Origin of the sequence: Hydrogenispora ethanolica (assembly GCF_004340685.1) — a bacterium.
GTDB classification, from domain to species: Bacteria; Bacillota; UBA4882; order UBA8346; family UBA8346; genus Hydrogenispora; species Hydrogenispora ethanolica.
Genome location: NZ_SLUN01000006.1, coordinates 1 through 57,671 on the forward strand (window position 1 = coordinate 1; position 57,671 = coordinate 57,671).

Below are 57,671 nucleotides of genomic sequence, written 5' to 3' on the forward strand. Positions count from 1 at the left end.
GAAGAATATTCTAAGGCGCGCGAGAGAACCCCTGTTAAGGAACTCGGCAAATTAACCGCGTAACTTCGGGAAAAGCGGTGCCTCGGTATCGTGGATGGATTTACTCCAAAAGCGAGAAAAGGTTGCAAAGAAATGGCCCAAGCGACTGTTTACCAAAAACACAGGTCCCTGCTAAGTCGCAAGACGACGTATAGGGGCTGACGCCTGCCCAGTGCTGGAAGGTTACGGGGAGAGGTCAGCGGAAACGCGAAGCTTCGAACTTAAGCCCCAGTAAACGGCGGCCGTAACTATAACGGTCCTAAGGTAGCGAAATTCCTTGTCGGGTAAGTTCCGACCTGCACGAATGGCGTAACGACTTGGGCACTGTCTCGACAGGGGGCTCGGCGAAATTGTAATACCTGTGAAGATGCAGGTTACCCGCGGTTAGACGGAAAGACCCCGTAGAGCTTTACTCTAGCTTGGCATTGAGTTTTGGTAATGTTTGTACAGCATAGGTGGGAGACTTTGAAGCGAGTGCGCCAGTATTCGTGGAGTCGACGTTGGGATACCACTCTAACGTTACTGGAATTCTAACTCTAAGCCGTAAGCCGGATAGAGGACACTGCCAGGTGGGGAGTTTGACTGGGGCGGTCGCCTCCCAAAAAGTAACGGAGGCGCCCAAAGGTTCCCTCCGCGCGGTTGGAAATCGCGCTTCGAGTGCAAAGGCATAAGGGAGCTTAACTGCGAGACAAACAAGTCGAGCAGGGACGAAAGTCGGGCTTAGTGATCCGGTGGTTCCGAGTGGAAGGGCCATCGCTCAACGGATAAAAGCTACCTCGGGGATAACAGGCTTATCTCCCCCAAGAGTCCATATCGACGGGGAGGTTTGGCACCTCGATGTCGGCTCGTCGCATCCTGGGGCTGAAGTAGGTCCCAAGGGTTTGGCTGTTCGCCAATTAAAGCGGTACGCGAGCTGGGTTCAGAACGTCGTGAGACAGTTCGGTCCCTATCTACCGCGGGCGCAGGAGATTTGAGAGGCTCTGTCCTTAGTACGAGAGGACCGGGATGGACGCACCGCTAGTGTCCCAGTTGTCACGCCAGTGGCACGGCTGGATAGCTATGTGCGGAACGGATAAGCGCTGAAGGCATCTAAGCGCGAAACCGGCCTCAAGATGAGATCTCCCATAGGGTTAACCTAGTAAGACTCCTTGTGAGAACACGAGGTTGATAGGCCGGAAGTGTAAGTGCGGTAACGTACTCAGCTGACCGGTACTAATCAGTCGAGGGTTTGACCTTGTATTGAGAGGTGGGAAGTGTGAGGTGAGAGGTTGGAAGACCTTAAGCTGAACCTTCGAAGCTATCTCAAAGCTATGTATCTTTGCTTCTCGGTATTGAAAAATATCTTCCTATTCAGTTTTGAAGGTGTTGAAGTTGGATTCCAGTTTCTAGTTTCCAGCTTCCAGCATCTAGATTTCCTGGTGTTGATTGCGAGGGGGTACCACCTGTTCCCATCCCGAACACAGCAGTTAAGCCCCTCTGCGCCAATGGTACTTGTCGGGTAACCGGCCGGGAGAGTAGGTCTTCGCCAGGAGCGATTTTTTCAAACCAAAAGACTTCGGAGAAATTCCGAAGTCTTTTGGCGTTGTGCGCTGATTTATTGAGCCTTGGCGGTCGCCGTTTTGCGTTGGGTGGTGGGATAATAGGCAGGATAATAACGGTTGAGCCATTCCAGATCGTCCCGTTCATCGTTCGCCTCATACCATCCCTTGTCAAAGAGCTTGCTGACGCGCTGGAAATACTCTTCATACATCCGGCCCACCCGTTCCATCGAGTAGTTCTTTTCCGCCCATTCCCGGCAGGCCTTCGGTTTGATCCGGTGGATATTCCGCACGGCCCAACAGAATTCCTCAAAGACCCGGCAGCGGTAACCGGTTATTCCATGGAGAACGGTTTCCGGAAAGACTCCCCAATCGGTCGTGATGACCGGAGTTCCGCAGAGCTGGGCTTCAACATTTACTCCGCCGAACGGTTCCAAGTAATAAGTGGGCATCAATACGGCCTTGGCATTGCTCAAGAACTTGGCCCGTTCCTCGGGACCGACCGCGGGGAAGTAACGGATGTACTTCTCCGAGCCGAGAGCCAGCCCCTCGTCGGGATTGTCCAGGGAGCCCTGGCCGACCACATAGAGTTCGTTGCCGGTGGCCTTGGCGACTTCCGCCGCCACCTGAACACCTTTGCGGGAGATAATCCGGCCGAAATAGAGCAGGTAATCTTTCTTTTGAGCTTGAAACGGAAAATCGCCCGGGTCGAAATAATTGGGGATAACCGCATCATACCAGACCCCGTCGTCAATCTTCATCAAACCATAGATATAATGCATCCAGGCATAGGACTCGAATACCCGGTGTTGCGAGAAGACGCCGGTATAACCGATCCCTGACTCCACTGTCAACAAGCCGACTGCGTCGGCAATGGGCTTTTGATAGTTACCCATGGGACAGAGCAAAATATCGTGATTTTGTTTACGCTGCTGAATGGCTGCGATAGCGTTGGTGTTAAAAGTCCGGTGTGCCAGGTCGGTAGGATCATGTTTGAAAAAATTCTTGGCTTGGTCGTATTTGCCGTAGGCCTGTTCCAGGATCTCCGGGTTCGAGACCGGGATGAACTCGTCGCAGGCAACCTCCGAGCCTTCGATCCCGTAGAAATACAGCGTATGACCATAACTTTTGATCATTTTCGCCAGTTTTACGATCTTCTGAGTATACGCGCAGGCGGAATTTTTTTTATGCGTGGCCAGATGGGCTAAACCGAGTAAATGAAAGCGTAATTGACTCATCATTCTCCCCCTACCCATGAATGGTTACGAATTTTGGATTCGGTAAATATTATGAGCGGGGATTTCAGAGTGTCCCGTGTTTAAAGCTCCAGTCGCCCCTCCCGGGTATCAATCGGGCCATTTGGCGATGGGTGAAAAAAATATGTTCCACCAGCCAGCGGCATAAGCGCGCCTGGACCCGCCAGGCCAGTTGGGCCGTTGCTCCGTCACGGAGCAGCATCAGCTTGAACTCCCGGATATCCCGGACCAGCGCGGCGTGCTCCGCCTGGTGGCGCGTTATCTCGGGGAAAGAATATTGCCGCAGGATGACTTCTTCATCCCGGAAAGACGCCGCGCTGTAGCGCTCCAGAAATATCAGGGAGGCCAGGATCTGGACGGAGCGCGTCTGCCTGAGGTAGGCGTCATGCAGGGTATTGAGGTTCCTTAAGAACTGCAACTGGTGCCGATCCACCGCCTCGATGCCCATCCGTACGAGGTCGGGATGCCAAAAGATTGCCATGGTTACCTCCGAACACACTTGTCTTGCTGAAAAGTTCTGGACCCTGAGTCCGGTCCATGATGATCGCTGCGCTCTTTGCCGTTTCGGTGATACAGATCTATTCGGACAAACTGAAACTTATACCCTGGCTTGAAAAAAATCCCGCCAGCTGCGTTTTTCCTCCCCTTCATTCCCCCCGGGCTTATCCCTCACGATACCGGCCGGACCATTGCTTCCGATTCATCTCCAATCCCAATGGCTACGGTCAACCGGAAACGTGCTTCCGCCGTCCAAGAACCCAGGGCCATGACTGCCGTCGTTTGTTGATCCACAAAATATAAGGTGGCGAGGGTCGTCACGGGACCCTTATCCGTCGAAGCAGTGCCGGCCCCGGCCACCGGCGTCGTTTTATCCGTCCAAGGACTGACGCACGTCAATGCCGGAAACGCGGGATTCAAAGCCGCTGGCTCCCGGAGCCAAAGGGGGACCGCATTGGGGGAGCGGAAACGGTCGCAATGTTTGCAATACATTGCGGTCGTCCGCCCAATGAAGTGCAATGGCGAGGGAAAAAAGATTCCTGTCAAGAAAAATTTTACTTTTCCATAAAAAAAGAAGCTCCGAAGCAGGTAAAATCGGGCCATGGTTCGGGAAAACTGAATCCGCTGCCGGATCATACTTTTCTTTATCCCGTGAATTTAGTACAATAGAGTTTCAAATGCCTGCGTGACGCAGTAAAGCGCGCTGCGGACCTGCCGGAGGAGCAGGGCCGGGCCGGTACGGCTTTCGTGCGTGGAAATTTGGGCGACTGAAGGAGGGAAGGTCATGCCGGTGGAAGAGCACCCGGCTTTCCCGGAGGAACGGGAACGGTTGGATTATACGTTAGGATATGTCGAAGCTTCGCTGGAGAATAGCTTGGCGCGCAAATCGCGCGTGGACAAGGACGCGCAACGGGCGCGCCGGGGGTTTAATAACGAGGGCAGCCAGGAATTCACCGATATGCTGTTGAACGCGGCGATTCAGCCCGGCTTGGAATTGAAGGTGCGCAACCTGGAGGCGGCCCGCTCCAAACCCTACTTCGCCCGGATGGACTTCCGGGAAACGGGAAAGGAGGACGCCGAAAAGCTCTACCTCGGCAAGTTGTGCCTGAACCGGGACGAGGACCAGAAACTGATCATCGTCGATTGGCGGGCGCCCATCGCCAATCTGTACTATGAAGGCCGGCTGGGCGAGGCGGGCTATCATTGCCCGGAGGGCGAGATCCGCGGCGATCTGCTCCTCAAGCGCCAGTTCACCATCGATGACGGAAAGCTGCGCGAGATCTACGACATCGATATCACCACCAACGACCAGCTCCTCCAGACTTCACTAGGGGCCAACGCCGATAACCGGCTCAAGGAGATTGTCGCCACCATCCAGGGGGAGCAGAACCGGATCATCCGCGCCGACATGAACCTGCCCCTGATCGTACAGGGGGTGGCCGGCAGCGGCAAGACCACCATCGCGCTGCACCGCATCGCCTATCTGGTCTATAATTTCGCCCCGTCCTTCCGGCCGGAGAATTTTATGATCATCGCGCCGAACCGCCTCTTCCTCAATTACATCTCGGAAGTCCTGCCCGAGCTGGGGGTGGAGCGCGTCAAGCAGACCACCTTCACCGATTTCGCCATGGAGCTGATCGGCGAGAAGCTGAAGCTGACCGATGCCTATCACAAGCTGATCGCCCTGGTCAAGAACGAGACGCCCGCCGAGAAGGCGGCCAACGATCGGACCATCCGGGCCGCGGCGCTCAAGTCGTCCCTGACCTTCAAGGAGGTGCTGGAACGGTATGTGCGCCGGATCGAGGCGGGATTGCTGCCCGCCACCGATTTCCGGGTCGACGAGTGGGTGATCTACAGCCACGAGGAGATCCGCGACCTCTTTTACCGGGATTACCGGGACTGGCCGATCCTGCGGCGCCTCAAGGAGCTGGAAAAACATTTCAAAAAGCGGATCAAAGACCGTAAAGACGCGGTGATCGAACGGCTGCAGCAGCGCTGCAACGCCATGGTCTGGAATTATAAGCTGAAGCTGCCCGAGGGGGAAGAGCGGCAGCAAAAGATCATCCGGACCATCGACCAGAAGAACGAGAAGGTCCAGGAGATCGAGCGTTTCACCAGAGAGGGCATTAAGGAGTACTTCCAGCAGATCCCGCAGCTGAAACCCAGCCAGTACTATCGGGCGCTGATCGACGACGCGGCGCTCTTCGCCGAATTGGCGGCGGGCTTGCCCGAGCCGGAGCTGCTGGAGTACATCCGCACCCAGACCGCCGCTCTCACCGCCTCCGGCAAGCACGAGATCGAGGACCTGGCGCCGCTGATCTATCTGAAGCATGTTTTCTACGGGATGAATGAGAAGATCCCGGTGAAACACATCGTCATCGACGAGGCCCAGGATTTCAGCGTCTTTCAGTTCTATGTGCTGAAGCAGATCATTCGGGACAGCTCCTTCACGATCCTGGGCGATCTCAGCCAGGGCATCCATTCCTACCGCGGCATGCAGGACTGGCAGGAGCTGCGGCGGGAGGTCTTCGGCGCGGGCAGCTCCTTCCGGACGCTGGAGCAGAGTTACCGGACGACGGTGGAGATCATGGAAGCCGCCAATCAGGTGCTCGGCCGGATCAACGACGGACGGCTGGTCATGGCCAAGCCGGTGCTGCGGCACGGTCCGCCGGTCACCATCGAGCGCCGGGAGACCCTGGCCGGGCGGGCGGCGGCTTTGAGCGAGCGGATCGCCGCTGCCCGGCGCGAGGGATTTCAATCGGTGGCGGTGATCGCCAAGACGCTGGATGATTGCAAAAAGCTGCACGGCCAGATGGAAGGCGGAGCGGAGCGGCCGCTGGTGATCACCGGCAAGGAGACGGAGTACCACTCCGGGGTGGTGATCGTCCCTTCGTACCTGGCCAAGGGTTTGGAGTTCGACGTGGTTCTGATCGCCGACGCCGACCGCCGCTATTACGGGGAGAACGAGCTGGACGCCAAGCTCCTTTATGTGGCGATGACCCGGCCCCTGCACCGGCTGCATATCTATTACGGCGCGGAGCTGACGCCGTTGCTGGCCGGGGTCGCGGCGGCGGAGCGTTAGGAGAGCGAACAGCTTCGATTATCCCTTGCTTGAAACAATTCCTGTGATCTTTTATCACAGTTCTTAAAAAAACGTTGCCAAAACACCATGATCTCCGGACGGGGTTTATCGCAACGCTTTTTAAAAGCGTTGTGATAACCCTGTCCGAAGGCCAGGGTGAACACAAAAGCTCAGAAAAGCAAGTGATAAAGTCGTTTTTTAGCCCACTGAAAGGATGATTTCCGAATGGACGACTTTATCACATGGCTTTTAAAATGAAACATTTACCAGCGCGTTGTGTAATATGACGCTAAAGTTCCCGGCGCGAATTCCGAAAATTAGATTGTAATCCATCGCTCAATACGACGGAATGATGAGGTGGGTCCGATGAAAAAAGTATTAATCGTGGACGATGAGCCGGCGATCCGTTTTTTGATCCGTGCCACGCTGGAAGACGAAGGGTACATGCTGGATGAAGCCGCCGATGGAATGGAGGCTTTGAAACGCATCGCCGCGGACAAACCGGACCTAATCATTCTGGATGTGATGATGCCGGAGATGACCGGATACGAACTCTGTCAAAAGCTCAAAGCGGATCCGGCCACCCGGGGGATGGTCATTATCATGCTGACCGCCAAGGGGCAGGAACAGGACCGCCTCCAGAGCCAAAGGATCGGCGCGGATGATTATATCCGCAAGCCGTTCAGCCCGCTGGAGCTGATCGACAGGGTCGCCGCCGCGCTGGGCTGAAGCCTGCGCCGGATAAGGATGAATGCGATGAGAAAAAGCATTAAACATAAGATCATGTTGGGTTATACCGGAGTCATCCTCGCGATGACTCTCATTATCATCGGAACCCATCTGTACTTCAACGCCAACCTGCGGCAGGCCCGCGCCAAAGCCGATCATTACAGCAATAGCCAGATCTACGGGGCCAAACTGGCGGTTCACATCAGCGGCGCCGGAGTGGCCTTGAGCAATTATCTTGCGAGCCGGGATCGGCAGCAGTTGCAACTGTTCTTCGAAAACCAGAAAAAGGCCCGCCAGGATCTGGAGGCCTTGAAACAATCGCGGGTCAAGAATGACCGGACGTTGGATGAACTGGAGCGGACCGTCGGTTCCTTCCTCGATTATCTGGACCGGACGGCGATGAATAGCGATGAAATGCCCCGGGCGCAGTTGGATCTGGGGCTGGCCGCTTCGCTGAAGGCATGTTCGCTGTTTTTAAATCACTCCGATGGGATGCAGCAGCGGGCCGCGGGACTTTTTGCCAAGCGGTTTCAGCAATCTTTCTACATTACGCTGGTCTTTGTTTTCCTGGTGGCGCTCGGAGCACTGCTGGGGGGATATCTGATCACCCACGGAATGACCGCTTCCCTGCGGAGACTGATGAAGGGGATCCGCTCGGTGAGCGCCGGCCAGTTCCAGCCGGTGGAAGCGGTGAATTCCGAGGACGAGGTGGCGGAGTTGGTCACCGCCTTCAACCGGATGATCCAAACCATCGAAAAGAACGAATTGGAACTGCAGGAAAAGAATGAAGAACTGCTGGCGCAGGGGGAGGAGCTATCGGCCCAGAATGAAGAGATCCTGGCCCAGCAGGATGAGCTGAATCAAGCGTTGACCAATCTCACCCGCCAAGAAGAGTTGCTGAGCGGGCTCTATCAATTCAGCCAACGCCTGACCCGGACGATCGAACTGGACGGCTTGGTCCAAGTGGCGCTGCGGGGCTTGTTGGAGGAGGCGCGCGCCGAGGTCGGCGCCTTCCTGCTCTATGAGCATAACGCGCTGGAGCCCAAGGCGGTGGTCGGTCTGGAGCGGCTGGAACTCCCCGGATTCCGGACGGATGAGGGCCTGGCCGGCAGGGCCTTTTCGGAGAAGAAAAGCCTGACGGTGAAGTACGGCGAAGGGCAACTGCAGACCCGCGGCTTGCGCGGCCCGGTCCAGATGGCTCACGAGATCTACCTGCCGCTGCTCTTCAACGATAAAGCCCTGGGACTGATCGTCGTCGGGCGCACCGGCCCGCGGGAGTTCACTGCCGAAGAGCAAAAACGGTTGGGTTCGTTGGCGGACCAAGTGGCGGTGGCGTTGCGGAATGCCCTGGCGCACCTGGAGATCTATCAAACCCTCAAAAAGCTTCAAGAAGTGGACCAGCTGAAGTCGGAATTGATTAATACGGTCAGCCACGAACTCCGGACACCGTTGGCGAGCGTTCTGGGCTTCGCCGAGCTGCTTTTGAAGAAGCCGCCCGGGGAAGCCAAGGCTCAGAAATATATCGCCACGATTTATCATGAGTCGCAGCGTCTGACCAATCTGATCAACAATTTTCTGGATTTGCAACGGATCGAGAACGGCCGGCTGGATTTTACCAAAAAGAGCGTGGATCTGGAGCCGCTGCTTCAAAGCAGCGCCGAAATATACCGCAAGCAGAGCCAGGCGCATGCGATCACCGTCGAGGTCGAAACCGGGTTGCCGCCAGTGTTGACTGACCCGGACCGGGTGCTTCAGATCATCGGAAACTTATTGTCTAATGCGATTAAATACTCGCCCCAGGGCGGTCCGATCCGCCTGAAGGCCATTCGGCGCGGCGCGGCGTCGGTCCAAGTTTCAGTGGCCGACCAGGGCCTGGGGATCCCCAAAGAAGCCAGGGACCAAATCTTTAAACCGTTTTACCGGGTGGACAATTCCGAACGGCGCCAGATCGGCGGGACCGGGCTGGGGCTGGCCATCTGCCGCCGCATGGTGGAAATCCTGGGAGGAGAGATTTGGTTCGAATCCGAACCGGGAAAAGGCAGCGTGTTTCATTTCACGCTGCCACTGGCCGAGAGTCCGGCCGCTTCACCCCTCCATGCCAATGGCGGCAAGGACGGCCTGGCCCCCTGGATCCTGGTGGTGGAGGACGATCCGGCGATGGCGGAATTCATTGAAGAGTCGCTGCAAGCCTCCGGTTACGCGACGACTACGGTGAGCAACGGCCCGGAGGCCATGGCGGCGCTGCAACAAAAGCCCGTGGCCGTCATTTTGGACCTCATCATACCGGGCCCGTTCGACGGATGGGAAATCCTGCGCCGCCTGAAACAGGATGCTGCGACCCAAGGGATCCCGGTGATCATCTCCAGCTGTCTTGACCAGCGGGAGGAGGGCTTAAAGCTGGGAGTCGCGGATTACTTGGTCAAACCGTTTTCCCCCGATAAATTGGTAACCAAATTGAAGACCGTAATCCAGCTGTCGCCCGGCGTCTTGGGACTGCCGGAATCCTGCCGGCTGGCGGACGGCGCGGAAGCCGTGGTCGAGCTGCTGGAGAAGAAAGGCTTTGTCGTCAAAGATGTACAAAAAGAGCCCGACCTGTTGGTAATCGACCTCGATCATCCGGAAAGAACGGCCTAAGGAGGTTGTTTTCATGGCCAAAAACGCACGGCGCTTTCAGGGCGCCACCATGGTGAAGGCGCGGGAAATCTTTTGCAACGGACTTCAGGAAAAAATGCCGGAATGCGGGGAAGCGCTGGCCGCGCTGAACGCGGGGACTGCTTCGCCTCAAGCCGCGGAGAGGGTGTATCGATTTGTGCACACCCTCAAGGGTTCGGGCCGGATGGTCGGAATGACCGCGGTGGCCGATGCGGCCGCGGCGATGGAAACCGCCTTGCTCCTGCTCCGGGAGTATGATATCCCCTGGGGCGAGGGGCTCCGGCGTTTTTTGAACGAGCGCTGGGCCGAGATTCTGGCCGCAGTCGAGCAGTGTCCCGAGGAGTCCTGCGCCACCGTAGCATCCGGATTCTCCAAGCCCAACGGCAAGAGAATCCTGGTCGTCGACGATGACCCCGCGATCACTACGTTCGTCCGGGATTACCTGGAGAAGAATGGCTTTGCCGTTGCGGTCTGCCACGATACCAAAACGGCCGAGGAATCCCTCATGGCCGAGCTTCCGGATCTGATTGTGTTGGACATGGTGTTTCCCAACGGAGACGGGATCGAGTTCTGCCGGGCGCTCCGCTCCAGCGAAGCGTGGGGAATGATCCCGGTCATTTTTTTGACCGTCAAGGACAGACTCCAGGACAAACTGTCCGGATTCTCCACCGGCGCCGACGATTACATCTGCAAGCCGTTCAAGGTTGAGGAACTGTTGGCCCGGATCGAAGCGGTTTTAAAGCGGGCTTGCACCAACGAGGAGCTGATTCTCCGGGACGAACTGACCCAAGCTTATAACCGGCGGTACTTGCAGAGTTTCCTGGCCGCCGAAATCGCGCGCGCCCAACGCACCGGGGAACCATTCTCCCTGGCCATGGTGGACCTCGACCATTTCAAGAAGATCAACGATTCCCACGGGCATTTGGCGGGCGATGAGACCCTCCAGGCGCTGGTGCAGACATTCCTCGGGAATTTGCGGGGGACCGATGTCATCTGCCGGTACGGCGGCGAGGAGTTTGTCATCGTCATGCCGCGGACCCCGCGGGGCGACGGAGTGAAGATTATGGAAAGGCTCCGCCAGACCATTGCCGGAAGGCCGTTGCAGTTGCGCCGGAGCCAGGTGGAGATCGCGCTTACTTTCAGTGCCGGGGTGGCCGGATTTCCCAGTGACGGGATTTCCGGGGAGGAGCTTCTGCGAGCGGCCGATCAGGCTCTATATCGCGCCAAAGCGGCGGGGCGGAACCGGGTGATGCAGGCCGGCGGGGCCGATGAAAAAGCCGGTGCCGGACCCGCGCGATAACCGGGTCCGACTTCTCATGTGGAGACCGGGTCAGACCCGGTCTTCCGCTTCTTCCGTTGCGAAGGTGTCATCCTTCTTCTTGCTTCCATAGAGCCGGTAAGCGGTCAGTCCCGCCCCGACCAGACAGATGAGCCCGGCGCTGATATAGACGTAGCGCATTCCATAGATAAAAATATCGGCCCGGCCCGGGATATAGTCGGCCACATGGCGACCGAGCCTGCTACTCATCTGGCCGTACAGCAAGGTGGTGGAGAAGGTGATTCCGACCACCATGCCCAGGTTGCGGACCAGGGCGTTGACCCCGCCGGCGATTCCCAGCTTGGTCCGGGGCACGGTGGACATGATCAGGGAGTTGTTGGGCGACTGGAAGAGGCCGTTGCCGATGGACATCACCGCCAAGAAGACGATCATTAGCCAGAGCGAGGAGTGCTCGGTCAGGGTGGACATCAGAAACAGCCCAATGCTGGTGAGGACCAGCCCCAGGAAGGTCAGAAACTCCGAGCCGATATGGTCCGACAGATAACCGCTGACCGGAGCGACCACCGCCAGGACCAACGGATAGACCATCATGTAGAGGCCGGTGATCTCCGGGGGCAACTGCTGAACGTATTCGAGGTAAAAGGGTTGAATAATGTTGGGGCAGCTGATGGCGATGAATGAAATAAAGCCGCAAAAGAGGCTCAATGAGAAGAGGCGGTTCTCGAAGACCTTCAATTGCAGCAGCGGCTGTTCGACCCTTCTTTCCAGCAGGATAAAGGCGGCCAGGGATAGCGCGGCCACGATGAATCCGCCGATAATCCAGGGTTGATCAAAGCCGCTGGCCTGCCCCTGAGTCAGGCTGCCGAACAGCAGCACGATGGCCGCGGTGAAAAGAAAGGCGCCCGGAAAATCGACCCGCTCCCGACTGGCCTGCCTGTCATCGGGGAAGATGCGCTGGCCCAAAATGAAAGTGAAAATGCCGATCGGCACATTGATCAAGAAGATATAGTGCCAGCTGAAGGCGGCGATGATCAGGCCGCCCAACGGCGGGCCGACCATGGTACCCAGAGCGACCGAGGTTCCCGAGATTCCAAGCGCCCGCCCCCGTTCGTGGCTGGGGAAAACATGAGTGATGATCCCTTGGCTGGTGGACATGGTCGCCGCCGCGCCGACTGCCTGGAGCACCCGGGCGACGACCAGGATCGGTAGCGAACCGGCGATGCCGCACAGCAGGGAACCGAAACTGAAGAGAAGGATCCCGAATTTGAAGACTTTGGTCTTCCCTTGAATATCGCCCAGCCGTCCGAAGAGGAGGATGGTGGCGGAAATGACGATCAGGTAACTGGTGACCACCCAGCCGATGGCGGCCATGGATACCCGCAGCTTCGTCGCCAGCACCGGCAAAGCGACATTGACGATGCTGGAATCCAGGCAGGACATGAAAACCATCAGCACCACGTTAAACAGTATCCACCAGCGGCGTTTCTCGATAGCGGTTTCCGGATTTGTCATGAGGTTCTTCTCCAATTCGTTGATCAATATCATTGTAGGATATACCGTTATCTTAACTCAATCTTATTATGAAAAAAACCCTTCCGTTTATCCGGGAAGGGTTTTTTACCAAAAAGTTAAAAGCGTTGTGATAAACCCCGTCCAAAAGGCCAGGGTGAACATAAAAGCTTAGAAAAGCAAGTGATAAAGTCGTTTGTCAACCTTTTATAAACTGATTTTTGGTTCGAAAGACTTTATCACATGGCTTTTAATTATCGTCCTGGCGGTTATTGGGTGGCTGCTGCTTCGTTCTTCGCCGCTTCGGCCGCTTCTTCGCCTTCCATTTCCCGGGTGTGGGGGATGACCAGATTCAGGATGATGCCGATGATGGTCGCCAAGGCCATGCCGTGGAATTCCACGCCGCCGACGGTGATCTTGGCGCCGCCGATCCCGATGACCAGGATGACCGAGGCGATGATCAAGTTCCGCTTCTGCGAGAAGTCGATGCCCGCCTCGACCAGCATCCGGATACCGGCCGACGCGATGATGCCGAAGAGCATGATGCTGATGCCGCCCATGACCGGCACCGGGATGGTCCCGATCAGGCTGCCGATCTTGGGGATGAAGGACATGATGATGGCGATGACCGCGGCTCCGCCGATGACCCAGACGCTGAAGACCCGGGTAATGGCCATCACGCCGATATTCTCACCGTAGGTGGTGTTGGGAGGTCCGCCGATCAAGGCCGCGACGGCGGTCGCGATGCCGTCGCCGCTGAGGGAGCGGTGCAGGCCCGGGTCCTTAATGAAATCCCGGCCAATGATTTTGTTGGTTACGATTAAATGCCCGATATGTTCGGTGATGGTCACCAGGGCGATCGGGGCCAGGGCGATGGTGGCGCCCCAGGTGAATTTGGGGAAGATGAACCTGGGCACCGCGAAATAACTGGCGTTTTTGATGGGTTCGAAGCTGACTTGTCCGAGCATTAAGGCGAATAAATAACCGCCGATGATTCCGATGAGGATCGGGATGACTCCCAGGAAGCCGCGGAAGAACGAGGCGGCGATAATGGCGATTCCCAAAGATACCAGGGCAATCAAGAGATATTGCGGGTTGTAGGTGGTTCCGGCGCCGTTCATGGCCATATTCACCGCGGTCCCGGCCAGGGCCAGTCCGATGACGATGACCACCGAGCCGACGACGACCGGAGGGAGGAGCTTATCCAGCCATTGGGTGCCGAATTTGGCGATTAACAGGGCTACAAGCACGTAGATGAGACCGGCGACGGCGCAACCGCCCATGGCCAGCGCGATCTTATCGGGACTCCCCACCGTTCCGGGGGCTGCGCCGATGATCGCGGTCATGCCGGCGATAAAGGCGAACGATGAGCCGAGGTAAGCCGGGATCTTGCCTTTGGTGATCAGGATGTACAACAAAGTGCCGACTCCGCTGGAGAAGAGGGTAACCGAAGTGTCCAGCCCCACCAGGTAAGGGACCAGAACCGTGGCACCGAACATTGCAAACAGGTGTTGCAAGCTGAGCGGGATGCTTTGCAACAGGGGAAGCCGTTCGTTCACGTCAACTTTTTTTCCGAGCATTTCGCCATCCTCCATTTTTTTGTTTCATGTAATTCCGCTGAATCTATATAAGTTCTTAAAGCTGAACTTATAAACGGTGAAAATGCGTCCATCCGAGTCTTTCCGCCGGCACACGCCTTAGGATGTCCGGGGACGGGGCGGCCTATTTTTCCGGAATGCCCCGGCTGGATATTGCCGGAAAAGCCCATAAAAAAACTCCCGGTGCGGGAGATGTCGAACTCGCTTCTCCCATCGACCTTTTGGCTGACGAGAAAGCGATCAGGCCGTGCTGCGGAGAAACGCGGCGGCGGAGCGAGAATGAATAGCGGGCAGCGGGCCATGGCAGGTCCCGGACTCCGCCTGCGTTCGATGAAGCAGCAAAACCGTTTGCAACCGCCCCGACTCCTTCCCAATCAAAATCCACGTCATCCTGGTGATTCCGGAGCAAAAATCTTGGCGAACAAAAAACCTTCTTACGCGCGCAAGGCATAAGAAGGTTAAAATTAGACAAACCGCTATTTTTCACCTTCCTAACCTCGCGGGGCTAGCTTTAAAGGATCCTCAATAAGATTATCAAAGAAACTTCGGGCTGTCAATGAGCAAAATGAAAAATGCCGGGAGGGGCGCGCCGCACGAAAGTTTGGATAGGCATGGACGACCTCGGGGAATCGTGGTATGATTATGGATAAAAATGAACAATTCGACATGCGGGGAAGTATTTTCAGATGAGCATCTTTGAGATTATCATGATGATCTGTTTCGGAATGGCCTGGCCTTTTTCAATCTATAAATCGCTGAAAACCCGCCAGACCGGCGGGAAAAGTTTAAGCTTCATGGTGATCGTCCTGGTCGGCTACGCGGCGGGAGTGGTCCATAAGCTGCTTTACAGCCAGGACCGGGTGATCTATTTATACCTTTTGAATGCGCTGATGGTCCTGGCCGACATTCTGCTCTATCTGCGGAACGAGCGGTGGCAGCGGAAGATCGCCAGTTTGAAGAGCAAAGTATGACATGTTTAGGAAACTGTTACTTTCGGCTATAGGAATTGCCGCGAGACTTCGCGAAGAAAAGATGTCAACTTATGCAGTTGCGTTCATGAGGTCGGTGACAGTACCCGGTTGTCCTTTCGTAATATTCGTCAGCCGGCAGGGACCGGAGCCGCGCCTGACGAGCGTGTATAAAAATTCATTTTTGTGATGAACGGAGGCTGGAACGTGACCGAGAAGAGATTGCCTTTTACCAAAGCACAGCTGGAGGAGATCATTGCTCAATATCCGACGCCGTTTCATATCTATGATGAGCGCGGCATCCGCGAAAACGCCCGGAAGCTGAACGAGGCCTTTGCCTGGGCGCCGGGATTCAAAGAGTATTTCGCGGTGAAGGCCACGCCCAATCCCTACATTTTGAAGCTTTGCCGCGAGGAAGGTTTCGGCGCCGACTGCAGCTCCCTGGCCGAGCTGATCCTGGCCGAACGGTCCGAAATCCGCGGCGAAAACATCATGTTCTCCTCCAACAACACCCCGGCCGACGAATATCAGAAGGCCCGCGAATTGGGAGCCATCATCAACCTGGATGATATCACCCACATTCCTTACCTCGAAAAAGAGGTGGGCCTGCCGGACCTGGTCTGCTGCCGCTACAATCCGGGACCGCTGCGGCAGGGCGGCAATGCCATCATCGGCCTTCCGGAAGAGGCCAAATACGGATTTACCAAGCAACAGCTGTTGGAGGGATATCGCTCCTTGCGGGACCGGGGCATCCACCGTTTCGGGTTACATACCATGGTCATCTCCAACGAGCTGGATCCCAACTACTTCGTGGAGACCGCCCGGATGCTCTTCGAAGTGGTCGTCGAGATTGCCCAGGCGCTGGGGATCCGCTTCGAGTTTGTGAATTTCGGCGGCGGGATCGGCATTCCGTACCGGCCGGAGCAGAACGAGGTGGATGTCAACTATATCTCCCGGGAGATCAAACGACTCTATGATGAGATGATCGTCCCCAGCGGGCTGCACCCCTTGAAACTCTTCCTGGAGAGCGGCCGCTATATCACCGGCCCGTACGGTTATCTCGTCACCAAGGCGATCCACCGCAAAGAGATTTATAAAAACTATATCGGCGTGGACGCCTGCATGGCCAATCTGATGCGGCCGGCGCTGTACGGGGCCTACCATCACATCACGGTCATGGGCAAAGAACACTTGCCCCACGATCAAACTTACGATGTCACTGGCTCGCTCTGCGAGAACAACGATAAATTCGCCATCGATCGCCAGCTGCCGAAGATCGAGAGCGGCGATATTCTGGTGATTCACGACACCGGCGCCCACGGGTACGCCATGGGCTTCAACTATAACGGCAAATTGCGCTCCGCCGAATTGCTCCTGAAGCCGGATGGGGCGGTGGAGCTGATCCGGCGCGCGGAGACGCTGGAGGATTACTTCGCCACCATCGATTTTACCAAACTGTACGAATTCAGCAAATGTTAACATATTAAAGGGGGAACAGTTGAGATGTCTTTAGCCGCGATTCAGGAATATCTGAAGCGGGTGGAACCGGAGCGGATCGACCCCGGCTTCCTGGCCTATCTGGCCAACCTGACCGAAGTCGCCAAGGTGGCCCCGGGGATTGCCCGTTCGATCGTCAAGGAGCTGCGGGACCAGCGGAGCAACCTGAAGCTGATCGCCAGCGAAAACTATTGCTCGCTTGCCACGCAGCTGGCCATGGGCAACCTCTTGACCGACAAGTACGCCGAGGGCTTTCCGGAGCACCGTTTCTACGCCGGCTGCGACAATGTGGATGACATCGAATCCTACGCCGCCGAGCAGGCCAAGCAACTCTTCGGCGCCGATCACGCCTATGTCCAGCCCCACAGCGGCGCCGACGCCAACCTGATCGCCTATTGGGCGATCCTGAGCGCCCGGGTGAAGACCCCGGCCCTGGGGGAGACCGACCCCTCCAAACTGTCGCGCGAGGATTGGAACAAACTCCGCCACGAGCTCGGGAATCAGCGTCTCTTGGGCATGGATTACTATTCCGGCGGCCATCTGACCCACGGCTACCGCCAGAACGTTTCGGCGCAGATGTTTGACGCCTACAGTTACGGCGTGAACCGCGAGACCGGACTGCTCGATTACGAGGCCATCGAAGCGCTGGCCCGGGAGATCAAGCCCCTCATTCTGCTGGCGGGCTACAGCGCCTATCCGCGGCCGATCAATTTCCGCCGCTTCCGGGAGATCGCCGACAAAGTCGGCGCGGTCTTCATGGTGGATATGGCCCATTTCGCCGGCCTGGTGGCGGGCGGCGTCTTCAGCGGCGATTTCAACCCGGTGGCCCACGCTCACGTGGTGACGACCACCACCCACAAGACGCTGCGCGGGCCCCGCGGTGGCCTGGTGCTCTGCTGCGCCGAGTTTGCCGAGCATGTGGATAAAGGCTGTCCGCTGGTGATCGGCGGTCCCCTGCCGCAGGTGATGGCGGCCAAGGCCATCGCCTTCACCGAGGCCAACCGGCCGGAGTTCAAGGACTACGCGCGCCGGATCGTTCAAAACGCCGCCGCCCTGGCGCAAGGCTGTATCGACGAGGGCCTGACGGTGGCCACCGGCGGCACCGACAACCACCTGCTGCTCATCAATGTGCACGGCCTGGGCCTGACCGGCCGCCAGGCCGAGAGCGCGCTGCGCGAGTGCGGCATGACCCTGAACCGGAATTCGCTGCCCTTCGATCCCAACGGCGCCTGGTACACCAGCGGCTTGCGGCTGGGCACCCCGGCTACCACCACGCTGGGCATGGCCGAGCCGGAGATGCGGGAGATCGCGGCCATCGTCAAACTGGTCCTGACCCATACCCGGCCGGAGACCATCGCCACCGGCGCCAACGCCGGGAAGCCGAGCAAGGCCAAGTATATGGTGGATCCGGCGGCTAAGGCCGAAGCCAAGGCGCGGGTCAAGGCGCTGCTGGACCGGTTCCCGGTCTATCCGCAGCTGGATCTGGAGCTGATGGAGCAGTATTTCGGGTAGCATGAACCGCTTCCGTCGGTGAAGCGTTCATGACTGTTGCCAAGTGATTCATCGGGCGGCGTCATGCCGCGCCGGAAAAAACGGCGCCCGTCTCTTCGTTGGAGACGGGCGTTTCTTAACAAAGCTTAGGACTTCATCCCTCCGGTATCCAATGGTTTGCAACATTTTTCCCGGCGACAGCCGCGCTTCGCAAGTTGTAAAAACGAAATTCCGGCACACTCCTCCAACGCGCGCGGCAAGTTGCTTTTTTGCCTATAATGATTATAATAAGAATAACAGATCCAGACGGTGCCAGATCTGTCAATGCCCAAAATAATAATCCATAACACAATGAATCTTGCGGCTGCGAAACGAAGATCGGAACGGCCCCGGATCGATCTTAAGCCATTCAAGTAAGATCTTGAATGATTCCCGATCGATCTTAAGCCATTCAAGTAAGATCTTGAATGATTCCCGATCGATCTTGAGCCATTCAAGTAAGATCTTGAGTGATTCCGGATCGATCTTGGGTCACTCAAGTAAGAGCTTGAATGATTCCAGATCGATCTTGAGTCATTCAAGTAAGATCTTGAGTGATTCCGGATCAATCTTGGGTTACTCAAGTAAGATCTGAAGCGGTTCCGGATCGATCGTGATCCACTCCAGTAAGAGGCGGAATGGTTCCTAAGCGGTCCGGAGTTCGCCAAGGGATGGGTCTTTTCGCGGCATTGCAAACGGCGAGAAAGGCGGCAGTTCATGGGTACGCAAGCGACGGCGAAGTTTGAAGGATTTTACCCGGAGACCCTGGAGTTTCTGCGGGAGGTGCGGGCCAACAATAGCAAGGCGTGGTTCGAGGAGCGCCGGCCCGAGTATGAGCGGGTGTTGCTCGAACCGATGCGGGCCCTGGTCGGGGAGTTGGGCGGCTTTATGCTGGCGGTGGATCCGCGGCTGGAGGTCAGGCCGGCGGTGGGCAAGACCATCTCGCGCATCTTCCGGGACACCCGGTTCTCCAAGGACAAGTCGCTCTTCCGCAGCAACATGTGGTGCTCTTTCCGGCGGGCGTTTCAGGAGTGGGAGGATACCCCCTCGTTCTTCTTTGAGATCAATCCGGACGAGTACTGCTACGGCATGGGCTTTTATCTGGCGTCCCGGCCGACGATGGCCGCCTTCCGCAAGCGGCTCGACACTCAACCGGAGCAGTTTCTGGAAGCCATCCGCCCGCTGGGCTCCGGCTATTTTGAGCTGGAGGGAGAGCAGTACCGGAAGCCGCTGGGCCCGGCCAAGCCGCCGGAGCTGGCCGCGTGGTATCAACGGAAGAATTTCTACCTGATCCGCTACGGCCGCCCTGGCGCGACGCTCTTCAGCGCGGAATTGGTCCGGGAATTGCTGGATGGTTTGGAACGGGCCGTGCCGCTCTACCATTATCTTTGGGAGACGGTCGCCGCCAGGGACGCCAGCGCCTAGAGCGGCCGCGGACCCGAGGCATGAGGGGAGGCTATCATGATGTTAAACGTGGGATTTTTTATCTTCGACCAAATGGAGCTGTTGGATTTCGCCGGACCCTACGAGGTCTTCGCGGTCACTTCGGAACTGAACGACGACGGGCTTTTTAAGCTCTTCTCCGTCTCCGGGGACGGCAAAGCGATTCAGACGGTTAACGGCTTGAAAGTCCTCCCCGATTACGGCTTCGGGGAACATCCCGCCATTGACCTGCTGGTGGTGCCGGGCGGGGTCGGCACCCGGGACGAGATGAATAAGCCGGCGGTGCTGGAGTGGCTCTCCGGCGCTCAGCGCCAGGCGCGTTACACCATGTCGGTCTGCTCCGGCGCCCGGCTGCTCGGCAAAATGGGGCTGCTGGACGGGGTCGAAGCCACCACCCATCATGAGGTCCTTCCCCACCTGCGGGAGATCGCCCCGCAGGCGATCATCCGGCCGGAGGCCCGGTTCATCGATAACGGCGCCATTCTGACCTCCGCCGGGATCTCGGCCGGAATCGACCTGGCGCTGTATCTGGTGGAGAAGCTTCATGGCGCGGAAATCGCCCGGAAGACCCGGATCTACATGGAGTACGGCAACTGGGAGGAACTGGTATGATCCGAACCGCCCGGCCGGAGGATGCGCCGGCCATCCAAGTCCTCTATGAGATACTCTGCCCGGGGCTGCCCGTCCGGGTACTGCCGGAGCGGATCGCCGCCATCGACACGGATCCCCGTAATTTCCTGCTCGTCGCCGAAGCCGCCGGCCGGGTGGTGGGGACCGCCTTTCTGACCGTCGCCTTGAGCCCGATGTTCGGGACCCAACCGTTCGGCGTCATCGAGTATCTGGTGGTCGATCCGGGAGCGCGCGGCCGAGGCGTCGGCGGCCGGTTGATGGAGCAGCTGCTGGATATCTGCAGGGCACAGCATTGCACCGCCGTGCTCCTGGCCAGCAGCGCCCACCGGACCCGGGCCCATGCCTTCTTCGTCCGGCACGGCTTTGACGGCGACGCCAAAAAAGGGTTTGTGAATTACCTTAACCGGAAATCCTAAGCGGGGCCGGCCGGTCAGCTCTGAAAATAAATTAGTAATTATTGGCGTTTTTCAACATTTGCTCATTTTTCTCACAATCGGAATGCTTTGTTGATCGGCGTTTGCAAAGTCGCGGCCGGCCTGATCGAGAAGAGATTGGTAATTCAAATTGTAAATTGGCACGAATTTTGTTGCCAACTATGGGCAGATTGGCGTTTTTTTGATATAATTATTGAAAACGTTCCACAGGAGGCGTCGTTATGCCGAACACCATCGCCATCATCGAGGATGAACAAAATATCGTCGAACTTGTCAAATATAATCTGGACCGCGAAGGTTACCGCACTATCTCCGCCAACACCGGCAAGAAAGGCCTGGATCTGGTCCATCAGGAACTGCCGGACCTGGTGATTCTGGACCTGATGCTGCCGGAGCTGGACGGAATCTCGGTCTGCAAGCAACTGCGGGCCGATCAGACCACCAAGTCGATTCCCATCATTATCCTGACCGCCAAGAGCGAAGAGGCGGACCGGGTATTGGGCCTGGAAATGGGCGCCGACGACTATGTTACCAAGCCGTTCTCCCCGCGGGAGCTGGTGGCCAGGGTCCGGGCGGTCCTGCGCCGCAGCGGCAACGTGGATGAGGATGAGCCGGAGATCATCGAGAACGGCGAGATCCGGATGGATCTCCGCCAGCATATCGTGAAAGTCCGGGGCGAGGAGATCGAGTTGACCCCGAAGGAATTCGATTTTCTGAAGCTCTTGTTGCTCAATCCGGGACGGGCCTTCACCCGCGAGTTCCTGCTCGAACATCTCTGGGGCTATGAATATTTCGGCGACACCCGGACGGTCGATGTCCATGTGCGCCGGCTCCGCCAGAAGATTGAGACCAACGCGGCCGATCCGATCTATTTGGAGACCGTGCGCGGCGTAGGATACCGGTTCCGGGGAGAATGACCATGCCCCGGATGCGCAGAGTCATGATACAGTTGGGGGGGTTTCTCCTCCTTCTTTTTTTGCCGTTTTTATTATCCGGCGTCATGCGCCGCAATTTTAACTTCGTCCTTTTCGGCCTGGTCTGGTTCGGCCTGGTCGGCTGGCTGATCTATCGCTGGCTGCGCAATCCGCTGAAGGATCTCCTGGATTACACCGAGAACCTGCGGCTGGGGATCCCCATCCGCAACCGGATCAGCCGGCGGGACGATATTTACGGGCAATTGGCCAAGGGCCTTGAGAAGCTGGAACGCTCCCATACCAGCCACCTTAGCACGCTGCACGGCCGGATGGAGGAGATACAGGCCATCCTGACCAGCATGTCCGAGGGGGTTATTGCCACGGACATCACCGGCCGGATCAGCCTGATCAACCCGGCCGCCGCCGAGCTGTTTCATCTCGGCCCCGGCGAGGGAGTGGGCGAGTTCCCCTACAAGGTCTTCCCCCGTTCCGAATTGGGAGAGATCTTTCATCAGGTCTACGTGAAAGGCTATCCCCAGGCCCTGGAGCTTACCTGGCCGGGCAGCCCGGAACGGGTGCTCAATCTGCACCTGGCGCCGATTCGCGGCGACGAGATTGAGGAGATCCGGGGCGTGGTCGCGGTCATCGGCGACATCACCAAGCTCCGCCAGCTGGAGTCGATGCGCAAGGATTTCGTGGCCAATGTCTCCCATGAGCTGAAGACTCCGCTCACCTCGATCAAAGGATTCATTGAAACCCTGATCGACGGGGCGATCGAGGATCGGGGCGCCGCCCAACGCTTCTTGGGGATCATTCACCAGGAGACCGAACGGCTGAATCATATCATCGCCGACCTGCTCGACCTCTCCAAGCTGGAGTCGGGCCGGACCGAACTGAATGTCAGCACCATCGACCTGGATGAGCTGGTGGCCGAGGTGGTCGACGCGGCGGAAAACCGGCTCCGCGCCAAAAATCTTGAATTAACGCTGGCGATCGAGGCCAAAGTAATCTCGGGCGATGAAGATCTGCTGCGCGAGGTGATCGTCAACCTGTTTGATAACGCGATGAAGTACACCCCGGAGGGCGGGGCCATCAAAATCGGCAGCGCCGAAGGGCCCGAGGGCGTGGAGGTCTACGTCGAAGACACCGGATTCGGCATACCCGAAGAGAGCCTGCCCCGGCTCTTTGAACGCTTTTACCGGGTGGACAAAGGCCGTTCCCGCGAAATGGGCGGCACCGGGTTGGGCCTTTCGATCGTGAAACACATTATCGAGCGGCATTGCGGCAAGGTCGCGGTCAGCAGCAAGCTGGGCCGGGGCAGCCGCTTCTCCTTCATCATTCCGCATCAATTCGACTGTGAGGAGTCCCATGGAACGGTTGAATAAATTTCTGGCTGCCGCGGGGCTGGCCTCGCGGCGGGGGGCCGATACGCTGATCGCGGCCGGACGGGTCAAAGTCAACGGCGCCGTGGTGCGGGAGTTGGGCACCCAGCTCGACCCGGCGGCCGACCGGGTCGAAGTCGACGGCCGGCCGGTAGTCCCGGCGCCGCAGTATGAATATTTGATTCTGCACAAGCCGCCGGGCTATCTGACTACGGTCAGCGACCCGTTTGACCGGCCCACGGTGATGAAACTGCTCCCTCATACCAAGACGCGCATATACCCGGTAGGCCGGCTGGACCTGGACACTTCCGGGTTATTATTTTTTACGAACGACGGCGCTCTCGCCCTGGCTCTGACCCACCCGCGCCATTGGATCGAGAAGGAATACCGGGCGCTGGTGGCGGGGGTTCCCTCCGCCGGCCAGCTGGAACAATTGCGCCGGGGCATCCGGCTGGAAGACGGGATGACGGCTCCGGCAAAAATTGCGATAGAACGGGTTGAAAATGGCAATGCTATGGTCAGGATTATTTTGCGGGAGGGCCGGAAACGCCAGGTCAAACGGATGCTGCAAGCCGTGGGCCATCCGGTGCGAACGCTGCAGCGGTTGCGGATGGGCCCGCTGTGCCTGGGAGAGCTCCAGCCCGGCCAGTATCGTCCGCCGACCCCGGAAGAGCTGGCGCAGTTACTGGAGCTCAAAGCGGAGCTGGGGCGGTCCGGCCGTTAGGGCCGGACGCTGAAGCGCGCCGGACCGGAGGGCGTTGGGGCCAACGCAAAGAAAGGAACAGAGCGCATGCCGGTCAAAGCGAAGATTCGATACGATTATAAAGCGGAGACTCAAGGGAGAAGGTTCTTCTGGCAACGCCACGATCCGTGCCAGGCGGCCAAGGAGATCCGGGCCCGCCAGATCGCACTCTTGAGAAACCTGCCTTTTCAGGGCCTTAATGTCACCGACCTTGACAGCAGCCAGGAAGTTTATGTCATGCCGGAGGCCGGAGGCCAACGCGAAGCGGCCTACGCGCCGGTGGAATTGACCGTCGAAGCGGAGTCGCTTGAAGATCTGATGCAGCTCACCCTGTGCGAGGAATTTCGCAAGATTAAAGTGGTCGAACCGTCGGAACTGCACTTATCCACCGGCGATGTCGAGCGGTTATTATTCAAAATGACCGCCGAGTACCGGGAGGAGTTAGATCTGGAATGAACAGCGCCGTTCTCCTCGAGCAAGACCTTCATGGAAAGTTGGGCGAACATGCCGGTTAAGTTTATCACCAGACATTTTTCCAAGGACCTCGGGATCGACCTTGGGACCGCCAACAGCCTGGTTTATGAGCGGAATAAAGGCATCATCATCCGGGAGCCGTCGGTGGTGGCGATCGCCAAAAGCACCAAAGAAGTCCTGGCGGTCGGCACCGAAGCCCGGCAGATGATCGGGCGGACACCCGGGGATATCGTGGCGATCCGGCCGCTGCGGGAGGGAGTCATCGCCGATTTTGACATTACCCGGGAGATGATCAGAAACCTGATCCGCAAGGCGTGCCGGGGCCGGATCTTTATCAAGCCGCGGGTGGTGATCAGCATTCCCTCGGGGACCACCGAGGTCGAGCGGCGGGCCGTGATCGAGGCCACGCTCCATGCCGGCGCCCGGGAAGTCTTCCTGATCGAGGAGCCGGTGGCCGCGGCCATCGGAGCGGGCCTGCCGGTTCATGAAGCGACCGGCAATATGATCATCGACATCGGCGGGGGCACGACGGATATCGCAGTCATTTCGCTGGGCGGCATCGTAACCGGCCAGGCGGTGCGGACCGGCGGCGATACGATGGACGACGCCATTGCCAAGTTCATCCGGAAGAGCTACAATCTGATGATCGGCGAACGGACCGCCGAAGATATCAAGATCTACCTCGGCTCCGCCTTTCCGCTGGACCAAGAGATCGAGTACGAGGTCCGGGGCAGGGATCACATTACCGGTTTGCCGAAAGTGATCGTCATCAATTCGGAAGAAGTGCGGCTCGCCTTGAAGGAACCGCTGGCCGCCATCATCAATGCGGTCCGTCAGACCATCGAGCGCACTCCGCCGGAACTGGTGGCGGACATCATGTTCAAAGATATCGTTCTGACCGGCGGCGGAGCGCTTTTGAAGGGACTGGACCGTTTGCTCGCCGCGGAGCTGGGAATGAACGTCAAGATAGCCGACGATCCGCTGAGCAGTGTGGCAGTGGGCACCGGGAAAACCCTGGAACACGTCAACCTGCTTTCACGGGTCCTGGTGGCCGCCAAGAAGGCCAGCTCCTAGGCAGGAGCTATCGCTGGATTCCGGCATCTTGCTCTACGACATTTTCCGGTATAACCTGCTTGGCGGCAGGTTTTTTTATGGCCGGGGAAATGACCGGCCCCGTTTTACGTTATTGAAAGTGATATAAAAGCCATGTGATAAAGTCCTCAAATTCGGAAATCACTCTTTCCAAGGATTAAAAATCGACTTTATCACTTGCTTCTCTGAGCTTTTGTGTCAACCCTGTCCTTCGGACTGGGTTTATCACAACGCTTTTAAACTTGCGACATATCCGCCGCCGCAAGTCGCATAAATTATGAAGGATGTTGCCCCCCCGGGAGCCGGGGCGTAAAAAGCCCTGGGCTGCCGCAGGACGCGCCATAAATTGTGAGGAACAGGAAAAAGGAGTTTCGCTCTTTGTGGTGAATATTTAGTCGTTTAGGAAGGAGCGTTGATTGTGATTTCTACCAATCGAAGTTGGCAATTGGGAGTGGGCATCGTCGCCATGGTCCTCGGTATGCTGCTGGTCTTTCAATTCCGTACCGAGTGGAAAATCCGTTCCACTCTGCCAACCCGGCAAATTAATGAGCTGGCGAAACTCTTCAGCACTCAAAAGCGGCAATTGGAAAAGTATGAGCAGGAGATCGCCGACTTGCGCAAGCAAGTGAAGGATTACGATCGCGACCGCGAGGTCACCCGGTTAAAGATGTCCGCCGGCCTGGTGCCGCTCTCCGGCAAAGGGGTGCGGATCGTGCTCAGCGATTCGGACAAGAAGTTGAAAGACTATGAAGATCCGGTCTTTTATATCGTGCATTACGACCAGCTGGAGTTGTTGGTCAACGAGTTGTGGGCCGCCGGGGCGGAGGCCATCTCCGTCAATAAAAACCGGATCGGCAGTACCACCGGGTTCAGTTGCGCCGGGACCACTATTTTGATCGATACCAAGCGGCTGGCTCCGCCGTATGTCGTGGAAGCCATCGGCGACCCCGAGAATCTGAAGAGCGCCTTGATGATGCCGGGCGGCTTCGTGGAGCAACAGATCCTCTCCTTCAATTTGAAGTTTTCGATCCAGCCCGAAGACGAATTGTTGATCCCCGCTTATAAGGGGAGCATCTCCTTTGAGCATGCCAAAATGGCCGAGGAGGGGGAATAATCGATGTTTGTGATCATCGGAGCCATTCTGGGGGTCCTGTTGGGACTGTTACTGCCTTATGATATTCCGGTCAATTGGGTTAAATATTCGGCCATCGCCATTCTGGCGGCGCTCGATGCCATCTTCGGGGGCCTGCGGGCCCAATTGGAGCGGAAGTTCTCGCTGAACCAGTTCATCAGCAGCTTCTTTACCAATACCGCCTTGGCGGCCTTGCTGGCCTATCTCGGCGATATTCTCGGAGTGGATATTTATGTGGGAGCGGTGGTGGCTTTCAGCATTCGGCTCTTCCAAAACCTCTCCATGATCCGCCGCGCCATCTTCGACAGATTCCAGTGGCATAACGGCCTGGACAATCAGCACGGCAAGGACGTCTGAAAAAATCTTTTTCCCAAATATCAGCAATCAAAAAAGGCGGACCGTGGGCCCGCCTTTCGCTTGCAATTCTTTTTATTCGACGTGATAGATGAAATAATTCCGGATCTCCGGCCGGGGCATGGGCTGCACGTCCAGCATCAGGCGCTCGGCGCCGCTCGTCGCTTGCACCGCCACGCTCTGATCCGGCGGGACGCTGGCGTAGCCCGCGGTCATGGCTGCGGCCAGGTTGAGCAATCGCTCGTCGCGGGGGCCGACATACAGGGTGACCGGGCCGGCGACATCGGGGGCTTCCAACAGATAGTCCTGGGGTTGTGCCAGATTGCGAAGCTGTTCGTTTTCGGCCTCGTCCTTGCCGATGAAAATCTTCACCTCCGGCGAAAGGCGCAGCTGCCGACCGAAACGGAGCAGGTTGACCGAACGCAGGTCCAGCCGGCCGTTGTGCCGGATCAGGTCTTTGATCTTCTGGCTGTACTCCTCATACGTCAAGAGACAGCCCCCGGCCGGGCAGGGATAATCCAGGCCGTAGCCCTCGGCCAGATCCATCTGCTGCCGCCGGCCCCGGCCCTTGATGTCCAAAAGCCGCTGCCGGTCGATCCAACCCTGCTCTTCGGGGATGGTCGGGCGCAGGTGTTTGGCGGAGAGCGGCCGCAGGATGTAGCCCCGTAATCCCGAATCGCGCTCCACGATATCCAGGGCGTCTTTCCGTTGCGAATTGGGGCGTTGATCGACGACTTCCCCGGTCACCAGGAAAGAAGCGCCGATCTCGTCCATCTTCTGTTTGGCCAATTGAAACTTGTGAATCCGGCAGTCAAGGCAGGGATTCATCCGCCGGCCGTAGCCGTGGGGCGGGTTTTCCACCAAGCGCAGATAATCCTCGCCGCAACCCTGATAATGAAGCTTGATGCCGAGCTGGCTGGCGGCGCTGGCCGCCGCCCCGCAACCGCCCGCCGCCCCCGAACAGCGGCAGAACGGACTGGTAAAATTGATCGCCTCTACCTCGATGCCGGCCTCCTGGACAGTCTTCACCGCCAGCATGCTGTCCAATCCTCCGGATAATAAAGCCAATGCTTTCATCAGTATAGCCTCCGTTAAAGTTTGGTCTTGCTTCGCTCGCCACAAAACATTTCCCATCCCAAGCCGGAATGGGAAAAGGAATCCGATTTTGAATTGGAAAACGGTTTTAAATCTTTTCGCGCGCCGACCGGCATAAAAAACTTGCCCCCGGGCGCCGGTTTCCTGGATGAATGCTCTGATATGAGTTTAATATAGGGAGATCTTTTTGTCAATTGAGCGGGCTCTCGGATTTGGCTGCCAAAAACGGCAGGTTTTTCAGGAGGAAACGCGAATATTAAAGCGGTAATCGAATGGATCTCCGGGCCTGCGGTCGGCTCGGATGCGATGGAGGCGTCGTAAGGAGGTTTCATTTTGCAGATCGGGATTTTTACCAATTGTTACAAACCGCTGGTCAATGGAGTCGTCGGCGCGGTGACCCTGCTGCGGAAGGGTTTTCTGGAGGCCGGACACCAGGTCTATATTTTTACCCCGGCCTACGATCATTTCCGGGACGAGGAGGACGGGATCTTCCGCTATCCGGCGGTCGATCTGACGACCAAGGTCAAATACCCGGTGGCCATTCCCTGGTCGCCCCGGATCAGCCGGCAATTGGCCGGCTTGCGGCTGGATATCGTCCACAGCCACCATCCTTTCGTGCTGGGGCCGCTGGCCCGGCGGGTGGCCCGGCGGAAGGGGATTCCGGCGGTCTACACCTTTCACACCCAGTACGACCAGTACACTCATTATGTGCCGCTCCCCGCGGAGCTGGTCAAGTGGAGCGCCAAGCGGCAGGTGCGCCGTTTCGCGAAGACGGTGGACGGCATCACCACTCCGGCGGAGTCGGCCCGCCAGATCTTGATCGGCTATGGGGTGGACCGGCCGATCGCAGTGATCCCCAATCCGACCGACCTGAGCAAGTTCCAATCCGGCGACGGCCGGAAGATCCGGGAACAGTACGGCTTGGGCGGGGAGAAGCTGTTGGTGAATATCGGCCGGGTCGCGCCGGAGAAGAACCTCAGCCTGCTCCTGGCGGCCTTTCAGCGGATGATCGCCCAGGCGCCGCAGGGGACCTTAAAACTGATGATCGTCGGCGACGGCCCGGCGCTGCAACCCCTGATCCGCGAGGCGGAGGAGCGCGGCCTGGGCGACCGGGTGATCTTCACCGGAATGGTCCATCCCGACGCGATCCCCGATTATCTGGCCGCCGCCGACCTGTTTGTGATGACCTCGACCTCGGAGGTGAAGCCGATGGCCCAATTGGAGGCCTTGGCCGCCGGGGTGCCGATCGTGGCGGTGGCCGCGGCCGGCGCCAACGATACTATCGAGCATGACCGGAACGGCTTGCTGACGCCGGAGGATGCCGAGGCCTTCGCCGCCGCCGTGGTCGGACTGGCCTATGACGAATGGAAATACCGGTCGTTCGGGAAGGCGGCGCAGCGCACCGCCGACGCTTACTCCTACCGGCGCATCGCCGGAGAGTATCTGGAGACGTTCGGCCGGTTGATTCACGATATGAAGAGGTGTTAGGGAATGAGACCATCCAAGGAAGAGTATTATCTGAACATCGCTTCGCAGGTAGCGGAGCGCGGCACCTGCCTGCGGCGGAAATTCGGCGCGGTCATCGTCAATAACGATCAGATCATCAGCACCGGGTATGTGGGCGCGCCGCGCGGCACCATCAACTGCTGCGACCTGGAGCGCTGTCCCCGGGAGGCGGCGGGCATTCCGCCGGGGGAACGCTACGAACTCTGCCGCTCGGTCCATGCCGAGGCCAACGCGATCATTCACGCCGACCGGCTGGAGATGATCGGCGCTACTCTCTACCTGGCCTGCATCGACGCGAAGACCGGGGAATTCACTCCGGGCACCAAGCCCTGCCGGATGTGCACCCGGCTGATCATCAACGCCGGAATCGAAAAGGTGGTCGTCCGCGAGGCGGCCGGCCGCTGTACCGAGTATCTGGTGGCCAACTGGGTCTGGGAGGAGAATCTGAATCTCTCCGACGCCAGGGGTTATTGACGTATTCTGTATTCATGCCGCCGCCGGCAGGACTTTGGCGTTCGGCCTGCGAATCTCTGACAAGTTGAGTTTCTTTTGGTCTTGCGAACCAAGACAGTCCATATTGGAAGGAGCGAGTTGGTTTTGGCTTACACAATTACTTTGATTCCCGGAGACGGCACCGGTCCGGAATTGGCCGCCGCCGCGCGGCGCGTGATCGACGCGACGGGCGTGGCTATCGATTGGGAGGTGCTCGACGCCGGGGTGGATGTGATGGAGCAGTACGGCACACCCCTGCCGGATCATGTATTGGAGTCGATCCGTCGTAACAAGGTCGCGCTCAAAGGGCCGATCACCACGCCGATCGGCACCGGGTTCCGGAGCGTCAACGTGGCACTCCGGCACGCGCTGGATCTCTATGCCTGCGTTCGTCCGTGCAAATCCTATCCGGGAGTCCGTTCCCGGTACCAAAATATCGATCTGGTGGTAGTCCGCGAGAATAGCGAAGATCTGTACGCCGGGATCGAATTTGATCTGAACACGCCGGAGGCCGGGCAGATCATTGCCCTGGGCAAGGGCAAGATCCGCCCGGATTCGGCCATCTCGGTGAAGCCGTTGTCGGTGAGCGGCTGCCGCCGCATCATCCAGTACGCCTTCGATTACGCCGTGCGGAACGGCCGGAAGAAAGTGACCGCGGTGGCCAAGGCCAACATCATGAAGTTCACCGACGGCTTATTCTACCGGGTGGGCCGGGAACTCGCCAAGGAGTACGAGGGCCGGGTGGCCTACGAGGAAGTGCTGGTCGACGCCATGTGCATGCAGCTGGTGCAGCGGCCCGAGGCCTATGACGTGCTGGTCCTGCCCAACCTGTACGGCGATATCCTCTCCGATCTCTGCGCCGGCCTGGTCGGCGGCCTGGGCGTGGCGCCCGGAGCCAACATCGGCGACGGCGTGGCCCTCTTCGAGCCGACCCACGGTTCGGCTCCCAAGTACAAGGGCATGAACAAGGTCAATCCGACCGCGCTGATCCTCTCCGGGATGCTGATGCTCCGGCACATCGGCGAGGGAGCGGCTGCCGACCGCCTGGAGCAGGCGGTGGCGGCGGTGATCGGCGAGAATAAGGCGGTCACCTACGATATGAAGGCCGACCGGAACGACCCGACCGCCGTCGGGACCAGCCAGATGGCGGACGCGATCATCGAAAAACTGAACACCTTATAGGCGCGGCCCCCGATCCGGGCGGCGTCCCCATGAACGGCCAAAGGCCCCTCGCTGGAGGGGCCTTTTTGACTGGAACGGGAGCGGCACGGAACGGTTCCTCCCCACGCCAAGCGGTTCGTTTTTCCTTTCGGAAACAGGCCCAAGGTCCCGGAGGAGATTCCCTCTGGAACCGGCCGGGTTGTTTTGCTACCGGATTTGCCGGCCCAGCGGCTGTGCATGGATGCTTAGCAGCCGGGCAGTTCGTTCCAGTCACCGGGCGATCTCGCGCAGCCACTGAGCAGGCTTGCGCGATCACTGAGTCAGTTCGCATGGCAACCGGGCAGAGCCGCACGGCAATGGAGCAACCTTGCACAGTTACTGAGCGGGCTCGCGCAGTCACTGTACAAGTTGGCGCGGTAACCGGGCAAGTTCGCACCGTAATTGAGCGGGCTCGCGCCGAAACCGGGCAAAATCATTCGGGAGCTGAGCCGGTTCGTTTTGCAACTGAAGGAAAATCCCGCGGGCGAACGAGAGGCTGCATGGTAAATAAGTTCAGTTTCAGCCCTCTTCCTTCGGTAATTGAGCCACTGTATGAACATCAAAATAAATTCATGCTTTTTCGATAAAATTCAATGTTGACGGCTGGATCATTCGCGGTATGATTGAAAGGGGTTTCCGCGGATCGCGGCTGCGGCCGGTTCAATGGCTTTACAGAACAGGGGGGTTACGATGAAAGCGCTGAAATCATTCGCTTTGCTTATCCTGCTCATGGCCGGGGTAGCCTTGTTCCCCGCAATGGCGGCGCAGGAACCGGCGTTGGATTTGCCCAACGGCTGGAGCCATTTGGTGATCAACGATTTTGACCGGGTTCATTCGCCGCTGGCGGGAGATCCATACCAGTATCTGATCTTCGGAAATATAGCGACCGAGCCGCCGGCGCCCGGTCTGCCCGAGGATCTGGCGGTCTTCGCGGGGCGTTGGGAAGGAGTGGACATCAGTCCGCCGGTAAAAAACGACCTCAAAATGGTGCTGGTGATCCGCAAGATTACCGCGGCAGGCGGCGAAGGAGTATTATGGGGCGGAGCCAACTTGCAATATCCCATGGATGTCAAGCAATTTCACTTCAACGTCGTCCGGGATGAAGAAGTAGCCATCGAGAGCAAGACTTGGGAGGCAGGAAACGCGGGAACCCTCCGTTTCTCCTACGACCCGGCCAGCCGCTGTCTCCGGGGAGGATTCAAAGCTCCCGGCTCCGGCAGATTCGCCCGGGAGATCATCCTCAGCCGGAAGCGCTCGTTTACCGTCTGCAAAGATTATCCTGCCTATTTGGAGGGCAAACATATTTATGCCAGAGCGTTCAGGGATACTGGCCTGGCCGGGTATGGCCGGGACTATCTCGTCTATCTGCCTAGGGAGTATGAGGCGTCTCCCGGCCGGCGCTGGCCGCTGCTGTTCTTTTTGTGCGGAACCGGGGACAGAGGCGACAATGTCTTCTTGCTCGCCAAGGCCAGTCCCTACCGGTTCATCCGCGAACGGGCCGATCTGCCTTTCATCATTGTGGCCCCGTCGCTCCGCGACTGCGCCGGATTCCGCTCCTTCCCAGTACCTTACCTGGAAGGGGCGTTGCGGGAGATCCTGGCCGATTACCGGGTGGACCGCACGCGGATCTATCTAACCGGAATCAGCATGGGCGGCGAGGCTGTATATCGCCTGGCGTTGCATCATCCGGAGACCTTCGCGGCGATCGCGCCATTAGCGGCGGCTCTCCCGGGTCATATCCCCGGATTTGAGCGGGAAAACGCAACGATTAAGGATATTCCGCTGAACCGCTTAAAAAACCTTCCGATATGGGCAATCCATGGCGCCGACGATCAGCTGGTTCCCTTGTCCGCAGCCCGAAGTACGGTAGCGGAATTGAAAAAAGCCGGAGTGCCGATCAATTTTTCGGTATTGTCCGATCATGATCATGATGTTTGGACGGATACGTATGGGGATCCGGATTTTTATCAATGGTTTTTGAAATATAAAAAATAAAGCAGCCTTGCATAATGACCCCGTAAGATTGATGCGACGGTCCTTTGAACCCTGAAGGATACGACCTGCGCGATCTGCGGTTCTGGCATTTTTACCGGCAATTCTGACGGGACATCTCGCGGCAGGCCTTTCATCATCAAAACATGAAAACGTGGGGATGTCAGAAGTTCAAGGACGGGAAATTTGCGGAAGGTATTTTTGAATCGCCGCGGCCACACCCTCTTCATCATTTGAAAGGGTTACCTCGGCGGCCGAAAGTTTCACCGGGTCGGGCGCATTGCCCATCGCAATGCCTAGGCCGGCGAACTTCAGCATATCCAGATCATTATAGTTATCGCCGATGGCCATGATCTCGAAGCGATGGATCGCGAGCCTCCTGCATAAAAATTCAATGGCCGAAGTTTTCGAGGCATTTTTCGCCATGATCTCCAAATAGGTGGGCTTTGAAGGATAGATATTTAAATTGTCGGAAAAATGGCTTTTGAGCCTCCTTTCCAATCGATGGATTGCGCCGGGCTCCGCCATATATAAAATTTTATTCGGTCCGGTATTTTCTTCTCCCCAGCGCTGCAACAACTCCCTGAACTTCATGATGCTTGGAGAGATATTCGTGATTGCACTCTCCTGTTCCGCCCATTCATCGCTCTCCTCGACGAACCATTCATCCCCTCCGTAGAGACTCATATGCGCACCGACCGTCCGCGCCAAATCATAAGCTTGTTGCACCTGTGAAAGTGTTATCGTTTGGTTGAATAAAATGCCAGTTTCATGGTCCATCACCAAAGCGCCGCTGTAACAGATAATGGGTTGGCTGATATTCAGTTCCCGCTGTAAAAACCGGATTCCTTTCGGCATTCTTGCCGAAACCAGGATGACGGGAGCTTGTTTTTCATTGACGACCCGTTGAATGATGGCTTTGGTGCTGGGAGAGATTTGATGCTGAGAATTGAGCAATGTTCCATCAATGTCCAAACAGATCAGCTTGAATTGTTTCATGCTCTTCCCTCCCGGCAGGACTCAATGTTATAGTAGAGAATTGCATAATACTCATAGAATATTGTATCATCGCCAACCAACATTTTGAAACAATAAAAGAAATTTCATGGGATAGGGTTTACTTGCTACGGCGGTTAAATCTTTATAAAAACCAATTTGGACCGGGTTTATGATAAAATAGAATTACATTGGAAAACATTGTCCAAAGGATGATGTTTCCCTAGCTCAATCTTCTGGAGGTCTGGCATGTCGATTCTCAAAAAATTCATTCACTATTATAAGCCGTATCGCGGGCTGTTTTACACCGATATGTTTTGCGCATTGGTCGTATCAGCGATCGACCTCGCGTTTCCCCAGATCCTGAATTACTTGACCCGGGATCTTTTTACCCGCGGCCCGGCGGAGATCGTGAGCCGGCTGGGATGGATCGGCGCGGGGTTGATCGTCATGTACCTGATCCGTTTCGGCGGCCAATACTACATCACCTCCTGGGGGCACGTGATGGGCGCCCGTATGGAGAGCGACATGCGGCAGGACCTGTTCGACCAGTATCAGCGGTTCTCATTCTCTTACTACGATCGGAACAATACCGGCGAGATGATGTCCAAGCTGGTCTCGGATCTGTTCGACATCTCCGAGCTGGCCCATCACGGGCCGGAGAACATCTTCATCTCGGCGCTGAAGATCTTCGGTTCGTTCGCCCTGCTCTTGATGATCAATGTCCAAATGACCCTGATCCTTTTCGTCATCACGATGCTGATGGTAGGATTCAGTTTTCAGCAAAACCGCAAAATGCGAACAGTCTTCATGGAGAACCGCAAGAAGATCGCCAAAGTCAACTCCCGCGTTCAGGACAGCCTCTCCGGCATCCGGGTGGTCAAGTCCTTTGCCAACGAGGACTTGGAACGCCAGAAATTCTGCGGCAGCAACCTGGAGTTTCTGGACACCAAGGAAGACAGCTACCGAATCATGGGCAGCTTTCACGCGGGGAACGCCTTATTCCAGGGCTTGCTCTATACCACGGTCCTGGTAAGCGGGGGTTTTTTCATCGCCCAGGGCACGCTGCGCGTCACCGACCTGGCGGTATACGCCCTGTATATCGGGATCTTCATGAACCCCATCGATGTCTTGATCAACTTTACGGAACAGTTTCAAAAGGGCTATTCCGGTTTTAAGCGCTTCATGGAGGTCGTCACGACCGAGCCGGAGATCGCCGATAAGGAGGGCGCCGCGCCCTTGGCCGAAGTGCGGGGCGAACTCAGCTACCGGGATGTTTCCTTCCAGTATGATGAATCCGCCGAGGTGCTGAACGAGGTGAACCTCAGCATTGCGGCGGGCCAGACCGTGGCGCTGGTCGGCCCTTCGGGCGGCGGGAAGACTACCCTCTGTTCGCTGTTGCCCCGTTTTTACGACGTAACCGGCGGCGCGGTGCTCATCGACGGCCAGGATGTGCGGGACGTCACCCTGAAATCGCTCCGCCGCGCCATCGGCATTGTCCAGCAGGACGTCTACATGTTCGCGGGCACGATCCGCGAGAATATCGCCTATGGCAAACCGGACGCCGGCGAAGCGGAGATCATCGAGGCCGCCAAGAACGCCAATATCCATGACTTCATCATGAGTCTCCCGGACGGCTACGACAGTTATGTCGGCGAGCGCGGCACTCGCCTCTCCGGCGGCCAGAAGCAGCGTCTGGCGATAGCCCGCGTCTTTTTAAAGAATCCCCGGATCCTGATCCTGGACGAAGCCACCTCGGCCCTGGACAATGAGAGCGAGCGCTACATCCAGGCTTCGCTGGAGCGGCTGTCGCGCGGCCGCACCACCATCGTGGTGGCGCACCGGCTGAGCACCATCCGCAATGCCGACGAGATCATAGTGATCAGCCGGGGCGGCATCGCCGAACGCGGCACCCATGAAGCGCTGCTGGCCCGGAACGGACTCTACGCCAAATACTACAATATGCAGTTCGAAGGGTTGGAAGAGTGAAGCGGGGCGAGGGTGGCCGGCCCTGAACGGCCTCGTCGGCTTAAAAAGCAAAAACTGTCCATTCCCGGGTAAATTTTGGCCGGAAATGCCCGGCTCGATACGGTATAATCTCGCTATGACCAAACGAATGTAAAGGGATGTCAGGAGGAGACCGAGATGCCAAAGCATGTTTTTCCGGTTGATTTCGTCTGGGGGGCCGCCACTGCGGCATATCAGATCGAGGGCGCAGTCCGCGAGGACGGACGGGGAGAATCCATCTGGGATCGCTTCAGCCACACTCCGGGGAAGATTCAGGGCGGAGACACCGGCGACGTCGCCTGCGACCATTATCACCGCTACCGGGAGGATGTCGCGCTGATGCGGGAGATGGGCCTGAAAGGTTACCGTTTCTCCATCGCCTGGCCGCGGATCGTTCCGGCTGGCAAAGGCGCGCTCAATCCGAAAGGGTTGGATTTCTATAATGCGCTGGTCGACCGGTTGCTGGCCAATGGGATTACTCCCTACGCCACGCTCTATCATTGGGAACTGCCGCAGCTTTTGCAGGACCGCGGCGGCTGGGATAACCGGGACACCGCCGCTTATTTCGCCGAATACGCCGCGGTGGTCTTCGAAAGCCTGGGAGACCGGGTCCGCCACTGGATCACGCTCAACGAACCTTCGGTGGTGGCGTATAACGGTCACGCCATCGGCGAGCACGCTCCCGGCTTCACCGACTATGCCCTGGCCGTGCGGGTCTCGCACCATCTCAATCTGGCCCATGCCCGGGCCGTAGCGGCCTACCGGCAGCTGAACCAGGGCGGCGTCATCGGTACAACGCTCAATTTAACCTCGGTCTATCCGGCCGGCAATGCGCCGGAGGATGGGGCCGCCGCCCGGATCGCCGACGGCATGTACAACCGCTGGTTCCTGGATCCGGTTTTAAAAGGCGCCTATCCCCGGGATATTCTGGAGTTGTTCGGCCAAAAACTGCAAGCTCCCGTCATTCAAGCGGGCGATCTGGAACGGATCGCGGCCGCGCCCATTGACTTTTTGGGCTTGAACTATTACTCGCGGCTGCTGGTCCGGTCCGCGCCATCGAGTCCTTTCGGCTATGAGGCGGTCCGGGGAGCCGGACCCTGCACCGCGATGGGCTGGGAGATCTATCCCGACGGGCTGTATGATCTGCTGGTCCGGCTCGACCGGGACTATGGGCATCCCCGCCTCTTGGTCACGGAGAATGGAGCGGCCTTTGACGATCCATTGCAGGCGGGGCGGGTCGCCGACCCGGAACGCATCGCTTACCTCCGGGAGCACTTCCTCGCCGCCCGGCGGGCTATCGAGAGCGGCGTTCGGCTGGAGGGCTATTTTGTCTGGTCGTTGCTGGACAATTTCGAGTGGGCTCATGGCTACAGCCGGCGGTTCGGCCTGATCTATGTCGATTATCCTACCCAGGAACGAATTTGGAAAGACAGCGCCCGCTGGTATCAGGGAGTGATCCGGCAAAACGGAGTCTGACGAAGCGGGAAAAAGCCCGCTCGGAGTCGTGCCAAAAAAAACGGGGTCTTTCCGCTAACTGCGGAAACGGCCCCGTTTGATCTTTCATCGGCTTAATGCGGTACCTCAGTAAGGCAGCTTCGGCGTGAACCCCAGGATCTTCTCGGGCGAGCTGTAATTCACCTGGTATTCCGCATCGGTCAAGAATCTTCGGGTCGCCGTTTCCACCGGTGTCGCACCTTCGCCGCTGTTTTGATACTCCCGGAAGAACTGCTTGGCGGCGGTATTGACATTATCCCAGTCGGTCCAGGCGTCGGGATGGATCCGGCCGTGAAGCGCGGAGGAGATCAATACGACCTTGGCCGGGTTGGGCGCGCCGTTGCTGCCGCCGGTCCAGGCTCCCCGGCCGAGATAGATGTTTTTGGCGGCCATGGCGGGATCCACGGTCAACAGGCAGTCTTTGAAGACATAGCCGTTGTTGAATCCGGCGCCCTGCGTATCGGACGGAGCCGCCGCGGTGATGTAGCCGCCCTCTTTGTAGTAGAGCGAATGAATATGGCAGTTGGCGAAGAGGACGGTGGCGCCGCCGCAGATGAAGTCGACTTCGCCCTCGATATAACAATTTTCGAAGTAAAGCCTTCCCGACCGCAGGTACATCGTATCCTGCTGCCCGAGAAAGATGCAGTTCTTCAAATAGCCCCCTTGCACGTTCCGGGTCGCCAGGGTGATGGAGCGCCGCTCCACGTTGTCCCAGGTCCGGTTCCATTCCGGCCCCTTGTTATAGAAAGTGATGTTTTCGGCCGTAAAATAGCCGGCCTCGGCCAGATTCACCTCGACCAGCAGATTGCCGTCGATATTGCCGTAATCGGCTTCATAACCGTAGATGATGGTATTGGCCGGGCTTTCCCCGACCAGGCTGAGATCCGGCTTGGTAATCTTCAGCTTTTCCTGATAGAGGCCGGGTTTGATATAGATGACCGCGCCGGGTTTTACGGCGTCAATGGCCGCGGCGATGGTCCGGTAAGCTCCGTTGGCCCCGCTGGGCTCGACGATCGCTGCGGCAATCCTGGCAAGGTCCGCCGGCAGCTTCGGGTTGGCCGTTACTTTTTGGGCCGCGTTTTTGCTATACGGCAGCTTCGCCAGGTCGATGACCCCGTCCTTGATCAAGGAGGGATCGACGTAATTCGGATCTTTGCTGCTGGCGTCGGCGGCCGTCAGATTGATGCCGGCCGGTTTTTTGGCTGGTTTCTTGCTGACCGGGTCGGGGTCGTTCACCAATACCGGCTTGGCTTCGAGATCCCAGCCGACGATCTTGCTCAGCTCGGCCAGACTCTTGCCGCTGACGTCTTCGTTCTTGATCAGGAGCAAATAAGGGTAGCGGCCCAGCCCATTGGTGCTGCCATCGTTCTCGCCGAACTGGATGAAGTTCCCGGAGCCGTTCTTCTTTTCAAAATTCGCGGTCTGGTGCCGTTGCTTGCCATCGATAAAGGCGCTGGCGGTCATCGCCTTGCCATCCGGCGCCAGGTCGAAGACCAGCCGGAAATCATGCCAGTCGGAGACGATATTCTCCGGATTCAAGCCGGTCTGGCCGGTACTGCCTTTGATCTGGTTGCTGGCATTGTGGCGCAACACCGACTGGTACTCGCCCCGCTGCCACATGGCCCAGAGAATTCCGAACGGAGTCCCCCGGTCGGGAACCACCGCCCCCTTTGCCTTGAAGATCAATGTCAGCTTGGTTTCGGTCCCATCGAGCGGAATGGTCAGGACATCATTCTGGGCATCCAGCGTATTCAGTTTCAAAAGCTTGTGACCGGCCGCATCGTTGACCAACGAGAAGTGCGCGTTAAAAGTGACGGTGGTTTGAAATCCGTTGGCCTCGATGTCCGCCTTGGCGTCCGTGGCATTCTTCAACCCCGGGATGTACAGGATGTAATTGGCCGGCACGCTGAGATTGGCGGCGTTCTTGGCGGTCGGCGGCGCTTCCTGGCCATAGAGCGGAACCAGCGAGCCACAAAATAACAGCGTTGTCAGGAGCGCCATGGCGAATCGTTTTTGCTTCATCAATTTCTCCCCCTTTTTGCCAAATGGAAATTTGGATAAATGTTTCCACATATTTCAATAAGGATTCTGAAACCCCTTGGAAATCTGACGATCTCGGCAAAAAATGAGCGGAATTGCGCGGTTTTGATTACAAAAATTGCGCTCGGAAATCGCGGGGATGAAAGCGGAAGGGATTGAGATCAATAAAAAAGGGACTGTTCGATATCGTTTGGAAACAGTCCCTCATCGCTTGATTGGGGTTTGATTCTCTTTGAAATCTGATGGTGCTTCGCGCCTTTACCCCTGGCAGGGAAGCAGATCGCCATGGAGCAGCGCCGAGCCTTGACTGCCGGACCCGGTATTGAGCGGGCGGATCTCGGCAGTATCGCCGACAATCGGCGGCCAGGCGGTGATGGTAGTGCCGGACCAGGTGATCAACTGATCCCCGAAACCCGAAGCGACCAGCCGGATCGTGACGGTTTCGCGGGGCGCCGCGGGGTTATCCGTGATCAGGCTCAGCACTCCGGCATAGGAATCGTAATCCCCGAAGGCGGAAGGGTTAGGCAAGGGAGCGGCGGCAATGGTATAGGCCCGGGTACTCATGGCCACTTGACGGACGGTGGCCGAGCCGATCGGAATGTCGGCATCCGGGGGTATCACCGCTAGGACGGGTCGCAGCAAGGAACAGAAGGGCGTGGGAATCAGCGCCGGCTGTTGCGGCGCGGTTCCCGGGATGCAGATCGTCTGGCCCACCGTCAGCCGGCTGGGGTTCACGCCGGGGTTGGCCGCGGTGATAGCCTGGACCGTGACGCCGTAGCGCGCCGCCAGCGTGTAGAAGGTATCGCCGGAACGGATCGTATAACGGGTGCCGGAACAGGTCCCGGGCGAAGGTCCGGCGCCGGTTCCGGGCACGCAGAGCGATTGGCCGACGCGGAGCGCATTGGGATTCACTCCGGGGTTGAACGCCGCAATCGCCGCCACGGTTGTTCCCAGGCGTTGCGCAATGGAATAAAACGTATCGCCGGCCCGGACGGTATGAGCGGCGGAACCGGCCGGACAGGGCGGGTCGGCTTCGGGATAGAGGGAATGATTATGGATGGACATCGTCATCACTTCCTTACGGATTGGCTGAAGTCGTAAAATGGCACCGGATTAATATATGAAAAAGGAACGGGGTCAGTGAGAGATCGGGTTCCAATGCGGACCGATATTGACAGGCTTTTCTCCTTTCATATATAATAAGGACAGCGACTAATCACGTCCAGAGATGATGAGAGGACCGGAGACGTTTATTTGTTTTCGGTTTTTTGTTATGCAATCGGCATGGATACAGGTTTATATCACGGAATCGGACGGAGGGAGAGCCAATGACGGCAAGTTACATCATTGCCATCGATCAAGGCACTACGGGAACGACCATGCTTGTGCTGGACCGGGCCGGGCAAATCGCTCACAAGTATTACTGTCCCTTGCCCCAGAGTTATCCGGAACCCGGCTGGGTGGAGCATGATCCGGAGTTGATCCGGGAAACCGTCTGGAACGGATTGCGCGAGATAATGGCTTTGCCCTGGTTGAAAGAGGGCGCGGTCGCGGCCATTGGCCTGACCAATCAACGGGAGACCATTGTGATGTGGGAACGGGACACCGGCCGGCCGGTGTATCCGGCCATCGTCTGGCAATGCCGCCGGACCGCCGAGGCTTGCGCCCGCCTGGAAAGGGAAGACCATGGCGCCACGATTCGCGCCAAAACCGGACTCCGGCTCGATCCCTATTTCTCCGCCACCAAACTGCAATGGCTGTTGGAGAACCGTCCCGGGCTGCGCGAACGGGCCGAGCGCGGAGAGCTGGCTTGTGGAACGGTGGATTCCTGGCTGATCTGGCAGTTGACCGGAGGACGGGTCCACGCCACCGATTATTCGAACGCCTCGCGAACCCTGCTCTTCAACATTCATGAGCTGCGCTGGGACCCGGAGTTGCTCGAATTGTTCGGGGTCCCCGCCAGCCTGTTGCCGGAGGTACGGCCGTCGGCCGGCGATTTCGGTTGGACCGATCCGCGTTGGACCGGCGTTTCGTTGCCGATCACCGGAGTATTGGGCGACCAGCAGGCGGCTTTGTTCGGCCAGGGGTGCCTGCAGCCGGGGATGATGAAGAATACCTACGGCACCGGGTGCTTCCTGCTGATGAATACCGGAACGGCGCCTTCCCCGCCCCAACACGGGATGCTGGCCACCATCGCCTGGGGGCTTGGCGGCCAGGTGACCTATGCTTTGGAAGGGAGCGTCTTTAACGGCGGAACCGTGGTGCAATGGTTGCGCGATGAGCTGGGCCTGTTGCAGCGGGCCGCCGACTCTCAAACCCTGGCGCTCTCCGTCCCCGACAGCGGCGGCGTTTACTTCGTGCCCGCCTTCACCGGCAGCGGCGCTCCGTACTGGGATCCCTACGCCCGGGGCACCATCGTCGGCCTGACCCGGGGAACGACCCGCGCCCAACTAGTCCGGGCCGCCCTGGAAGGAATCGCCTACCAAGTGCTGGAAGTGGTGGAATGCATGAGTCTTTCGGTCGGACGAAAGCCGGCCGAGTTGCGGGTGGACGGCGGTGCCGCGGCCAACGATTTTCTGCTGCAATTTCAGGCGGACATCTGCGATCTGGGGATTCGTCGCAACCGCTCGCTGGAGTTGACCGGGACCGGCGCCGCCTTCATCGCCGGCCTGGCCGTCGGTTTCTGGAACGATCCCGGAGAGCTGGCGGGACTGGTGACATTGGAACGCGATTTCCAGCCGGCCATGGCCGGAACGGAACGGGAGCGGCTGGTGGCGGGCTGGCGGCGCGCGGTGGAGCGTTCGGGAGGCTGGGCCGGGGCCTAACTGCAACGGAAAAACGGAATGATTCCGAAAACGGGTTATGTCTGGCACGGCTCGCGCATACAATAGAGAATCAGATTCTCGGCAACTCCAGCTGCCGTGTTGCAACCGGCCCCAGGGTTGCCAATCCTCAGTAAGGAGTTGCAGCATGGAACAACAGCTTGCCAATTTATTAGAAGCCCAACCGATCATCGCGGCGGTCCGTGACGAACAGGGCCTGAATCAGGCGCTCGAGGCGCCGGTGGATGCCATTTTTTTGCTCGATGCGATGTTGAATAACTTAAAAAAAAGGGTGCGCCGCATCGAGGAGCACGGGAAACTGGCGTTTGTCCATATCGAGATGGTGGCCGGCCTCAGCAAGGACCAGGCGGCTTTGGAGTTTTTGAAAGAAGAGATCGCGCCGACGGGAGTGATCACCACCAAGCCGAGCCTGGTGCAGTCCGCCAAGAATCTCGGCCTGGTCACCATCCAACGCTTGTTTATTCTGGATTCGTTATCGCTCCAGACCGGATTGCGGATCATCCAGAGCCATCATCCCGACTTCATTGAGGTGATGCCGGGGGTGATCCCCAAGGCGATTACGGAGATGAAGGCCCATTGCCAGGTGCCGATCATTGCCGGAGGAATGATCAAGACCAAGGAAGAGATCATTGAGTTGCTCCGGGTCGGCGCGGTGGGCGTTTCGACCAGCCGGGCCGAGCTGTGGGATCTCTAAAACGGAATTGTATGAACCGCCATTGATATCATCTTTCATATCCTAACGCACCGTGTCCAGAGACGCAGAGAGGACCGGATAGGCATGGCACAGGAGTCGCCATGCCTACCGGTCTTTTTTATTTTGAGGAGGAGGTCCAGGGATGTTACAAAGCCAGTGTGATGTGTTGATCATCGGCGCCGGAGTGGTCGGCGCGGCCGTTGCCCGGCAGCTCTCCCGTTTTGAATTGCGGGTCATCCTGATTGAACGGGAGGCCGATATTGCCTGCGGCACTTCCAAAGCCAACAGCGGCATTGTCCACTCGGGGATTCACGACCATCCGGGCACGCTCAAGGCGCGCTTATGCGTGCGCGGCAATCAGTTGTATCCGGCGCTCGCCGCGGAGCTGGACTTTTTATACCGGCAGAATGGCTCATTGGTCGTGGCCCGCCAGCCGGAGGAGCTGCCGCTCCTGGATGAGCTGGTAGCTCAAGGCCGGCAGAACGGGGTACCGGGGGTCGCGCCCTTGACCCCGGCCGAGCTCCTGCAGTTGGAACCGAACCTCGCCCCCGATCTGGCCGGCGGCCTGCTGGTCCCGTCGGGCGGCATCGTGGTGCCCTTTGATCTGGTGTTCGCCCTGATCGAAAACGCGGTCGCCAACGGCCTGGAGTTAAGGCTGAATACCGAGGTGACCGGGATACGCCGGGAGGACGACGGTTTTCTGGTCGAAACGACCGGCGGAGCGTTCCGCGCCGCTTATGTGGTGAACGCCGCCGGCCTGGGCAGCGCCGCAATCGCCCGGATGGTAGGGGACGAATCCTTCGCCATCCATCCGGTGAAAGGTGAGGAGTACCTGCTGGACCGGCGCTTGGAAGGCTTGGTCCGGCGGACGGTTTTTCCGCTGCCGACGCCGCTCTCCAAAGGGATCCTGGTGATTCCGACGGTCGACGGCAATATTATGCTGGGGCCGACCGCCCATCCGGTGGCGGACAACCACGACCGGGAGACGACCGCGGCGGGGTGGGCCGAGATCTTCCGGGAGGTTCGCACGCTGGTCCCGTCGCTGAACCCGTCGGATCTGATCACCGCTTTCGCGGGGTTGCGGGCCGCCAGCGCTCAGGAAGACTTTATCATCGAACGTTCCAGGATCGCGCCGCGGCTGATTCATCTGGCGGGGATCAATTCGCCGGGTTTGACCGCGGCGCCGGCGATCGCCGAATATGTGGAGCAATTGTTGGAGGAGGGCGGCTTGCGTTTGACGACCCGTTTCGATTTCCAACCGCGGCGGCCGTTAGTCCGGATGCGCGAGCTCAGCCGCGAGCGGCAAGCGGAATTGATCCGGGAGAATCCGCAATATGCCAACATCGTCTGCCGTTGCGAGATGGTCAGCGAGGCCGAGATCCGGGCGGCGATCCGGCGCGGCGCGACCACTGTGGATGGGATCAAACTGAGGACCCGCAGCGGCATGGGGCGTTGCCAGGGTGGCTTCTGCACTCCGAAAGTGCTCCGGATCCTCGCCGAGGAACTGGGTTGTCCGCCGGAGGCAATCACCAAGAAAGGTCCGGGAAGCCAGCTATTGACGGGCCCGTTGCGCAGCTTCGGCTCCCATGACGGAACGCAGTAAAGCCCTTTCTCACTCCCGGGCGTGGCCGAGGGGGCAAATATCAGGACGATTCAGATCGATCGAGGAGGCGAAGCAAGATGCTTGAGAAAGACACGGACTTGGTAGTGATCGGGGCCGGGCCGGCCGGCCTGGCCGCCGCGTTGGCCGCCGCCGAAGCCGGCGTCGGCGAGGTGATTCTGATCGACCGGCTGGAGGAGCCGGGCGGCATTTTACAGCAGTGTATCCACAATGGTTTTGGATTGCGCTATTTTGGGGAGGAGTTGACCGGCCCGGAGTACGCCTGGCGTTTTATCGAACCGTTGGCCCAGTATCCCCAGATTCAGTTAAAGACCGGCACCATGGTCATTGAGTTGACCGCTGACCGCCGGGTGGTGGCGATCAACCCCCGGGACGGACTGGTAGTCTATCGTGCTAAGGCTGTGATCCTGGCGATGGGTTGCCGGGAGCGGCCGCGCGGCGCCATCAATATCCCGGGCTCCCGGCCGGCCGGAATCTTTACCGCCGGAACCGTGCAACGCCTGATGAATATCGAAGGACTGCTCCCGGGCAAAACGGCGGTGATCCTCGGCTCCGGGGACATCGGGCTGATCATGGCGCGCCGGCTGACCCTGGAGGGGGTCAAGGTCCGGGCGGTGTTGGAACTGTTGCCCTACTCCAGCGGGCTGCAACGGAATATCGTCCAATGTTTGGACGATTACCAGATCCCGCTGTATCTGAGCCATACCGTGACCCGGATCCGCGGCGAACAGCGGGTCAGCGCGGTCGAAGTCGCGCCGGTGGACGACCGGCTCCAGCCCCTCAGTGACCAGCGCTTTGCGATCGATTGCGACACCTTGGTGCTGTCGGTGGGGCTGGTTCCCGAGAACGAACTGTCGGTGAACGCCGGAGTACAGTTGGATCCGGCCACCGGCGGGCCGCTGGTCGACTCCAATTACCAGACCAATCTCCCCGGGATCTTCGCCTGCGGCAACGTGGTTCATGTGCACGACCTGGTCGACGACGTCACCGAGGAGAGCCGGATGGCGGGCGGCGCGGCTGCCCTGTATATCCGGGGCCAATTGGCCAAGGTCACGATGATCCGGGTGAGCGGCGGCCGGAATGTCCGCTCGGTGGTGCCGCAACAGATCGCGCCGGACCGGCCGACCACTCTGTACGTGCGCGCCCGTTTTCCCGAGCGGAACCGGATCTTGCGCGTCGCGGACAACGACCGGACCAAACTCCCGGTGGTGGCCCCCGGCGAAACGATCCGTTATACTCTGACCCCCAAGGAACTCCAGGAATACCGGGAGGATCTCTCAATCAGCATTGAAGGAGGGGCGAGTCATGCCTGAGATGACCTGCATTGTTTGCCCGGTGGGCTGCCGGATGACGGTCAAGGTGACCGGCACTGCGGTAGAGGTGACCGGCAACGGTTGCCGCCGGGGCCTTGAATATGCCCGGCAGGAAGCCATCGCGCCGCAGCGGGTTCTGACCGCCGTGGTCGCGGTGGCCGGGGCGGAACAACCCTTGCCGGTGAAGACGGCGCGGCCGATTCCCAAGGAGAAACTGTTCGCGGCCATGGCGGAGGTCAAAACATTGCGGCCGCAGCCGCCGATCCGCATCGGCCAGGTGTTGAAGGAGGACTTGGCGGGAACCGGGGTAGCCCTGGTGGCGGCCAAGAATTTTTAACTTTTTGCCGGCGCCAGCGACGGGAAAAGAGCGGCTTTTGAGATTGCGCCGCGGACATCGGGTTCGCGGCGGAAGCGTTTCCTAACGTTAAATTTAGCTCCGATCGCGAGAATGGGTTTAACAAAAGAAATTGGTTATGATAAAATTATTTAGTTAAACTGTAGTTAGACAAGTTCGAATCAATGATTTCAATCCCATTTTTCGGCTGTTCCTGCCGGACTGGAAATGCCTGAAGGAAAATGGGTCGAACTGATGAATCGCGAAAGCTGTTAAACGGAACCGATGAGACCGATCTTTCGTTTCACTTCGATAGTTTGGGCCGTCGAGAGGAGCTAATCCAATTTGAAATTTCACCGCATCATCCGTTATTTATTGCCCTTTAAAAGTCGTCTGGCAGTCGTGGTGCTGGTCTCGATCATCGTATCCGGCCTGACTTTGGCCGACGCCTGGTTGATGGGGCGCTTGACCGACGCCATCTTCTACCGCACCCGGGGGCTTCCGCTCAGCATCACTTGGCAAAAGAAGAACGCCGGCGACTACAAGGAATTCACCGTCATTTTGACCAAACAAGCGCCCTGGAGCGCGGCGGAACGCCGCAAGCTCTTGGAGCGGGAGGAGAAATACGGGGTTCAGGTCGTCTCCAGCAAGCTGGAGGGCGCCTCCGTCACCGAACGGATCCGGGTCCCCAAGAACATCGCCGGCGACCCCGTCCAGATGGTGGACGAGCTGCAAGCGCATCTGCGGCCGGATTTCGGGCCGCTGCGCGCCTATATCGTGGTCGAAACGAACGCGGCGGCCGCCAAAAGCCAAGGCCTGACCCTTCTGCCGCAGTTTTATACGATCTATATCATCCCGGTCGTCATTATCCTGGTCTATGTGTTATCGGGGATCTTCAAGTATGCCCAGGGCTACTTGCTGGGCTCGGTCAGCCAGCGGATCCTGATGCGGTTGCGCAATGAGATCTACGAGAACCTGCAGAATCTGTCCATCAGTTATTTCGAACGCCATCAAACGGGACAGACCGGCCAGCTGATCTCCAGGATCATCAATGACATCGACGCCATCTACTTCCTGTTCGCCTCGGGCATTATCCAAATGCTGCTCGAGCCGCTGGTGGTGATCATGGGCTTTATCTGGGGACTGATTCTGAATTGGAAACTGATCCTGCTGTTCTTCCTGGTGGTTCCGCTCTTGGCGCTGCCTGTCAATTACCTCAGCCGCTTGTTGCGGAAGGTGAATATCAATATCATGAACAAGGTCGCCGACATCACCGGGGTTCTGGAGGAGACCCTGAGCGGCATCCGGGTCATCAAGGCCTTTGGCATGGAAGAATACGAGGTCCAGCGGTTCAAAAGGGAAACCCGTTCCAGCTATGATGCGGCGATGCGCGGCATCCGGGTCAGCAATGCGCTGTCGCCGATCATTGACTTTATGATCTCCATCGGGCTGGCGATCTTCCTGACCTACGCCGGCACGCAGGTTCTGGGCGAAAAACTGACTCCCGGCGAATTTTTCACCTTTTCCTTTCTAATCAGCCTGATGGCCAGTCCGATCCGCAAGATCAGCAGCGTGTATTCGAATATCCCGCGCGCCCTGGCCGCGGCGGAACGGATCTTTGAGATCATCGATCAACAGTCGGAAGTGGTCGAGGCGGAGCACCCCATCGACCTGCCGGATATCCGGGGGGCCGTCCGTTTCGAGAATGTCAGCTTCGGCTACGATCCCGAATCCCTGGTGCTACGGGATATCGATCTGGAGGTCCGGCCCGGCGAGGTCATCGCCTTCGTGGGCCCCAGCGGCGCCGGGAAAACCACCATGGTCAATCTGATCGCCCGGTTTTACGATCCGGTGGCCGGTAAGGTTTTGATCGACGGCCAGGACCTCAAGGAGTTAAAATTGGACAGCTTCCGCCGGCAAATGGGGATCGTGCCGCAGGAGACCATTCTTTTCCGGGGCACGATCGCCGAGAATATCGGCTACGGAAGGATCGGCGCCTCGCCCGAGGAGATCGAGGCGGCGGCCCGGGCGGCCAATGTCGCCGAATTCGTCCAGCAGTTGCCGGAGGGGTACCAGACCCGGGTCGGCTCGCGGGGAGCGACCCTCTCCGGCGGGCAACGGCAACGGGTGGCCATCGCCCGGGCCCTCTTGCGCGATCCGCGGATCCTGATTCTGGACGAAGCCACCTCCGCCTTGGACACCCAATCCGAGGTGCTGGTGCAGGAGGCCTTGCAGCGTTTGATGAAGGACCGGACCTGCTTCGTGATTGCGCACCGCTTATCGACGATCCGCAGCGCGGACCGGATCGTGGTGTTGGAGAAGGGCAAAATCGTCGAGATAGGGACCCACGACGAATTGCTGGCGCGGGGCGGTCTCTACGCCAAGCTGTATTATACGCAGTTCCGGTCGCAAAAGACCGGTGGGGAGCGAGAAGAGGAGGAAGAGGGGCTGCCCGGAGCGTGGGGAGAGCCGTCGCTCGACCAGTAAATGCCAGAGAAGTTTCAAATAATGCTAAAGGAAGCACCCCGATTATGTCGAAGATCCCTATGTCAGGGGGTCTTTTTTTTGCTGAAAACCATCCGCAAGGTCACTCTGCTGTTATTGATCGTGAGTTTCAGCGCGGCGGCGCTGCCTTCGCGCGTTTGGGGGGCGGAAACCAGCCGTCAGCGCGAGTTGAAACAACTCATTCAGAAGACCCAGACCGAGATCGTCAACAAGAAAAAGAAAGAACGCTCCGTGATGAGCAATCTTTTCACCCACCAACAGAATCTGGAGCAGGTGAAGCAGAATTACCGCCAGGTTCAGACGCAGCTTTCCCAGGTTCAGAATCAATATGAACTGTCCAAACGGCAACTGGCCGGATTGCAGCAGAATGTGAAGCAGCTGGAACAGGACCGCGACGAGCGGCAAGCCCAGTTGAACCGGAGACTGGTGGCGATGTACAAATACGGCCCCCAAAACTACCTGCGAATTCTCCTGGAGGCGCGGGACTTCGCCGACCTGCTGTCCAGGTTTTCGATGTTTGCCTATATCGTCCGGAATGACCTGTCCGCCCTCGACCGGCTGGAATCCGCCAAAGCGGCGGTTCAGAAAGAACAGCGGCGGGTCGAGACCAAAACGGTGCAGGTGGCGAAGGAGTTTCAACAGGTCACCACGCTAAAAGAGCAAGTATCCCAGAAACAGCAGGAGATCGCCGCCAAGGTTGACTCCACCAAGGAAGAGCTGCAGAAGATCCAGGCGGACCGGGCGCGGCTGGAAAAGGCGCTGGCGGAGTATGAAGCGACCTCGCGGCAGATCGAGGAACAGATCCGCCGCCAGCAGCAGCGGAGCACCGGCGGAACGCTGGGCAGCGGCAAATTCATCTGGCCGGCGCGGGGCCGAATCTCCGACATCTTCGGCTGGCGTTACCATCCCATCTTAAAAACCAAGCGTTTTCATAATGGCGAAGATATTGCGGTGCCCACCGGCACGCCGGTCCATGCGGCGGACGGCGGAGTGGTGCTGGTCAGCGGCTGGCAGGGCGGTTACGGCTATTTTGTCGCCATCGATCACGGCAACGGCATCTCCACTTGTTACGGGCATAATTCGCGGCTCCTGGTCCGCGTCGGCCAGCGGGTCCAGCAGGGGGATGTGATCGCCTACTCCGGGAGCACCGGCCTGTCGACCGGCCCGCATATTCATTTTGAAGTCCGCGTCAAAGGCGTACCGGTCGATCCCCGGAAGTACCTGCCCTGAGCCGTGGAAGCGTCCCATGGCTGCGATATTTCGGGTGGATACAGCCCGAAGAAAAGCGGGTCTGGAGAAACGGTTCCGGCCTGAAAAGAATCGACCCTGTCATCGGCTCCGGCGGCTTTCCGGAGCCGCTTTTGCGCTGCGGGCTGCCGGACGCCGTGCCGGTCCGACCCGGGGCTGCGGTCTCATGTCAGGTATGGTCTTTCGTCCAACTAGGATATTCATCATCCTTGTTAGGATGAAAGCCATCCTTGTAAGGTATGCCGCGATCCTTTCAAAGGATCCTTTGATCCTTGTAAGGTATGCCATGATCCTTGTTAGGGATGGTCTTCATCCTTGTAAGGGATCCCATGATCCTTTCATAGGATCTTCTGATCCTTTCTTCCCGAAAGATCATCCTAGCATCCCGGAGCCTTCGGGAACCATCCCGGAGGCTCCGGGATCAAGGACCGAACCTTCGGGATGGTTCCACAAACCTTCGGGAAAGAGGACGAAGGCTTCGGGAAGCATCGACAAGCCTTGAGGAAGCTTCCCCAAACCTCCGGGAAGCTGCCCCGAGGCTTCGGGAAACCCGGACCGCCTTCGAGTCCGGAAAAAGTGCTCCCGATGATTCAATTTCTTAAGGGCCCGGCTTTTTGAAGATCGGGTTTCACCGGAGGGATGCCGCAGCGGAACGGGATAAAAAGACGAATCGGCCCATTGCTGGACCGATTCGCTGGGAAATTATTTGAAGAGGCCGGCAGCTTCATCCGAACAGGTACTCGCTTGGCGAGGCAAGTGAGCAGTCACCCTGGGGGTGAAGCTGTGATCCGCGTGCGGCGGGTCATACCGCTCGTCGCTGCCGGTCTCTCGTTCATTAGTATGGCCGGGGCGGGGACGATTATTCAGCCGGATCCTGCCAATTTTCTCCAAGCACCTGGCGGAGAAAAGCCCGGACCGGCCAGGTCAGGTATTTGTCGCGGCGGTAGATCAGATCGGTCTGACGGACCATGGGCCGCCAGCCGGCGATGGTAATCCGGCGCAGTTTTTGCAATTGCAGCTCTTCCCGCACCGCCACCTCGGGCAGGAAGGCCAGGCCCAAGCCGCTCTGGACCAGGCGGATGATGGCCTCCATGCTTTCTAGTTCCAGGGCGACCTGGGGTTTGAAGCCGTAGGACTGAAACTGGGTCTCCAGAAAACGGCGGAATCCGGAACCGGAACGGAAGAGGACCAGCGGCTCGGACTGGAGCGCCTCGGCGCTCAGGGATTCCGGGTACCCGGTGGGGCCGACCAGCCAGATCGGATCCTCGAAGATGGGAATGACCGTGAGAAACTGGAGCAGCGGCGCTTTGGGCCGGGTTGTGACCAGCCCCAGGTCGATGGAGTTCTCATAGACCAATTTGGTCACCAGCTCCGAGTCTCCGTTGCGGATCCGCAGCTCGATCCGGGGATAACTTTGGTGGAATTGTTGCAGAATAAGCGGTAACCGGAAGATGGTGTTGGTGGTCCCCGCGCCGATGGCCAGCCGGCCGCGGCTGGTGGAAAACTGGCGCATGGTCTCCCGGGCCGTCTCGGTCAGATTCAGGATCTGTTGGGCAAAGCCGTAAAAGACCTCGCCGGCCGGAGTCAGCGCCACGGTGCGCCCCAGCCGCTCGATGAGCAGCTCGCCCAGTTCCTCCTCGAGCCGCTTGATCTGCACCGTCAGCGCCGGCTGAGTCAGGTGGAGTTCCGCGGCGGCCTTGGAGAAGCTTTTGTATTCGGCGATCATCCGGAAGGATCGTAATTGCTGAAGTTCCATCCCGCTCTCCCCGTCCCATCGATAAATGGTATTTATGAAAAATATAAAATCTATTAAATTGTATTATACCATTCTTTGTGATAGGATCAAGGGGTGCGAGGCCGGCGGGCCGCCCGGGAACGGGGATCCGCCCCAATCGCTGAAAAGCCATCGAGTGGTGCGGGAGGTGCATCCATGTCTACGGTAGTGGTAGTTGGTTTGCAATGGGGCGACGAAGGAAAGGGGAAGATCACCGATTTCCTGGCCAGCCAGGCCGATCTGGTCGCCCGTTATCAAGGCGGCAACAATGCCGGCCACACGGTCGTGGTTGGCGACGAGGAATTCAAACTGCATCTGGTTCCCTCGGGGATTCTCTATCCCGGGACCCAGTGCGTGCTCGGCAACGGCGTGGTGATCAACCCCGGCGTGTTATTGAAGGAATTAGCCGGTCTGAAGGACCGGGGCATCGATATATCCGGTTTGAAAATCAGCGACCGGGCCCACGTGATCATGCCGTACCATCCGGCCCTGGACCAATTGGACGAGGCCAGCCGGACCAAGGGCAAGATCGGGACGACGGGCCGGGGCATCGGCCCGGCCTATGTCGACAAGTATGCCCGGTACGACGCGATCCGTATGGTCGATCTGTTGGACGAGGCGGAATTTACCGAACGCCTGACCGATGTTTTGGAAGTCAAAAATAAAACCCTGGACCGGCTCTTCGGCCATCCCGGCTTTGAGACAAAGGCCATTCTCGATGAGTATCTCGGCTACGCGGAAGCGCTGCGGCCGATGGTCACCGACACCTCGGTGCTGATCAACCAGATGATCCGGAAGAACCGGAAAGTGCTGTTCGAAGGGGCGCAAGGCACCTTGCTGGACATTGATCACGGCACGTTCCCGTTCGTCAGTTCCTCATCGCCTTCGTCCGGCGGCGTCTGCGCCGGCACCGGCGTCGGTCCGACCCGCATCGGCAAAGTGGTCGGAGTGGTCAAGGCTTATTCGACCCGGGTGGGAGAGGGGCCTTTCCCCACCGAGCTGCCGGAGGATTTGGTATCGTTGCTCCGGGACGGCCGGGGCCGGGAGTATGGCGTCACCACCGGCCGGCCGCGCCGCTGCGGCTGGTTCGACGGCGTGATCGCCGAGTATTCGGTGCGGATCAACGGCGTGAACGCCTTGGTCGTCATGAAGCTTGACGTCCTGGATCAACTGGAGACGATCAAAATCTGCACCGGCTACCGCTATCGCAATAGCGTCATCAAAGAGTTCCCGGCCAGTCTGAAGGTGCTTGCCGAATGCACCCCGGTCTATCAGGAGTTGCCGGGCTGGCTCTGCGACACCACTCAGGCCAAGGAGCTGAATGATCTGCCGCCCAAGGCCCGCGATTATTTGAGCCACATTTCCGACCTGGCCCAGGCGCCGATCGCCATGGTCTCGGTGGGCTGGCGGCGCGATGAAACGATCATGATCGAGCCGGTTTGGTAAAAGCCGATTTGGCAAGGATTGTAAGTGAAAAGAGTGTTGACAGGCTATATAAAATGTTGTAATATATAAAAGCTGACTGATTTAACCGCCAGCAACAAGGAAATGGGTCATTAGCTCAGGCGGTAGAGCACCTGACTTTTAATCAGGGTGTCCGGAGTTCGAGTCTCCGATGACCCACCATTTTTCAAATCCATTGCATAACGGTCCCATCGTCTAGAGGCCTAGGACACCGCCCTTTCACGGCGGTGACAGGGGTTCGAATCCCCTTGGGACTACCAAAAGTGAGTTAAACAAGGTTTTTAATGAACCTTGTTTTTTTATTTTCTACGTGAAAAACGCGTAGAAATAGATAGGACGGTGACCTTAAATCCTTAAAATCGTGTCACCGTACGTAGAAAAACAAGCAGTACGGTAACCTCCAAGGAAAATCCAATTTACAAAGGAGGAATTTTCTTGGAACGAGTAAGATCGATTAAACAAAAGAACTTAACATTTGAAGAGGTTTACGACAGATTCATTTTATTTAAACAATCGCAAGGATTAGCTGATAGAACGATTAACGATTATCGGTATCATATTTCTAATCTATTTAAAACTAAAAACGTAGACCTTAAAGATATCGAAAATTTGAGATTTGAAATACAAAAATACTTTGTCAGCAGTTCAAAATTATCGGCTATAACTTTCAATAGCCGTAGAAAGTCGCTCAAGTGCTTTTTTTCTTGGTTATTGGAGCAAGGCTATATTCTCGAAAATCCAATGGACGAAATTAAAAAACGAAAAGAAGATGAGCAACCAAGGGCCGTTAATGAAGTGACTTTACAAGAACTTTTAAGGCTTCCTAACTTAAAAACGTTTGGTGGGCTCCGAGACTATTCTTTAATCATTTTCACAATGGATACAGGGATAAGACCATCAGAAGCTTTCGGTCTAACCATTAAAGAATTTAATTTAAAATCGTTTGAAGTACATATTCCGGCAGAGATAGCCAAGACGAGGATATCTCGAACTTTGCCGTTAAATGTAACCACTGTTGATGTAGTTAAAAAACTACATTCGGTAAGGCATCCAAGTTGGAGAGATAATGTTCCGTTATTTTGTACAGAGGTGGGAACACCATTAACGCGTTTTTCTTGGAGCAGACGGCTTAGAAAATATAGCGAAAAACTTGGCGTATCTGTAACTCCATATTCGCTAAGACATTCTTTTGGAACCATATTCCTCAGATTGGGCGGAAATGCGTTTAATCTTCAAAAACTCATGGGCCATACAACGTTAACAATGACACGCCGATATATCACTTTAACTGAGAAAGACCTTCATCAACAGCATTCTCTTGCTTCTCCAATTAATATTTTGGTTACTCGAAAAAATAGGGTTCGAAAAATATAAAAATATTCTAGTAGATAGGGATCGGTCCGTGATAGGATTGATCCTTTTTTAAATGATTTTACAATAGAATGTTTGTTGAATAGAAAAATTATGATAAAATGTAATCACTATGAAAATATTGGAGGTATATACTATGTCTAAAAATAATACAAACGATAATATTGAATGGAAAATTGCTATTGGTGAAAGCATGCACGAAAAAGACACCAAAGATCTTGAGGACATACTACAACAATTAGCCGATCAAGATGATGAGTCAGATGAGTGAGTATTCTTATTTTTGATGTTTGCTTTTAATTTCTCAATATCTATTTTATACTCGGTAATAATAATATCATTGTCTAAATTAACATAAGTTCCTTTAATCTCATTAAACAGTATTTTTTGCTTATTCCTTATTGAATCGAAATTTTTCCCACCAACTAACCAGAGTTCTTTAATCTCTCCGTTTGATATGCCGATTTTTTTAACTATACCACTCGCAATAATTTCCCTATTTTTTTCTATAGTTATTAATTGCCTTTCATTATTGTTGAATAGTGATGATAATACAGATTCTGTTGGTGAAATCTTGTTTTTTCTTTCGGATTTACGAATGGAGTTTATGAATTCCACAGCTTTTGGAGATAAACGATACCATAACCAAGCAACTAAAAAGCTGTTCAATAAAGTAATTCCAATATAAACCATAACAAAAGATATTGAAGAAAATCTTTTACTAATGTTAATTAATTCATCATTATTAATTAGACCAAAAATAAATCCTAATAAGTAGTTGAGAAACAAGATAAAAATGTTATATATTAGAGATGTTATTAATACACCTTGTTCGCTTTCTTTTTTCATTTCATAAGTTAAACATTCAAAAACACTTCTTGCAATAAAACCAGGAATAATTAACAGAAGTAAAGCAATATAGTTTTCCATCTTTACACCTTACCTTAAGTAAATTAAACTACCATGTAGATTTTACTTTACCATATTTTACATACGATTTAGAAAAAATTTTATTCCCTAAATCACTTTATCCAACGGTGAAGTCAAAGCATGAACTTCCTTTAAGTCTGACGTAGCTAAACTAATGTATATTTTGGTAGTATTCAAATTCGTATGTCCGAGCATTGACTGAACATGAAAAGCATTAGCGTTATTACGAATCATTGCTATAGCAGCGGAGTGACGGATCATATAAGGAGTAATTTTGACTCCAATAAGATTGGAATAAATCATAAGCCTTCTACGCCATGAAAACCGATTCAAAGGCGTTTTATTTTTATTCGAGAAAAACGGTATATTTTCGTCCCAATTATCATCTAACTGGTATTGATGTAACTGTTCAATTAACGGAACTAACTTTTCATTAAAGGGCAAAGTTCTTGATATTCTAGTTTTCGCAATATTAGCTGGTATAGTTAATTCATTTTTTTCTAAGTCAAAACATGAATAAGGCAGCAATTCCATTTCTGAAGGTCGAATTCCAGTATCGTAACTTAGAGCAATACAAATATAGTCTCTTAAACCTTCATAAGTTGAACAATTACAAGCCTTGAGTATCATTGTAATAACATCCGATGAGGTATGTCTCGGCGTTCTATCTTCTCTTGCTTTTTTAATCGATTTCGTTGGGCTTTTTTCTATGATTTCTTCAGAAACAAGCCAATTGAAAAACGTATTTAGATTTTTTCTTCTAGTATTGAAGGTTACCGGACTAATGTTGTCGTTATCCGCAAAATATTCAATCACGAGTTTCCTTAAGAACCGAAAATCATGAAAATCAACACTCTTACCCTTGAAGAGGTTAGTAACATGATATTGAGCATCGCTGATAGTTCTCGGGGCTAACTTTAAGGATTTTTTGTGTTTTAAATAAAGATTTAAATATTCCTCCCATTGTTCCATATAAAACAATTCCTTCCTTCCTCATTATCCTCCAAAAATTGATAGCAATAGAGGAGAGCTATCAAAGCCTCTCCTCTTTGGATAGATATTTAATTTTAACTCGCGTTTAAATCACAAAATACTTTGGTTTACCAGTTTCAATTGCTGGTATTCCATATTTTAATTCGTTAATTCTATCCAAAACTAACTGTGTATTATCGTCATTTTCAGCATCAATGCAAAGCTGCATTGCACTTTTAAGAAACTTGATATCCGTAATTTTTTCTAATTCCTTCTTCAACTTTTTTGGGTGAAGTTTAGCAAACTGCTTAATTCTTGCTTCTTGTTGAATGTTTAACGCATTCATTTCATCTTGAGTCAATACTTCTAACCTTTCATCATTTTCTACCAAATCTTTAAATTTATCTTCAATAGATGTATAAGTTTCGCCTGGATAGATTATCTTTCCATATTTCGGCGATTCAATAATTCCCGGTTTTAATCGTACATAGATCATATTTTTTTATCTCCTTTTAATTTCTTTAATTTATTAATCTCTATACAATACATAGGCCAATGGCAATAGTCTTTTGCGCCTGCTTCGTAAAATGTTGCTATATTAGGAACTTCATCATATTCGGTATAACCAGCAAAATAAACTTGATTTGTGTTTGGATTATATAAGAGGAACCAGTACTGTTCGATTCCTTTTTCTTTATCCTCTTTGTAATCTTTATAATTTAAATTGAGTTTCCAATTTTCATTTGGAATCCCGGATTTAAAGATTTGTAGCTTTACATTACATTTTTTGCCCTGAATAACCATATCTCCATCATCACCGGTAGTATCATCCTGTAAATCATTATTGAGATAGTAGAAGTCAATAGCTTTTTCTTTTAAGTATTCACACAACCACAATTCGCCAATGTTACCGTAATAATAGGTTGTGTTTGCTTTATTTAAAACTGTACTTTTTTGTGTATTGAAGCCGCTATAAATCTTCTTTAGTTCATTTGCCTTTTTTCTTGT

General features: G+C 56.4%; 47 protein-coding genes, 2 tRNA genes and 2 rRNA genes (1 of these 51 running past the window's edge). 37 read left to right on the forward strand and 14 right to left on the reverse strand.

The genetic code is table 11. From position 1 onward, the window contains the following. Positions 1-1,275, forward strand: a 23S ribosomal RNA gene (locus EDC14_RS06745); the annotation flags it as partial. Between the two features lie 178 nt (positions 1,276-1,453). After that, a 5S ribosomal RNA gene (rrf, locus tag EDC14_RS06750) occupies positions 1,454-1,570 on the forward strand. A gap of 63 nt (positions 1,571-1,633) precedes the next feature. Here the strand turns inward: rrf and EDC14_RS06755 are convergent. From EDC14_RS06755 to EDC14_RS06765, 3 genes are all read right to left on the reverse strand, one after another. Beyond that, positions 1,634-2,815, reverse strand: a complete 1,182-nt coding sequence (locus EDC14_RS06755) for a glycosyltransferase (protein ID WP_165907851.1) — start codon at positions 2,813-2,815, stop codon at positions 1,634-1,636. Between the two features lie 64 nt (positions 2,816-2,879). Next, the gene (locus EDC14_RS06760; protein ID WP_132013510.1) at positions 2,880-3,314 is read right to left on the reverse strand and encodes a bacteriohemerythrin; all 435 of its coding nucleotides are present in this window, start codon (positions 3,312-3,314) and stop codon (positions 2,880-2,882) included. A gap of 188 nt (positions 3,315-3,502) precedes the next feature. Then, on the reverse strand, positions 3,503-3,823 hold the full coding sequence (locus EDC14_RS06765; protein ID WP_132013511.1) for a hypothetical protein: 321 nt from the start codon (positions 3,821-3,823) through the stop codon (positions 3,503-3,505). Positions 3,824-4,115: 292 nt separating this feature from the next. Between EDC14_RS06765 and helD the strand changes: the two genes are divergently transcribed. The 4 genes from helD (at position 4,116) to EDC14_RS06785 (ending at position 11,094) form a co-directional block, all read left to right on the forward strand. After that, the gene (gene helD / locus EDC14_RS06770) at positions 4,116-6,413 is read left to right on the forward strand and encodes an RNA polymerase recycling motor HelD (protein WP_132013512.1); all 2,298 of its coding nucleotides are present in this window, start codon (positions 4,116-4,118) and stop codon (positions 6,411-6,413) included. Between the two features lie 366 nt (positions 6,414-6,779). Continuing rightward, on the forward strand, positions 6,780-7,142 hold the full coding sequence (locus EDC14_RS06775; protein ID WP_132013513.1) for a response regulator transcription factor: 363 nt from the start codon (positions 6,780-6,782) through the stop codon (positions 7,140-7,142). A gap of 27 nt (positions 7,143-7,169) precedes the next feature. Next, on the forward strand, positions 7,170-9,776 hold the full coding sequence (locus EDC14_RS06780; protein ID WP_165907852.1) for an ATP-binding protein: 2,607 nt from the start codon (positions 7,170-7,172) through the stop codon (positions 9,774-9,776). Positions 9,777-9,789: 13 nt separating this feature from the next. Beyond that, positions 9,790-11,094 (forward strand): diguanylate cyclase, encoded by a 1,305-nt coding sequence (locus tag EDC14_RS06785; protein ID WP_132013515.1) that lies wholly within the window; start codon positions 9,790-9,792, stop codon positions 11,092-11,094. Between the two features lie 30 nt (positions 11,095-11,124). On the opposite strand, the gene EDC14_RS06790 is transcribed toward EDC14_RS06785, so the two are convergent. Then, entirely contained in the window at positions 11,125-12,585 is a 1,461-nt protein-coding gene (locus tag EDC14_RS06790) for an MFS transporter (protein ID WP_132013516.1), read from the reverse strand. Between the two features lie 266 nt (positions 12,586-12,851). After that, the gene (gene uraA, locus EDC14_RS06795) at positions 12,852-14,162 is read right to left on the reverse strand and encodes a uracil permease (RefSeq protein WP_132013517.1); all 1,311 of its coding nucleotides are present in this window, start codon (positions 14,160-14,162) and stop codon (positions 12,852-12,854) included. Positions 14,163-14,866: 704 nt separating this feature from the next. Between uraA and EDC14_RS06800 the strand changes: the two genes are divergently transcribed. The 13 genes from EDC14_RS06800 (at position 14,867) to EDC14_RS06860 (ending at position 26,775) form a co-directional block, all read left to right on the forward strand. After that, a complete protein-coding gene (locus EDC14_RS06800; RefSeq protein WP_132013518.1) occupies positions 14,867-15,151 on the forward strand; it encodes a hypothetical protein in 285 nt (94 codons plus the stop codon). Between the two features lie 204 nt (positions 15,152-15,355). Next, complete coding sequence (locus tag EDC14_RS06805) at positions 15,356-16,627, forward strand: diaminopimelate decarboxylase family protein (protein ID WP_132013519.1); 1,272 nt, start codon at positions 15,356-15,358, stop codon at positions 16,625-16,627. A gap of 24 nt (positions 16,628-16,651) precedes the next feature. Beyond that, positions 16,652-18,157: a glycine hydroxymethyltransferase gene (locus EDC14_RS06810; RefSeq protein ID WP_132013520.1), complete on the forward strand. Its 1,506-nt coding sequence runs from the start codon at positions 16,652-16,654 to the stop codon at positions 18,155-18,157. A gap of 735 nt (positions 18,158-18,892) precedes the next feature. Beyond that, positions 18,893-19,600, forward strand: coding sequence for a DUF2461 domain-containing protein (locus tag EDC14_RS06815; protein ID WP_132013521.1), 708 nt, complete (start codon positions 18,893-18,895; stop codon positions 19,598-19,600). A gap of 39 nt (positions 19,601-19,639) precedes the next feature. Next, on the forward strand, positions 19,640-20,230 hold the full coding sequence (locus EDC14_RS06820) for a DJ-1/PfpI family protein (RefSeq protein WP_243662839.1): 591 nt from the start codon (positions 19,640-19,642) through the stop codon (positions 20,228-20,230). Next, a complete protein-coding gene (locus EDC14_RS06825) occupies positions 20,227-20,664 on the forward strand; it encodes a GNAT family N-acetyltransferase (RefSeq protein ID WP_132013523.1) in 438 nt (145 codons plus the stop codon). Before EDC14_RS06820 ends, EDC14_RS06825 begins: the two co-directional genes overlap by 4 nt. A 239-nt stretch (positions 20,665-20,903) precedes the next feature. Next, positions 20,904-21,599, forward strand: coding sequence for a winged helix-turn-helix domain-containing protein (locus EDC14_RS06830; protein ID WP_132013524.1), 696 nt, complete (start codon positions 20,904-20,906; stop codon positions 21,597-21,599). A 23-nt stretch (positions 21,600-21,622) separates the two neighbouring features. Next, positions 21,623-22,981 (forward strand): two-component system histidine kinase PnpS, encoded by a 1,359-nt coding sequence (pnpS, locus tag EDC14_RS06835; protein ID WP_165907853.1) that lies wholly within the window; start codon positions 21,623-21,625, stop codon positions 22,979-22,981. Further along, a complete protein-coding gene (locus EDC14_RS06840) occupies positions 22,965-23,702 on the forward strand; it encodes a pseudouridine synthase (RefSeq protein WP_132013526.1) in 738 nt (245 codons plus the stop codon). The genes pnpS and EDC14_RS06840 overlap by 17 nt, the downstream gene beginning before the upstream one ends. A gap of 66 nt (positions 23,703-23,768) precedes the next feature. Beyond that, positions 23,769-24,176, forward strand: a complete 408-nt coding sequence (locus EDC14_RS06845; RefSeq protein WP_132013527.1) for a hypothetical protein — start codon at positions 23,769-23,771, stop codon at positions 24,174-24,176. A gap of 48 nt (positions 24,177-24,224) precedes the next feature. Next, positions 24,225-25,268, forward strand: coding sequence for a rod shape-determining protein (locus EDC14_RS06850; protein ID WP_132013528.1), 1,044 nt, complete (start codon positions 24,225-24,227; stop codon positions 25,266-25,268). 436 nt (positions 25,269-25,704) lie between these two features. Continuing rightward, positions 25,705-26,400, forward strand: a complete 696-nt coding sequence (locus EDC14_RS06855; RefSeq protein ID WP_132013529.1) for a DUF881 domain-containing protein — start codon at positions 25,705-25,707, stop codon at positions 26,398-26,400. A gap of 3 nt (positions 26,401-26,403) precedes the next feature. Continuing rightward, positions 26,404-26,775 (forward strand): small basic family protein, encoded by a 372-nt coding sequence (locus EDC14_RS06860; RefSeq protein WP_132013530.1) that lies wholly within the window; start codon positions 26,404-26,406, stop codon positions 26,773-26,775. 72 nt (positions 26,776-26,847) lie between these two features. Here EDC14_RS06860 and EDC14_RS06865 read toward each other — a convergent pair whose 3' ends face one another. Continuing rightward, positions 26,848-27,849, reverse strand: a complete 1,002-nt coding sequence (locus EDC14_RS06865; protein WP_165907854.1) for a hypothetical protein — start codon at positions 27,847-27,849, stop codon at positions 26,848-26,850. 351 nt (positions 27,850-28,200) lie between these two features. On the opposite strand from EDC14_RS06865, the gene EDC14_RS06870 reads away from it, so the two are divergent. From EDC14_RS06870 to EDC14_RS06885, 4 genes are all read left to right on the forward strand, one after another. Next, entirely contained in the window at positions 28,201-29,355 is a 1,155-nt protein-coding gene (locus EDC14_RS06870) for a glycosyltransferase family 4 protein (protein WP_132013532.1), read from the forward strand. 3 nt (positions 29,356-29,358) lie between these two features. After that, positions 29,359-29,847 carry a deoxycytidylate deaminase gene (locus tag EDC14_RS06875; RefSeq protein ID WP_132013533.1) on the forward strand — a complete coding sequence of 163 codons (489 nt, stop codon included), beginning with the start codon at positions 29,359-29,361 and terminating at the stop codon, positions 29,845-29,847. A 123-nt stretch (positions 29,848-29,970) separates the two neighbouring features. Then, positions 29,971-31,047, forward strand: coding sequence for an isocitrate/isopropylmalate dehydrogenase family protein (locus tag EDC14_RS06880; RefSeq protein WP_132013534.1), 1,077 nt, complete (start codon positions 29,971-29,973; stop codon positions 31,045-31,047). Positions 31,048-31,755: 708 nt separating this feature from the next. Then, on the forward strand, positions 31,756-33,060 hold the full coding sequence (locus EDC14_RS06885) for a carboxylesterase family protein (RefSeq protein WP_165907855.1): 1,305 nt from the start codon (positions 31,756-31,758) through the stop codon (positions 33,058-33,060). A gap of 168 nt (positions 33,061-33,228) precedes the next feature. Here the strand turns inward: EDC14_RS06885 and EDC14_RS06890 are convergent, their stop codons facing one another. Continuing rightward, on the reverse strand, positions 33,229-34,056 hold the full coding sequence (locus EDC14_RS06890; protein WP_132013536.1) for a Cof-type HAD-IIB family hydrolase: 828 nt from the start codon (positions 34,054-34,056) through the stop codon (positions 33,229-33,231). A gap of 246 nt (positions 34,057-34,302) precedes the next feature. Here EDC14_RS06890 and EDC14_RS06895 point away from each other — a divergent pair, with 246 nt between their 5' ends. Both EDC14_RS06895 and EDC14_RS06900 read left to right on the forward strand, forming a co-directional pair. Continuing rightward, the gene (locus EDC14_RS06895) at positions 34,303-36,042 is read left to right on the forward strand and encodes an ABC transporter ATP-binding protein (RefSeq protein ID WP_132013537.1); all 1,740 of its coding nucleotides are present in this window, start codon (positions 34,303-34,305) and stop codon (positions 36,040-36,042) included. A 156-nt stretch (positions 36,043-36,198) separates the two neighbouring features. Further along, entirely contained in the window at positions 36,199-37,536 is a 1,338-nt protein-coding gene (locus EDC14_RS06900; RefSeq protein ID WP_132013538.1) for a GH1 family beta-glucosidase, read from the forward strand. A gap of 105 nt (positions 37,537-37,641) precedes the next feature. Here the strand turns inward: EDC14_RS06900 and EDC14_RS06905 are convergent, their stop codons facing one another. After that, positions 37,642-39,576 carry a pectinesterase family protein gene (locus EDC14_RS06905; protein ID WP_165907856.1) on the reverse strand — a complete coding sequence of 645 codons (1,935 nt, stop codon included), beginning with the start codon at positions 39,574-39,576 and terminating at the stop codon, positions 37,642-37,644. Positions 39,577-39,852: 276 nt separating this feature from the next. Next, a complete protein-coding gene (locus EDC14_RS06910) occupies positions 39,853-40,659 on the reverse strand; it encodes a LysM peptidoglycan-binding domain-containing protein (protein ID WP_132013540.1) in 807 nt (268 codons plus the stop codon). A 263-nt stretch (positions 40,660-40,922) separates the two neighbouring features. Here EDC14_RS06910 and glpK point away from each other — a divergent pair, with 263 nt between their 5' ends. The 7 genes from glpK to EDC14_RS06945 all read left to right on the forward strand — a co-directional run bounded on the left by glpK (position 40,923) and on the right by EDC14_RS06945 (position 50,134). Further along, positions 40,923-42,419 carry a glycerol kinase GlpK gene (glpK, locus tag EDC14_RS06915; RefSeq protein ID WP_132013541.1) on the forward strand — a complete coding sequence of 499 codons (1,497 nt, stop codon included), beginning with the start codon at positions 40,923-40,925 and terminating at the stop codon, positions 42,417-42,419. Positions 42,420-42,564: 145 nt separating this feature from the next. Further along, positions 42,565-43,131: a glycerol-3-phosphate responsive antiterminator gene (locus tag EDC14_RS06920; RefSeq protein ID WP_165907857.1), complete on the forward strand. Its 567-nt coding sequence runs from the start codon at positions 42,565-42,567 to the stop codon at positions 43,129-43,131. A 142-nt stretch (positions 43,132-43,273) separates the two neighbouring features. After that, positions 43,274-44,734: an NAD(P)/FAD-dependent oxidoreductase gene (locus EDC14_RS06925; protein ID WP_132013543.1), complete on the forward strand. Its 1,461-nt coding sequence runs from the start codon at positions 43,274-43,276 to the stop codon at positions 44,732-44,734. Positions 44,735-44,811: 77 nt separating this feature from the next. Continuing rightward, entirely contained in the window at positions 44,812-46,065 is a 1,254-nt protein-coding gene (locus tag EDC14_RS06930) for an NAD(P)/FAD-dependent oxidoreductase (RefSeq protein WP_132013544.1), read from the forward strand. Further along, the gene (locus EDC14_RS06935; protein WP_132013545.1) at positions 46,058-46,402 is read left to right on the forward strand and encodes a DUF1667 domain-containing protein; all 345 of its coding nucleotides are present in this window, start codon (positions 46,058-46,060) and stop codon (positions 46,400-46,402) included. Before EDC14_RS06930 ends, EDC14_RS06935 begins: the two co-directional genes overlap by 8 nt. Before the next feature lie 342 nt (positions 46,403-46,744). Beyond that, positions 46,745-48,886, forward strand: coding sequence for an ABC transporter ATP-binding protein (locus tag EDC14_RS06940; RefSeq protein ID WP_132013546.1), 2,142 nt, complete (start codon positions 46,745-46,747; stop codon positions 48,884-48,886). Between the two features lie 78 nt (positions 48,887-48,964). Then, a complete protein-coding gene (locus tag EDC14_RS06945) occupies positions 48,965-50,134 on the forward strand; it encodes a murein hydrolase activator EnvC family protein (RefSeq protein WP_243662840.1) in 1,170 nt (389 codons plus the stop codon). Positions 50,135-51,011: 877 nt separating this feature from the next. Here the strand turns inward: EDC14_RS06945 and EDC14_RS06950 are convergent. Further along, complete coding sequence (locus tag EDC14_RS06950; protein ID WP_132013547.1) at positions 51,012-51,908, reverse strand: LysR family transcriptional regulator; 897 nt, start codon at positions 51,906-51,908, stop codon at positions 51,012-51,014. Positions 51,909-52,082: 174 nt separating this feature from the next. Between EDC14_RS06950 and EDC14_RS06955 the strand changes: the two genes are divergently transcribed. From EDC14_RS06955 to EDC14_RS27500, 5 genes are all read left to right on the forward strand, one after another. Further along, positions 52,083-53,372 carry an adenylosuccinate synthase gene (locus tag EDC14_RS06955; RefSeq protein WP_132013548.1) on the forward strand — a complete coding sequence of 430 codons (1,290 nt, stop codon included), beginning with the start codon at positions 52,083-52,085 and terminating at the stop codon, positions 53,370-53,372. 104 nt (positions 53,373-53,476) lie between these two features. Further along, positions 53,477-53,552 (forward strand) — tRNA-Lys (locus EDC14_RS06960). A gap of 22 nt (positions 53,553-53,574) precedes the next feature. Then, positions 53,575-53,650 (forward strand) — tRNA-Glu (locus EDC14_RS06965). Between the two features lie 175 nt (positions 53,651-53,825). Next, positions 53,826-54,764: a tyrosine-type recombinase/integrase gene (locus EDC14_RS06970; protein WP_243662841.1), complete on the forward strand. Its 939-nt coding sequence runs from the start codon at positions 53,826-53,828 to the stop codon at positions 54,762-54,764. Between the two features lie 133 nt (positions 54,765-54,897). After that, a complete protein-coding gene (locus EDC14_RS27500; protein ID WP_279388737.1) occupies positions 54,898-55,032 on the forward strand; it encodes a hypothetical protein in 135 nt (44 codons plus the stop codon). Here the strand turns inward: EDC14_RS27500 and EDC14_RS06975 are convergent. The 4 genes from EDC14_RS06975 to EDC14_RS06990 all read right to left on the reverse strand — a co-directional run. Beyond that, positions 55,008-55,691 (reverse strand): hypothetical protein, encoded by a 684-nt coding sequence (locus tag EDC14_RS06975; protein ID WP_132013549.1) that lies wholly within the window; start codon positions 55,689-55,691, stop codon positions 55,008-55,010. The two genes, EDC14_RS27500 and EDC14_RS06975, sit on opposite strands and share 25 nt — an antisense overlap. 87 nt (positions 55,692-55,778) lie before the next feature. Beyond that, positions 55,779-56,663: a tyrosine-type recombinase/integrase gene (locus EDC14_RS06980; protein WP_132013550.1), complete on the reverse strand. Its 885-nt coding sequence runs from the start codon at positions 56,661-56,663 to the stop codon at positions 55,779-55,781. A 106-nt stretch (positions 56,664-56,769) separates the two neighbouring features. Then, the gene (locus EDC14_RS06985) at positions 56,770-57,159 is read right to left on the reverse strand and encodes a hypothetical protein (RefSeq protein ID WP_132013551.1); all 390 of its coding nucleotides are present in this window, start codon (positions 57,157-57,159) and stop codon (positions 56,770-56,772) included. Then, on the reverse strand, positions 57,156-57,671 hold the 3' portion of the coding sequence (locus EDC14_RS06990; protein ID WP_132013552.1) for a hypothetical protein. 39 nt of this gene lie beyond the right edge of the window; the window shows 516 of its 555 coding nt (coding positions 40-555); its start codon lies beyond the right edge, outside the window — the gene reads right to left on this strand; it ends in the stop codon at positions 57,156-57,158. Before EDC14_RS06990 ends, EDC14_RS06985 begins: the two co-directional genes overlap by 4 nt.

Excerpts from the sequence above, each read along its gene's own strand:
- EDC14_RS06755 (WP_165907851.1), bottom strand. The coding sequence starts at position 2,815 with ATGAGTCAATTACGCTTTCATTTACTCGGTTTAGCCCATCTGGCCACG.
- EDC14_RS06760 (WP_132013510.1), bottom strand. The coding sequence starts at position 3,314 with ATGGCAATCTTTTGGCATCCCGACCTCGTACGGATGGGCATCGAGGCG.
- EDC14_RS06765 (WP_132013511.1), bottom strand. The coding sequence starts at position 3,823 with ATGTATTGCAAACATTGCGACCGTTTCCGCTCCCCCAATGCGGTCCCC.
- helD (WP_132013512.1), top strand. The coding sequence starts at position 4,116 with ATGCCGGTGGAAGAGCACCCGGCTTTCCCGGAGGAACGGGAACGGTTG.
- EDC14_RS06775 (WP_132013513.1), top strand. The coding sequence starts at position 6,780 with ATGAAAAAAGTATTAATCGTGGACGATGAGCCGGCGATCCGTTTTTTG.
- EDC14_RS06780 (WP_165907852.1), top strand. The coding sequence starts at position 7,170 with ATGAGAAAAAGCATTAAACATAAGATCATGTTGGGTTATACCGGAGTC.
- EDC14_RS06785 (WP_132013515.1), top strand. The coding sequence starts at position 9,790 with ATGGCCAAAAACGCACGGCGCTTTCAGGGCGCCACCATGGTGAAGGCG.
- EDC14_RS06790 (WP_132013516.1), bottom strand. The coding sequence starts at position 12,585 with ATGACAAATCCGGAAACCGCTATCGAGAAACGCCGCTGGTGGATACTG.
- uraA (WP_132013517.1), bottom strand. The coding sequence starts at position 14,162 with ATGCTCGGAAAAAAAGTTGACGTGAACGAACGGCTTCCCCTGTTGCAA.
- EDC14_RS06800 (WP_132013518.1), top strand. The coding sequence starts at position 14,867 with ATGAGCATCTTTGAGATTATCATGATGATCTGTTTCGGAATGGCCTGG.
- EDC14_RS06810 (WP_132013520.1), top strand. The coding sequence starts at position 16,652 with ATGTCTTTAGCCGCGATTCAGGAATATCTGAAGCGGGTGGAACCGGAG.
- EDC14_RS06815 (WP_132013521.1), top strand. The coding sequence starts at position 18,893 with ATGGGTACGCAAGCGACGGCGAAGTTTGAAGGATTTTACCCGGAGACC.
- EDC14_RS06820 (WP_243662839.1), top strand. The coding sequence starts at position 19,640 with ATGTTAAACGTGGGATTTTTTATCTTCGACCAAATGGAGCTGTTGGAT.
- EDC14_RS06825 (WP_132013523.1), top strand. The coding sequence starts at position 20,227 with ATGATCCGAACCGCCCGGCCGGAGGATGCGCCGGCCATCCAAGTCCTC.
- EDC14_RS06830 (WP_132013524.1), top strand. The coding sequence starts at position 20,904 with ATGCCGAACACCATCGCCATCATCGAGGATGAACAAAATATCGTCGAA.
- pnpS (WP_165907853.1), top strand. The coding sequence starts at position 21,623 with ATGATACAGTTGGGGGGGTTTCTCCTCCTTCTTTTTTTGCCGTTTTTA.
- EDC14_RS06840 (WP_132013526.1), top strand. The coding sequence starts at position 22,965 with ATGGAACGGTTGAATAAATTTCTGGCTGCCGCGGGGCTGGCCTCGCGG.
- EDC14_RS06845 (WP_132013527.1), top strand. The coding sequence starts at position 23,769 with ATGCCGGTCAAAGCGAAGATTCGATACGATTATAAAGCGGAGACTCAA.
- EDC14_RS06850 (WP_132013528.1), top strand. The coding sequence starts at position 24,225 with ATGCCGGTTAAGTTTATCACCAGACATTTTTCCAAGGACCTCGGGATC.
- EDC14_RS06860 (WP_132013530.1), top strand. The coding sequence starts at position 26,404 with ATGTTTGTGATCATCGGAGCCATTCTGGGGGTCCTGTTGGGACTGTTA.
- EDC14_RS06865 (WP_165907854.1), bottom strand. The coding sequence starts at position 27,849 with ATGAAAGCATTGGCTTTATTATCCGGAGGATTGGACAGCATGCTGGCG.
- EDC14_RS06875 (WP_132013533.1), top strand. The coding sequence starts at position 29,359 with ATGAGACCATCCAAGGAAGAGTATTATCTGAACATCGCTTCGCAGGTA.
- EDC14_RS06885 (WP_165907855.1), top strand. The coding sequence starts at position 31,756 with ATGAAAGCGCTGAAATCATTCGCTTTGCTTATCCTGCTCATGGCCGGG.
- EDC14_RS06890 (WP_132013536.1), bottom strand. The coding sequence starts at position 34,056 with ATGAAACAATTCAAGCTGATCTGTTTGGACATTGATGGAACATTGCTC.
- EDC14_RS06895 (WP_132013537.1), top strand. The coding sequence starts at position 34,303 with ATGTCGATTCTCAAAAAATTCATTCACTATTATAAGCCGTATCGCGGG.
- EDC14_RS06900 (WP_132013538.1), top strand. The coding sequence starts at position 36,199 with ATGCCAAAGCATGTTTTTCCGGTTGATTTCGTCTGGGGGGCCGCCACT.
- EDC14_RS06905 (WP_165907856.1), bottom strand. The coding sequence starts at position 39,576 with ATGAAGCAAAAACGATTCGCCATGGCGCTCCTGACAACGCTGTTATTT.
- EDC14_RS06910 (WP_132013540.1), bottom strand. The coding sequence starts at position 40,659 with ATGTCCATCCATAATCATTCCCTCTATCCCGAAGCCGACCCGCCCTGT.
- glpK (WP_132013541.1), top strand. The coding sequence starts at position 40,923 with ATGACGGCAAGTTACATCATTGCCATCGATCAAGGCACTACGGGAACG.
- EDC14_RS06920 (WP_165907857.1), top strand. The coding sequence starts at position 42,565 with ATGGAACAACAGCTTGCCAATTTATTAGAAGCCCAACCGATCATCGCG.
- EDC14_RS06925 (WP_132013543.1), top strand. The coding sequence starts at position 43,274 with ATGTTACAAAGCCAGTGTGATGTGTTGATCATCGGCGCCGGAGTGGTC.
- EDC14_RS06930 (WP_132013544.1), top strand. The coding sequence starts at position 44,812 with ATGCTTGAGAAAGACACGGACTTGGTAGTGATCGGGGCCGGGCCGGCC.
- EDC14_RS06935 (WP_132013545.1), top strand. The coding sequence starts at position 46,058 with ATGCCTGAGATGACCTGCATTGTTTGCCCGGTGGGCTGCCGGATGACG.
- EDC14_RS06950 (WP_132013547.1), bottom strand. The coding sequence starts at position 51,908 with ATGGAACTTCAGCAATTACGATCCTTCCGGATGATCGCCGAATACAAA.
- EDC14_RS06955 (WP_132013548.1), top strand. The coding sequence starts at position 52,083 with ATGTCTACGGTAGTGGTAGTTGGTTTGCAATGGGGCGACGAAGGAAAG.
- EDC14_RS27500 (WP_279388737.1), top strand. The coding sequence starts at position 54,898 with ATGTCTAAAAATAATACAAACGATAATATTGAATGGAAAATTGCTATT.
- EDC14_RS06975 (WP_132013549.1), bottom strand. The coding sequence starts at position 55,691 with ATGGAAAACTATATTGCTTTACTTCTGTTAATTATTCCTGGTTTTATT.
- EDC14_RS06980 (WP_132013550.1), bottom strand. The coding sequence starts at position 56,663 with ATGGAACAATGGGAGGAATATTTAAATCTTTATTTAAAACACAAAAAA.
- EDC14_RS06985 (WP_132013551.1), bottom strand. The coding sequence starts at position 57,159 with ATGATCTATGTACGATTAAAACCGGGAATTATTGAATCGCCGAAATAT.